Origin of the sequence: Saccharothrix sp. AJ9571, assembly GCF_021725495.1 — a bacterium.
GTDB lineage: Bacteria > Actinomycetota > Actinomycetes > Mycobacteriales > Pseudonocardiaceae > Amycolatopsis > Amycolatopsis magusensis.
In genome coordinates, this window is the sequence record NZ_CP091382.1 from 8,067,696 (window position 1) to 8,122,426 (window position 54,731).

Here is a 54,731-nt window from a genome sequence, read left to right on the forward strand (position 1 = left end):
CCCCAGACCGCCCTCGCCCTTACCCGCGCTGCCACCGCCGGTGACGCGGAGCGAGCCCACGCGCTGACCGCGGAACTGAACCCGCTGTGGGATCTGTACGCGCGCTACGGAAGTTATCGAGTCATGTCCGCCATGGCCGTCGAACTGGGTCTGCTGTCCGAGCCGAACCTGCCGAGGCCGGTCCGTCCCCTCGGGCAAGAAGGCCGTGACGCCGTTGTCCGGGTACTCGAGACGACCGACTGGCTATCGATCAGCGTCGATTGACGCCCTCATCGAATCCCGCCGATACTGGGTGGCATGACGCTCGCTCCCGACCTGCCGGTGCTGGCCGCGACCGAGGCGGCCACCTACGCGGAGTGGTTCGCCTGCCTGGCCGAGCCCACGCGCGTGCGGCTGCTGCACACGGTGGCCACCGCGCCCAGCGGTGTGACCGTGGGCGAGCTGACCGAGGCCCTGGGCATCAGCCAATCCACCTGCTCCCACCACATCCGCAAACTCGCCGACGTCGGCTTCGTGCGACTCCGGCGTGAACGCACCGCCACCATCGTCACCATCAACGCCGCCTGCTGCACCGGCTTCCCCCAAGCCGCCGACGCGGTCATGGGCCTGCTCGCACCCCGCCCCTGCTGCCCCAGCGACCTACCCACCGACATCACCGTGCGCGCCATGATCGACGAGGACTGGGACGACGTCCTGCGCATCTACAGCGAAGGCATCGACACCGGCATCGCCACCTTCGACACCACCGTGCCCACCCGCGACACCCTCAACGCCTACTGGCACCCCGCACACCGCTGGGTCGCACTACTCGACGGCGAAGTGGTCGGCTGGACCGCCGCCGCACCCGTATCCACCCACGACCACTACACCGGAGTCGCCGAAACCTCCGTCTACGTCGACACCCGACACCGCGGCCGCGGCATCGGCAAAGCCCTCCTCCACAAACAAGTCACCACCGCCGACCACAACGGCCTCTGGACCCTGCAAACCACCATCCTCACCGAAAACCGCCCCGCCATCGCCCTGCACCACTCCGCCGGCTACCGCACCGTCGGCGTCCGCGAACGCATCGCCGAACGCAACGGCACCTGGCACGACACCATCCTCCTCGAACGCCGCACCGAAAGGTCGTGACCCGGAAATGCTGACCGGCTCCCGGATCGAAGCCCGCATCCCCGCGCAGGACCTCGGCCGCGCGCGTCGCTGGTACGCCGAGAAGCTCGGGCTCGAACCAGCCGAGGAACGCGAAGGCGGCCTGCGCTACGTCGGCGCGTCCGGGGTCTTCTGCCTGTTCGCTTCCGCGGGCGCGTCGAACGGCTCCTTCACGCAGATGAGCTTCTACGTCGACGACCTCGAGACGACCGTGGCCGAGCTGCGTGCCCGCGGCGTGGAGTTCGAGGAATACGAAGGCGCCGTGGACGGCATCATGGAAATCGACGGCAACTACCCCAGCAAGGGCCGCGGCGAACGAGCCGCCTGGTTCCGCGACAGCGAAGGCAACATGCTCGGCGTCGGCCAGGTCGTCCCCTGACTCGCGGCCGGCGACGGGGTCAGGACGAGATTCGTCTCTCCGCCGCCGGGTCGTTCCCGGTGGTATCGCGGTCCTCCGGCACGTCGCGCCGGAGGCGGCGAGGCAGCGGCGTGCGCACCGGGAACCGTGCCGCGGCCTTGGTGCGCTGCGAAACGCGGTCACGCAGCGGGATCGGCTTCCCCGGCGCGCGGGGTTCCGGCAGTTGCACCCAGCCCCGGGCGGGTCGTCCACCGATGTCCAGCTCGATCGACTGCTCGAACCGCTCCTCGTCGATCCCGTCGTAACCCTGCCGGACCACCGAGTGGTGGAACTGCTCGGACACCGCGAGCACCAGGAGCGCGGAGGTCTTCCGCAGCGCCGCCTTCAGCTCCGGGGCGTCGACCAGCCGGGTGGTGAGGGTGACGTCCTCACCGAAGGGGCCGCGCAGGTCGAAGTGCACGTCACCGGCGTGCATCGCGGCACGGATGCGGAACTCCCGTTCGGGCTGCCGCGCCGCGTGCTCGCCGAGGAGTCGCTGCAGCACCGGGATGAACTTGTTCAGCATGAGGGTCTTCGGGGCCTGGTCCACCGCGTGCACGAAGGCCATCAGGCCGTCGCCGCGATCGGTGAACGGGTCCCGCAGGTTGTCGGTGATCTCGCATTCCAGCAACGCCGTCTCGAAGAGTTCGTACAGGTCGTTGCGGAGCACCGCGGTGGCCGAGTTGTTCCGGCGGGTGGACCCCTCGATGTCGACCACGATCATCGTGCGCTGCAGTGGTATCGGTGACAGGAAGCTCACCATGACCACCTCGCCGCCGCTCAGGTACGGCCGACCGTCGCGGTGCGGCGCGCACGCCGACACCAGGACGAGCCCGCCGGTCGGAGGTCGGATGACACAAGCTTCATCATTGGCTCCTCACCCGGATCGCTGGCAAGTTCAGAAATATTCAGGTATAGTTTCCGAACTACTGCGGGATTCAGACTAAGGCCGAAGGCAACCGCAGTGCAAGGAATACCTGACCGGGTGAGCCAAGTGGTCGATAGCTGGCAACTTCACCGAGGCGTCAGTGAGGCGCAAGAGATCATCGGTATAGTGCGGGCTCTTCGGGACTCGGACTGAAGTTCTGCTGAAGGATGTGACGGGGTGAACCCAGCTGAAGGCCAGCCGCTCGCGCGGCGGTTGCGCGAGCTCCGCGAGGGTGGCGCCTGGCCGGGCAGGCACATCACGCAGGCAGACCTGGCCGCCGCGCTGGGCGCCAGCGTCCCGTCCATCTCGTCCTGGGAGAACGGCCAGGCCAAGCCACCCGTCCGGCGCCTCGAGGCCTACGCCACGTTCTTCGCCACCGAGCGTTCCGTCGCCGAGACCCCGTACCGCCGGTTCACCCACGCCCAGCTCACCGACGAGGAACGCACCCACCAGGCGAAGTTGCTCCGCGAGCTGAAAAGCCTCCGCGAGGACTCCCCCACCGCGGCGTCGGCCGTCACGAACCGGTACGAGCAGAATCCGTGGCACTTCACCCCCCGCCAGGACATCACCATCGTCGGCTCCGAGTTGCCCGAGCGGCTGAAGCGGCAGATGCCGCTCGCCGACCCCGACGGTCCCGACTTCGTGGAGATGTACAAGTACGCGGACCTCGACGCGCTGCTCGAACTCCACGGGCACGTCCGGGCCGCGAACCCGGACAGCGAAGTGCACCTGCGCACCCCGGCGGAACTGGTGACCGACGACTACACCAGCCACCTGATCCTGCTGGGCGGGGTCGACTGGAACTTCGTCACCCGTGACCTGCTCGAACGCGCCGAACTGCCGGTCCGGCAGTTGGCCAGGCCGGAGGACAACGACATCAGCAGTTTCGAGATCGGCGGCGGGGGCCGGATCGAGACGTTCAAGCCGAAGGTCCGCAAGGACGGGAATCGCCTGCTGCTGCTCGAGGACGTCGCCCTGTTCTACCGGGCGCTGAACCCCTTCAACCCCAAGCGAACGGTGACGATCTGCAACGGCGCGTTCGGCCGCGGCACCTACGGGGTGGTCCGCGCGCTGACCGACGCCAGGTTCCGCGACCGCAACGCCGCGTACCTGCGCAGCCGGTTCTCCGGGCTGAACGAGTTCGGCATCATCAGCCGGATCCAGATCGTCAACGGCCTGGTGGTCACCCCGGACTGGACCTGGGCGCAGTCCAGGTTGCACGAATGGCCGGTGAGCCCCGCTTGACCGGCCCCACCGCACCGCGGGTCGCGACGGCGGACCACCACGGTTCCCACCGCCACCTGCTCCGCACCCCGCCGGACGCGGGGCACCACACCGCGCGGGTCGACGCCATCATCGTGCCCACCGCGCGGCACGGCAGCGCGCTGCGGCCCACGATCGAGCTCGCCGCGCGGCTGGACTGCACGCTCGTGACGCTGTCCAGCAAGTGGTCCTCGGCGCAGACCATCGCGGGGCTGGCCGAGGAACGCGGCATCGAACTCCTCGCGCTCGAAACGGACCGGCTGCGGCCGGGTGTGCTGCCCGAGTTCCAGACCGCCAAACTGCTCGCGGACACGCCGTTCGAACGCCGGGAGGACACCAGCGCCAAGCGCAACCTCGGCCTTCTCCTCGCCCGGCTCGCCGGGTGGAACCGCGTGGTGTTCCTCGATGACGACATCCTCGTCCCCGATCCACTGGACCTGGCGCGGGCGGCCGCGCTGACCAGCGACCACGCGGGCGTCGGACTGGCCATCGGCGGTTTCCCGGACAACTCGGTCGTCTGCCACGCCTACCGCGAAGCCGGCGGCGAGCAGGAGACCTTCATCGGCGGCGGCGCGCTGGCGGTCGGCCGGAAGTCGATGACCTCGTTCTTCCCCAACATCTACAACGAGGACTGGTTCTTCCTGCTCGGGGAACACGGTCTGCGTCCCACCGCGGTCACCGGCGAAGCGACGCAGCGGCCCTATGACCCGTTCGCCCACGAACTGCGGGCCAGGCTGGAGGAACTCGGCGACTGCCTCGCCGAGGGCCTGTTCTGGCTGCTCGACGACGAACGCACGTTCAAGAAGGCGGGCGAGCGGGGGTACTGGCGGGGTTTCCTGGAGCAGCGCCAGCGGTTCATCACCGGGGTGATCGCCATGGTGGCGGATCGACTGCCGGAGGACGCCCAGCGGGTAAGGATGCTCAACTCGCTGAAGGCGGCCCGCGGCCGGTGCCAGTCCATCAAACCGGAACTCTGCGTCGCCTACGTCGAGGCGTGGCGGCAGGACCGCCACGAGTGGCGGGTGCATTCGAACGAGGCCTACCGCCAGGTGCGCAGCGAACGCAGTGCGCGAGCCGCGATCAAGGCGCTCGGACTCGAAGCGCTGACTACGCGCGTCCCCCGGTAGCGAGGGGTTTGACCATGATCCGGCAGACCTCCACGTTCCGGCGGCCGTCGCTGTCGGTCAGGGAAAGGCACCGGACCGTGGAGTGCGGCCACTCCTGGTAGCCCAGGCGGGCGTAGAGCCGCGCGGCACGGACGTTGGTGGTCTCCACGGCCAGCGCCACCCGGTCGTAGCCCTTGTCGGCGAGCCACCGCTCGGCCGCCCCGACCAGGCTGGTGCCGATGCCGCGGGCGCGGTGCTCGACGTGGGTTTCCAGGTGCGTGAGCAGCGGGGTGTCCGGCAGGTGCTCGCGCAATTCCGGTTCCTCGGCCAGTTCCAGCCAGAGGTAGACCACGCCGATCGGGCGGTCCTCCTGCCAGGCGACCAGCAGGCGGCCGAGCCCGTCCTTCTGGCGGTCGAGGCGGTCGCTGAAGTACCGCTCCTGTCCCATGGCGCGAATCAGCAGCGGTAGGTCCGCGGAACCGGCCTCTCGTATCCGAACCTCGTTCATGATCCGGCCCCACGTTACCGAAGCGAGCGCCCGCCGCGCTGGTCCTTCGCCGAAGCCGGGGGTGTAGCCGGCTACACCCCCGGTTCGGGGTTCCGCGCCACTGTGCCCCGCCCCGCGCGTCCCTAGCGTTCCTTCCGACAGTGAATCCGGAAGGAAAACCAGAATGACGACAGTCGCGGACGGCCTCACCAGTGCGGTGCGGATGGAATCGGTCAGCAAGACCTACGGCAGCGGGGAAGCCGCCGTGCGGGCGCTGGACGGGGTGAGCATCAGCCTGCGGCAGGGCAGCTTCACCGCACTGATGGGACCGTCCGGGTCGGGCAAGAGCACCTTCCTGCACTGCGCGGCCGGGCTGGACCGGCCGACCTCGGGCCGTGTGCTGCTCGGCGGCACCGAACTGACCGGGCAGCGCGAAGCCGCGCTCACCGAGCTGCGCCGCTCGCGGATCGGGTTCGTCTTCCAGGCCTACAACCTGCTCGACGCGCTGAGCGTCGAGGACAACATCCTGCTGCCGCTGCGGCTCGCCGGGCGTCCCGCCGACCCCGGTTTCCTCGCCGAGGTGGTGCGCTCGGTGGAGCTGGACGTGCCGCTGGACCGGCGGCCCAGCAAGCTTTCCGGCGGTCAGCAGCAGCGGGTGGCGATCGCCCGCGCGCTGGTCACGCGGCCCGACGTGATGTTCCTCGACGAGCCGACCGGCGCGCTCGACACCCGCACCGCCCGCCAGGTGCTCACCACCCTGCGCCACGCGGTGGACCGCTGGGGCCAGACCGCGCTGATGGTCACCCACGACCCGGTGGCGGCCTCGTACGCCGATTCCGTGGTCTTCCTGGCCGACGGCCGCATCGCGGGCGAACTGGCGCACACCACGCCGGACCGGATCGCCGAGCGCATGACCCACCTCGGGGAGTGGTGACCGCGATGTTCTCCCTTGCCTGGCAATCGGTCCGCAACCGGCGCGGGGCCTTCGCCGCCGCGTTCGTCGCGGTGTTCTTCGGCTCCGCGCTCATCACCGCGAGCGGTGTTCTGCTCGAATCGGGGCTGCGGGCCGGGATGCCGCCCCAGCGCTACGCCACCGCGCCGGTCGTGGTGACCGCGATCCAGTCGGTGCCCACCCCGGACGGGCTGAGCCAGCGGTTCGGCGAACGCGTCCCGCTGCGGGCCGGGCTCACCGAGGAGATCGCCCGCGTGCCCGGGGTTCAGGCGGCCGTCGGTGATGTCAGCGTGGACATCGCGCTCCGCCACGGCGGCGGCACGGTGCCGTTGAACGCGCACGGGTGGTCGTCCACGAAACTGGGACCGGCCACTGTGGACAGTGGCAGGGAGCCCGCCGCCGCGGACGAAGTGGTGCTCGACGGCGGTGCCGCCGCGCAGGCCGGCCTCCGCGTCGGTGATCGGGCCGAACTGGAGATCGGCGCGGTCGCCACGAGCTACCGCGTGGTCGGCACCACCAATTCCGGGCAGGCCGCCGCGTTCCTCACCGACGAGCAGGCGCGGGTGCTGTCCGGTCGTCCGGATCGGGTCGACGCGGTGGCGGTCCTCGCGGACCCCGGCACGGACGCGGACGAACTGGCGACCCGCATCCAGCAGGCGGTGCCCGAGGTGACCACCGCCGTCGGTGACGACCGCGCCGACGCGGAATTCCTCGACGTCGGCGCCGCGCGGCAGTTCCTGGTGGTCATGTCGACCGCGTTCGGCGGCACCATGCTGATGATCGTGCTGCTGGTGGTGGCGAGCACACTCGGCCTGGCGACCCAGCAGCGCCGCCGTGAGTTCGCACTGCTGCGAGCCGTCGCGGCCACCCCGCGGCAGGTCTACCGGCTGATCGCCACCGAATCCCTGGTACTGGCCGCCGTGGCGTCGGTGCTCGGGGCGGTGCCCGGCATCGGGTTGAGCCTGCTGCTGCGGGACGCCCTCGCCGGCTACGGTGCCGTGCCCGCCGAATTCCGGTTCGCCATCGGACCGCTTCCGGTCCTCGCCTCGGTACTCCTGTGCCTGCTGGCGGCGTTGGGGGCGGGCCTGATCGCGGGACGCCGGGCCGCTCGGATCAGCCCGGCGGCGGCGCTCGGCGAGGCCGCGGTGGAACCGCCGCGCCTGGGCCGGGTCCGCCTGATGAGCGGCTGGGCGCTCGCCGCGCTGGGCGCGACGACCGGGATCGGCCTGCCGATGGTGCTTTCGGGGAACACCGCGGTCGCGGGGGCGGCCAGTTCCGCGCTGCTGCTGGTGATCGCCGTGGCCCTGCTCGGACCGCGGTTGCTCACCGCCACCGCCGGGCTGCTCGAAAAGCTCGGCGTGCTGCGCTCGACCGCCGGTTACCTCGCCGGTGCCAACACCCGGGCGCGCTCGCGGCGGCTCGGGTCGGCGGCCACGCCGCTGATCATGGGCGTGGCACTGGCGTCCGTGCAGATCTTCACCGCGACCACCACGAACGCCGCCGCCCAGGATCAGGCGGCGAACGGCATCCGGGCCGATCACGTGATCGTCGCCGACGGCGGTATCGCCCCCGCCGTGGTCGACACCGTCCGGCAGCTTCCCGGAGTCGATTCGGCGACCCCGGTGGCGCGCACTTCGGTGCTCATCACCCACCAGGAACTCGGCGAGCCCGCCACGAACTCCTACCCCGCCCAAGGCATCACCGCGGACCGGATCAGCGAGGTGCTGGACCTGGATCCCCGGCAGGGGGACCTGTCCGGGCTCACCGGGGAAACGGTGGCACTGAGCGAACTCGCCGCCGACAGCTTCGGCGTCGAGGTCGGGTCACCGCTGAGCATGCGACTCGGCGACGGCACCCCGCACACGGCCGAGGTGGTGGCGATCTACGGCAACGGACTGGGTTTCGGTGACGTGACCCTGCCGAACGAGGTGGTGCTCGCGCACACCGGCAGCCGCCTGAACGACGAACTCCTGCTCGCCACCGCGCCGGGCGCGGATCCGGACGCGTTGCGCGAGGCGTTGCCGCTGGGGCTGCGGCTCACCGACCGGGCCTCGTTCACCGCCGCGCAGAACACCGAAGCGACCGCGCAGTCGGCGGTCAACCTCCTGCTGAACCTGCTGCTGCTCGGCTTCATCGCCATCGCCGTGGTGAACATCCTGGTGCTGGCCACCGCGGCCCGGGTCCGCGAGTTCGCCCTGCTGCGGCTGATCGGCGCCAAGCCGCGGCAGGTGCGGTCGATGATGCGTGGTGAGGCGGCGGTGGTCGTGGTGGCCGCCGTGGTGCTCGGTTCGCTGGCCGCGCTGCCACCGCTGATCGGGGTCAGCCTCAGCCTGACCGCGTCGCCGTTGCCCACCGTGCCGCCACTGGTCTACCTGGGCATCGCCGGTGCCGCGGCGGCGTTCGGCTGGGGGTCGATCGCCATCCCCGCCCGGATCGCCCTGCGACCGGCACCGGTGGCGGCCATGCGCGTGTCCGGCTGAGCCTGCCCCGCCCCCATCGCGGGCCCCCTCTCCTTGCCCGCGATGGGATCTTCACCTCAGTTGATGAAGTGCGGGCAATCATAAACAGCAGTGAAACGAAGGTCAATCGGTAGACTCCCCGCCATGTCCGGAGACGGGGGCGCCCTGGCGGCGAAGGTGGACCACCTCTTCCGCACGGTGCGCCCCCGCGACGGCGGCGAGTACACCTTCGAAGAGGTCGCCGAGGCCCTGCGCGGCCGCGGCGGTCCGACCATTTCGGCGACCTACCTGTGGCAACTGCGCAAGGGTGTCCGCGACAACCCGACCAAGCGCCACCTCGAAGCGCTCGCCGGCTTCTTCGGCGTGCCTGCCGCGTACTTCTTCGACGAGGAGGAGACCCGGCGCATCGACGCCGAACTCGCGCTCCTCACCGCGCTGCGGGACACGCCGGTGCGCCGGATCGCCCTGCGCGCCAGCGGACTTTCGCCGAAGAGCCTGGAAGCGATCGCGGACATGGTCGACCGGGTGCGGGAGCTGGAGGGACTGCCCCAGCCGGACGCACCGGCCGACGAGCCGTGAGCCGGACGCGGCGGCGGCACGCGGCCCTGCTGCGCGAACTGCCGCTCCCGATCCCGTTCGACGTCCACACCTTGTGCGAGCAGGTGGCCACGCGCCGCGGCAGGCCGATCCGGTTGCTGCCGATGAGCGGGCTGACCGGGGTCTGCGGGCTGTGGATCGCCACCGACCACACCGACCTGATCTTCCACGAGAGCGAAACCACGCCACCGCACCGGGAACACATCATCCTGCACGAACTGGCCCACGTGCTCTGCGATCACTACCCCGCCTCGCTGGACCCGGCCGAGCAGGCCGCGATGCTGCTGCCCGGATTGGACCCGGCGATGGTGCGCCGGGTGCTGGGCCGCGCCGGCTACTCCTCCGCCGAGGAACGCGAAGCCGAGTTGCTCGCCTCGCTGATCCGGCAGCGGGCCACGCCGGGCCGCACCGTCACCGGCCGCCTGCGCAACGCACTGGACGACGACTTTGCTTAGCGCGCTGCGCGAAGGGGGGCCGGCGTTGCTGGCCTGGGTGGTGCTGCTCAGCCGCGGGCGGGGCGGCGGCCTCGCCCGGCGGCGTGTCCGCTGGGTGCTGCTCGGGCTCGCCTGCTCCCTGACCGCGCAGATCCCGGCCGTCTACGCCGCGATCGGTGACCTCGCAGGCGTTTCGCACGCGGCTCGCCTGGTCAGCCACGCGGGCATGGTGTTCACCGCGTGGGCCGGGCAGGAGTTCATGGCCGGACTCACCGGACGAACGCGAGGAGCACGAGGACAGGCGTGGTGGGCCGGTGGCGCGTTCGCGGTGATGTGCCTGCTGTTCGTGTCCCTCACCGACATCCGCCCGGAGACGCCGCGGGTGATGGAGTACTGCCTCGTCTACGCCGCCGCGCAACTGCCCGCGTTGCTCGCCGTCATCGCCTTCGGCGCCCGGTACGCCCGCGGAACGCACGACGCCGTCCTCCGGGCCGGGCTGCGGCTGATCGTCGCCGGTACCGCGCTTTCCTTGCTGTACCTGCTGAACAAGTCGATCCTGGCGGTGGCGCCACGCCTGGACTTCGCCTTCCCCTTCGGCCGGACGGTCCTGCCGGGCAAGGTGCTGCCGACCACGGCCTACCTGCTGGTGCTGCTCGGCGCGGCGCTGCCCGCGGTCACCGGCTGGCTGCGCCGCCACCGGCTGTTCCGCCGCCTCGGTCCACTGTGGACCGCCCTGTACCGCGCCGAGCCGTCGATCGCGCTGGACCCGCCCCGGACACCGGACGCGCTGGTCGTCCGCGGGCTGCGCCTGCGGCTGTACCGCCGGGTGATCGAGATCCGCGACGGCCTGCTGGCCCTGCAGCCCTACCGGTGCCCCGAGGTCGCCGCGCGCACGCGGCACGCCGGTGCCGCGGCGGCCGAAGCCGCGGTGGTCGCCGCGGCACTGGAAGCACGGGCGGGTGGCGCCACCCCGCCCGCCCGGCCCGCCGGGGTCACCGGCGGCACGGACCTGGCCGAGGACACCGAATTCCTCGCCCAGGTGTCCGACGCCTACCGGCGGCTCAGCACGAGTTGCTCGTGTACTTGAACAACGCGCCGCTGAGATACTTGGCGTCGTAGTGCCTGATCCACCGGCCCTGGTGGAAGGTGGATCCGGTGAAGATCATGAAGAAGCTCATGTTCCGCCCGGTGTCCCGGATGGTGTCGGTCGGACCGCAGTAGCTCTCCACCGTCGAGTCCACCTGGACCGTCACCGGGGTCGCGGCGACGGCGGGGCCGGCCAGTCCGGCCAGCGCCGCCGCGCCGAGCAGTCCCGCTATCGAGTAACCGATTCTCTTGTTCATGCGCCGCAGCCTAAATCCGGTGCGCACCCGGCCACAGCCCCTTCACGCCGCGCTGAAAAGCTCAGCCGAAGCGCTCGACCAGGTCGGTGATCAGCAGGAACAGGAACAACGCCGAAGCCGAGCCGAGCAGCAGGTTCGACAGCCAGCCCGACCGGCCGTCGCGCTCCACGCGGGTGGAGTTCAGCAGGAGCATCAGCGTGATCGCCAGGAACGGCATGAACACCGAGCCCAGCACGCCGTAGACCAGCGTGAGCCCGAACGGCTTGTCCAGGAACAGCAGGAACATCGGCGGGAAGGTCAGCCAGAGCAGATAACCGCGGAACGGCAGGGACTTCTCCACCGAGGTGGCGCGGTAGGCGGCGGTGTCACCGGCCTTCTCCTCACCGGGCACCACCGCGGTGAGGAGTTCGGCGCGACGCCCGTGCGGCAGCCGGATGGCGCGGGTCCAGTCGGCGAACAGCAGGCTCACGCCGTTCCACACGCCGAACAGCGAGGTCGTGGTGACCGCGAGGAAGCCGACCAGGAACAGGATGCGGGCCCACTGCCCGTACCGCTCCCCCAGTTCGTTGCCCAGGATCAGCAGGCCGCTGTCGGACTGGGTGATCTTCTGTCCGAAGAGGATGGTCGAGCCGACGATCAGCATGGCCACCACGAAGACGCCGGTCATCAGGTAGCCGACCGCGTTGTCCAGCCGCATCATCGACAGCCAGCCGGTGCCCTTCCAGCCCTTGGCGAACATCCAGTAGCCGTACGCCGCCATGGTGATCGTGCCGCCGACGCCGCCGATCAGGCCGAGCACGTACACCGTGGACCCGGCGGGCAGCTGGAAGGTCAGGCCCTTCGCCAGTTCGCCGAGGTCGGGGGTGACCAGGATGGCCACCGCCACCACCGAGGCGAACTTGATCAGCACCAGCACGGTCATGAACTTCTCGAAGAAGTGGTAGCGCTGCCCCCAGACCAGTGCCAGCCCGAGCACCCCGGCGATCATCGCCCAGCCGCGCACCGGCAGCCCGCCGAACAACGCGTTGAGCGGCAGGCCGACCGCCGACATCGCGGTGGCGCCGTAGACGAAGCCCCAGATGACGATGTAGATGCCGAAGAAGCCGGTGGCCCAGCGGCCGAGCCGGCGCCAGCCGTCGAGCAGCGTGGTGCCCGAGGCCAGGTGCCAGCGGCCGACGCCCTCGCCGAGCGCCAGCTTGAGCACGGTCCCGATGAGCGCCGCCCACAGCAGCAGCGTGCCGTACTGGGCGCCGGCGACCATGGTGGCGACCAGGTCCCCCGCCCCGACTCCGGTGGCCGCGGCCAGCAGGCCCGGTCCCAGTCCCCGGAAACGCGCCTTGCCCGTCGGCGGTGTCAGCTGCGGTTCGGTCCCGGTGGCGGAAGTGTTCATGGCTCCTGCTCCTCGTTGCGCCGGAGATGTGTGCCGACGACCGTAGGAACGCGGGGCGCCTCCGGCCGCCCGTCTTCACCGTTTCTTAGGACGATGACCGGTAACGAATCGGACTCGCCTCGCCCAGCCGGTAGCCGAAACCGCGCACGGTGGCCAGCAGGCCGGGCCGGCCCAGCTTGCCACGCAGGGTCACCACGTGCGCGTCGAGCGCGCGGGACTCCGGCGCCTCGCCCCACACCTGCTCGATCAGCGCCTGCCTGCTCACCGCGGTGCCCGCCGCCCTGGCGAGCACCGCGAGGATGTCGAACTCCTTGCCGGTGAGCACCACTTCGGTGTCACCGGCGGTGACCCGGCCCGCCGCCAGTTCGACGCGCACGTCCCCGAGTTCGACGACCTCCGGCGCGGGCCGCGACTTCGGCCGCCGCCGGGCGACCGCTTCGATGCGGGCCAGCAGTTCGGGCAGGCGGACCGGTTTGACCAGGTAGTCGTCGGCACCCAGCCGCAGCGTGCGCACCACGTCGCGTTCCGCCGAGCGGGCGGTCATCACCAGCACGGGGAGTTCGCCGGCACGCCGGAGTTCCCGCAGCACGTCCAGTCCGTCGGCATCGGGAAGGCCGAGGTCGAGCAGCACCAGATCGGCGTCCTGCCGCAGGGCGGCGACTTCGGCGGCCACCCTGGCGCGGACCGCGCCGTGCCCGGCGGAGACCAGCGCGTCGACCACCGCCGCCGCCACGCCGTCGTCGTCCTCGACCACCAGGATGCGCACTGAAGTCCTCGATTCGCCCGGGCACCGCGGCTGAGCTTAGGTGTGTGTAGTCATCCCGCTCCGTGGGCACCCTGGGGCGGTCTGTCGAGTGTGGAGGTTCGCCGGTGGCACGTGCCACGTCGCTCGATTTCGCCCGTGCCGAACTCGACGCCGCCGGGATCACCGGCACCGGGTTGCGCCACGCGTACGGCCGGTGCCGCGAACTGAACGCCCGCCACGGGCGCACCTACTTCCTCGCCACCCGCCTGCTCCGCCCGGCGCAGCGCCCGGCCGTGCACGCGCTCTACGGTTTCGCCCGCTGGGTCGACGACCTCGTCGACGAGCCCGCGCCCGGGGCGACGACCGCGGACCTGGCCACCCGGCTGGATGACGTGGAGCGGGCGCTGAAGAACGCCTTCGACGGCTCCCCGCCCGAGGAGCCGGTGCTGGTCGCCGTGGCCGACGCGGTCCGGCGGCTGGAGCTGGACCCGGCGCTGTTCACCGCCTTCCTCCGGTCGATGCGGATGGACCTGACCGTGAGCGGTTACCCCACCCGCGAGGACCTCTACGACTACGTCCACGGTTCCGCGGAGGTGATCGGCCTGCAGATGCTGCCGGTGCTGGGCACGGTGACCAGCCGCGCCGAGGCCGCCGGGCCCGCGGCCGCGCTGGGCCGGGCGTTCCAGCTGACCAACTTCCTGCGTGACGTCGCCGAAGACCTCGAACGCGGCCGTGTGTACCTGCCCGCCGACGAACTCGCCGCGGCCGGGGTGGACCGCGACCGGCTGCACCGGTGCCTGTGTGATCGGCGCGCCGATGCCCGGGTCCGCCGCGCGCTGGCCGAGCAGGTCGCGCTCACCAGGGCGATCTACCGCGAGGCGGAACCGGGAGTGGCCATGCTGCGACCGGCTTCGCGGCCCTGCGTGTCCACCGCCTTCGACCTCTACTCCCGCATCCTCGACCGGATCGAAGCCGCGGACCACGACGTGTTCGCCGGACGCGCCACCGTTTCGCGCCCGCGGCGCGCGGCCGTGGCGGGGGTGGCGCTGGCCAGGGTCGCGCGGGTGCGCGTGCGGGAAGCACTGCCGGGAGCACGGCGATGAACCGGTTCGAATACCTCGCGGTGCTCGGCGCCTGCCTCCTGGTGACCCTGCCGCTGGAGTGGCTCGGCCGCCCGGTCTACCGGCGGCCGCGGCGGCTGGCCGGTGCGGTCCTGCCGGTGGCCGCGGTGTTCCTGGTGTGGGACGTGATCGCCATCGCCGGCGGGGTGTGGGGCTTCAACCCCGAGTTCGTCACCGGCGTGCTGCTGCCGTTCTCGCTGCCCGTCGAGGAACTGCTGTTCTTCCTGGTGATCCCGCTGTGCGGACTGCTCACCTTCGAGGCGGTCACGGCCACTCTGGCCTGGGCACGGCGCCGGTCGCGCGGGGGCGCCCGATGATCGGCTACACCGTGCCCGCCGTGCTGTCGGTCCCCGTGGTGGTGGCGCTGGAACTGCTGGTGCTGCGGACCGGCCTGTTCCGGCAGCCGGCCTACTGGCTGACCATGGCCGTGGTGACCGCGTTCCAGATCCCGGTGGACGGCTGGCTGACCAAGCTCAGCGCGCCGATCGTGACCTACGCGCCCGAGCACTTCAGCGGGGTGCGGTTCCCGTGGGACATCCCGGTGGAGGACTTCCTCTTCGGCTTCTCCCTGGTGACCGCCGTGCTGTTGTTCTGGGTGCGGCAGCAGCGGAAGGAGACAACGTGAAGCTCGGTCCTCGCGGGCTCGCCCGTGCCAAGGTGCCCGCCGCGTTCGACGGCGCGGCGGCGGCGTACGACCGCCTGGTCGGGGCCAATCCCGGCTACCACGAGCACTTGAGGCTGTCCGCGCGGCGAATGCGGTTGCCCGGCGGCGGTGCCGGGCTCACCCTGCTGGACGCGGGGTGCGGCACCGGCGCGTCGACCGCCGCGCTGCTTTCGGCGGCACCACGGGCGAACATCGTGGCCATCGACGCCTCCGGTGAAATGCTGCGGCAGGCGCGGGCGAAGTCGTGGCCGGACACGGTGCGGTTCGTGCACACGCGCGTGGAGGACCTCGCCGAAGGCCCGTTCGACGGCATCCTCGCCGCGTACCTGCTGCGCAACCTCGACGATCCGGACGCGCAGTTGCGGCGGTTCGCCGAACTGCTGCGACCGGGCGCGCCGCTGGCCGTGCACGAGTACTCGGTGGCGGATTCGCCGCGAGCACGGCTGGTGTGGGACGCCGTGTGCTGGTCGATCATCATCCCGGCCGGGCGGCTGACCACCGGGGACGCCACGCTGTACCGGCACCTGTGGCACAGCGTCCGCACCTTCGACGGCGCGACGGCGTTCGAGGAACGGTTGCGCCGCAACGGTTTCGCCCGGGTGCACCGGGAAACCGTGCCCGGCTGGCAGCACGGCGTGGTGCACACCTTCCTCGGCGACGCACCGGGAACCCGCGGATGACCGACCGACGACGGGTCGAGTACCCCGCGCCCGGAGGTCTCGCCCACGCCGACGCGTTGCAGCGCCGCCCGCGCGTGGCGGTCGTCGGTGGCGGGATCGCCGGGCTGACCGCCGCGACCGCGCTCGCCGAACGCGGTGTCGAGGTCGACCTCTACGAGCGTGAGCACTACCTCGGCGGCCGGGCGGGCGGCTGGGAGACGACCCTGGCGGACGGCACGCCCGTCACGATGAGCCGCGGTTTCCACGCGTTCTTCCGGCAGTACTACAACCTGCGCGCGCTGCTGCGGCGGACCGATCCCGCGCTCGACCGTCTCACGCCGGTGGCCGACTACCCGCTGCTCGATGCCCAGGGGCGCACCGATTCCTTCCGCGGGCTGCCCAAGTCGCCACCGTGGAACGCACTGGTGTTCGCCCTGCGCAGCCCGACCTTCCGCCTGCGCGACCTCGCCCGGATCAAGGCGGCGTCCGCGTTGCCGCTGGCCACCGTCCGGGTTCCCGAGGTCTACCACCGCCTCGACGAGATCGACGCCGCCACCTACCTCGACCAGCTCAACTTCCCGGCCGACGCCCGGCACCTGGCGTTCGAAGTGTTCTCCCGCAGCTTCTTCGCCTCACCTTCGGACCTCTCGGCCGCCGAGCTGGTGACGATGTTCCACCTGTACTTCCTGGGTTCCTCGGAAGGGCTGGTGTTCGACGTCCCGACGAACAGCTTCCCGGCCGCGTTGTGGCACCCGCTCGCCGCGTACCTCGGCGAGCTGGGCGTGCGCCTCCACCTGGGCACGCCGGTCGAATCGATCGCATCGACACGGACCGGTTTCGAGGTGAACGGCTCCACAGTGGACGGTGTGGTGCTGGCCGCCGACGTGACCGGCCTGCGCTCCCTGCTCCAGGCTTCGCCGGAACTCGGGACGCCGTCGTGGCGGGAACGCGTGCTCGGCCTGCGCGTGGCACCGCCGTTCCACGTCCGCCGCCTTTGGCTGGACCGGCCGGTCCGGGCCGACCGCCCGGCGTTCCTCGGCACCGGCAGCCTGCCGCCGCTGGACAACATCAGCGTGCTCGACCGGTTCGAGGCCGAAACTCGCAGCTGGGCCGCGAAGACCGGCGGCTCGGTGGTGGAACTGCACGCCTACGCCGTCGAGCAGGACGCCGAAACCCTGCCGAAGCGGCTGCTCGCCCGGCTCCACGAGCTCTACCCGGAAACCGCGAACGCCGAAGTGGTCGGCGAACTGGCCGAATGGCGGCAGGACTGCCCGCTGTTCGGCCTCGGCGACTTCGCCCGCCGTCCCACGGTCGAGACACCGGTGCCGGGGCTGGTACTGGCCGGGGACGGCATCCGGGTGGACCTGCCGGTGGCGCTGATGGAACGCGCGGCCACCACCGGCTGGCACGCGGCGAACCGGCTGCTCGCGGGGTGGGGACTGCGCGGGCACCCCACCTCGTCCGTGCCGAACGAAGGCCGTCTCGCGGTGTTGCGCGCGCTGGCCACCCGATCCGACAACGCAGGAAGGAAGTGACGACGTGCGCGTGAGCTGGCCGAGCGACTGGCCGATCCAGCCCATCCCGCCCGAGCGCTGGGCCGCCCAGCGCCCCACCTTCGCCGACGCGAGGGCGACGGTGATCGAGTCGGCGCTGAGCCGCGCGCTGGACCGCCCGTCCGGCAACTGGTTCGTGCTGGCGGCGAGCCGGTCGATCCGCGCCGACCGGCCGTTCGGCACCACGGTGGCCGGACGGGAACTGGTGGCTTGGCGGGACGAGGACGGCGAAGTGCGCATCGGGCCCGGTGCCTGCCCGCACCTGGGCGCGCCGCTGAGCGACGCGCGGCTGGACTGCGGGGCGCTGGTGTGCCGCTGGCACGGGCTGAAGCTGTCCGGCAAGGGCGGCTACGGCTGGCGGCCGCTGCCCGCCTTCGACGACGGCGTGCTGACCTGGGTCCGGCTCGACGACGTCGGCGGCGAGCCGCCGCTCGACCGGCCCGTGGTGCCCGCCCGGCCGGAGGCCGCGGCCAGCCTCGAAGCGGTGGCCACGCTGGAAGGCGTGTGCGAGCCGGAGGACGTCGTGGCCAACCGCCTCGACCCGTGGCACGGCGCGTGGTTCCACCCGTACTCGTTCGCCAGGCTCACCGTGGTCGAGGTACCGCGGGACGACGACGACCGGTTCGTGGTGGACGTGACCTTCCGCGTCGCCGGACGGCTCGGCGTGCCGGTGCGCGCGGAGTTCACCTGCCCCGAGCCGCGCACCGTGGTGATGCGCATCATCGAGGGCGAAGGGGAAGGCAGCGTGGTGGAAACCCACGCCACCCCGCGCGGCACCGGCCCGGACGGGCGACCGCGCACGGCCGTCATCGAAGCCACCGTGGCCGGTTCGTCACGCCCGGGCTTCGCCGTCGCCCGCAAGGCGGCGCCGGTCGTGCGGCCGCTGATGAAGTGGACCGCGGCCCGCCTGTGGCGAGACGACCTCGCCTACGCCGAACGCCGCTACGCCCTACGCACCCAACCCTGACCCAGCGCGAACCCCACACTCAAACGCCCGAGTTCCACGTTCGCGCAGCCGAGTTGCACACTCAGGCAGCCGAGTTCCACGTTCGCGCACCCGAGTCGCACATTCGCGGCCTCCGACCAGCCACGTTGGAATGCTATGAGTGGGGCATTACTAGCATTCAACGCAAGTAATGCCCCACTCATAGCATTCAGGCCGGTCGATCAGGCCAGGAGTAGTTGTGGCAGCACCATGGTGAGGATGGTGAAGGCCGGGCCGATCAGCACCATGGCGAAGCCCCAGGCGGTGAGCCGTTTCGACAGCAGCGGCCGTTCCGGCTCGGCTGCCGAGGCGACGATCGTCGCACCGGTGGTGGAGAAGGGCGCGCAGTCCACCAGCGACGCCGAGATGGCCAGCGCGTAGATGAACCCGGTCATCTCCAGCCCGCCGCCCGCCACCAGCAGCGGCACGGCCAGCGGGATCAGCGCGCCGAGGATGCCGATGGTGGAGGCGAACGCGGAGACCAGGCCGGCGATCACGCAGATCACCAGCGCCGCGACCAGCGGCACGTTCACCGACCGGGCCAGCTCGCCGAGCTGGTCGATCGCGCCCAGCCGGGTCAGCACGCCGACGTAGGTGAGGATGCCGCCGAGCAGCAGGATCGTGCCCCAGTCGACCTTCGACACCGCACGACGGCCGACGTCGGGCACCAGCAGCGACAGGAACACCGCGAGCGTCAGCGCGACCACACCGAGGTTGACGTCCACGTCGAGCACGGTGAGGGTGAAGAAACCCGCCACCAGCAGGAAAAGCGTCACCAGCACGGTCACCTGGGTGCGGGTGATCGGCGGCGCGGGCGCGGTGATCACCGCGGTGCCACCACCACTCGCCTCCGGGGTTTCCTCGCGCGACCGGCGGATCAGTTCCGGCCCGCCGAACATCAGGAACGCGACCAGCACCACCAGCGCGTTCACCCCGACCGACAGCGCGAACATCAGCCCCGCGTTGTACGGCAGCCCGGCGTCCTCGGCGATGGTGGCCACGGTGATGCCGTTGATGCTGGTCGGCGCCAGTGCGCCACCGACGATCGCCGAGCTCATCGCGATGCCCATCAGCGTCGGGCTGATCCGGTGCGTGGTCGCCAGCGACATCGCGATCGGCACCACGGCGAAGGCGGCGTGCGAGGTGCCGAGGCAGGCCACCGCGGTGCCGATCAGCCACATCGCCCACGGCAGCAGCGCCACCCGCGGGCCCACGAGCCGGATCGACCGGTCCACCAGCCAGTCGATCGTGCCGGTTTCCCTGGCCATGCCGAACAGGTAGGTGATGCCGAGCAGGATCAGCAGCGCGTCCACCGGGAACGCCTCGAGGATCTCGTCGAGGCTCTCGCCGACCACGCCGATGCCCACGATGAACGCAGCGACCAGCGCCAGCGCTCCCATGTGGACGTTACGGATGGCGGAAATGGCGAACACGGCCGCGAAGACGACCAGCGCGACGATCTCGGCGCTCATGCTCCCGGCTCCTTCCGGCTCTGGTGCCCAAAATCGAGGTCGGTGAGGCGCACGAGTCCACCCGCCGCGACGGCCCGGCGCAGCCGCGCGCCACCGAGCCGGTAGTACGGCGCGACACCGTCCTCGGGCGCGACCATGACCGGGGCGACGTCGTTGATCTCGTGGTGGTGTCCGGTCACCTGGAACGAGGTGCCGGGTTCGAGCGCGGTGGCCGCCCGCGCGGCCAGCAGCGTGGTGGGCCGCGGGCGGGGCGTGACACCGACCCCGCTGACGGCGGCGTGGATGGTGAGCGGTGTTTCCACGCCCATCGCGTGGTACGGCCAGTAGAAGCAGGCGTACCTGCCGTCGCGGCTGACCACGTGCCCCTTGCCGCGAAGGAGTTCCCAGGTCACCGGATCGCCGGTGCGGACAACCGCGAACACCCCGCCGGCGAAGCCGGCCTCGCCCGGCAGGCGCAGGGCGGAGAACACGTCGACCACGCCGTCGCGGCCGAGGATGCCACCGTCTTCGCGGGCGGCGTAGATGTCGGCGAGTTCGGCGATGCGGGCCACCGGGTAGTGCAGATCCTCCCGGTCGGGCACGGCGCCGGTGCGCATCGCGACCACGGTCATCTCGCACAGGTCGGCGGCGGCCGAGCGCTTGAGCCCGTCGACGAGCGCGGCCCGGCGGCTCAGCGTTTCCCGCGGCTCGGGGCCCAGGTCGAGCAGGTCGGCCAGCCCCGGCGCGTCGATGGTCACCCCGGCCTGCGTGACCGTGCCGGTGGCCGGATCGAAGACCAGGTCGTACTCCCCCGACTTGCCGATGGCGACGATCTCCAGGCCGGTGGCCGAAACCCAGTCGGCGAGGCGCAGCAGGTTCGCCGGCTGGTCGCCGTCGCCGGGCAGGTAGCGGAGCCCGGCCGCGGCCGCCTTGTCCGCCAGGTCGACGCCCGCGACGGTGTCGACCTCCTTGCTGACCATCACCACGTGCACGCCGTGGTCCAGCGCGGCCTCGGCGTAGGCGGTGCCGACCCCGACCTGGCCGGTCGCTTCGACCAGCACGTCGATGCCGGACCAGTCGAGTGCGGCGCCGTCGGCGACCACCGCGGCTTCGAGGCCGAGTTCGGCCAGCGTGCGCCGCATGCCCGCCGCGTCGGGCTCGACGAGCGCGGCGGGGATCAGCTCGGGCGTGCGGCGCAACTGCGCCAGCAGTGTGCGGCCGTAACCGCCGTTCGCCCCGGTCAGCGCGATCCGGACCGGCTCGTGGCCCCGCGCGGCATGGGAGTGGATCACCGTTGCTCCAATCTGAGGGCCGTACTGTGACACACGATCTAGATTTTTACAAACTTGCACCAAATCTTCACATGAGGTGTGATGGACGCATGCTGGGAGCCATCGCCGACGACTTCACCGGCGCCACCGATCTGGCGATCATGGTGCGCCGCAACGGGTACCGGGTCGCGGTCGCCATCGAGGACCACGACCCGGGTGAGCAGGCCCGCGCGGGCCTCGACGCCCTGGTCATCGCGCTCAAGACCCGGACCGCGCCGGTCGACGAGGCGGTGCGCGCCTCGCGGGCCGCGCTCGGGCGCCTGCGGCACTGGGGTGCCCGGCAGATCTACGTGAAGTACTGCTCGACCTTCGATTCCACCGATCAGGGCAACATCGGACCGGTGCTGGACGCGGTCGCGGACGAACTCGGCGCCGAGCGGGTGGTCGTCGCGCCGTCGCTGCCCGCCAACGGCCGCACGGTCTACCACGGGCACCTCTTCGTCGGCGGTGACCTGCTCGAACACTCGTCGATGCGGCACCACCCGCTCACCCCGATGACCCGCTCCCGGGTCGCCGACCTGCTCCGGCCGCAGACCCCGCACGCCGTCGCGGAAATCCACCACGAGACGGTGCGCCAGGGCCCGGAGGCCGTGCGTGCGGCCTTCGCCGCCGCGCCGGCCCGGTATGTCGTCGTCGACACGATCGACGACGAGGACCTGCGCGTGCTCGGCGCGGCGGTCGCCGACAGCCCGGTGCTCAGCGGCGGCTCCGGTCTGGCGTGCGGCCTGCCCGCACGGGAAAGCCCGGCCGGCGACTGGCAGTCCATTCCGGACACCGGCCGGGTGGTGCTGTGCGGCAGCGCGTCGGCGACCACCGGGCGGCAGATCGCCGCCGCCGCCCGTTCCCAGCCGGTGCGGCGGGTCGATCCACGAGCAGCCGTGCACGAACCGGACGCCGAGGTCGACCGCGTCGTCGACTGGGTCCGCGCCCAGGGACCCGGCCGCGTGCCCGTCGTCTACGCGGCCGGTGAGCCGGCCGACGTGGTGTCCGAAGTGGACGGACATCCGGTCGCACCCGCGGTCGAGAAGGTGCTCGCCCTTACCGCACAACGGCTCGTCGGCGAAGCCGGAGTCACGCGACTGCTCGCCGCGGGCGGGGAGACCAGCGGGGCGATCGTGCGCGCGCTCGGTGTCGGACTGCTGCGCATCGGCCCGGAGATCGCCCCCGGCATCTGCTGGAGTGGCGCGGTCACCGACGGCGGGCACGAAGTCGCGCTGGCGCTCAAAAGCGGCAACTTCGGGCCCGACGACCTGTTCACCTCCGCCTGGGACCGGCTCGCGTGAGCGCGCTCGAAGACCTGCTCGCGGCAGGCGTCCGCGTGGTCGGCGAAGGACTCAGCCCGGGGACCAGCGGCAACATCAGTGTCCGGGACGGGGACCGGATTCTGCTCAGCGGCACCGGCGTGTCCCTCGGGCGGATGCGGCCGGAGCACGTCGCGGTGCTCGACCTGGACGGCCGCCACCTCGAAGGCGCGAAGCCGTCCAAGGAGTGGCCGCTGCACCTCGCCTTCTACCAGCGCGATCCCCGGCACCGGGCGGTGGTCCACGTGCACTCACCGTCCACCGTGGCGGTGTCCTGCCTCCAGCCGTGGGCCGACCACAGCGCGGTCCCGCCGCTCACCCCGTACTTCGTGATGCGCGTGGGCCAGACGCCGCTGCTCCCCTACCGTCCGCCCGGCGATCCCGGGCTCGGCGAGGATCTGCGCGAGTGCCACTGGGAACTGCGCGCGGCCCTGCTGTCCAACCACGGTTCGGTGCTCGCCGGCGCGAATCTCGACGAAGCCGTCGACCGGGCCGTCGAACTCGAGGAAGCCTGCCGGATCACGCTGCTCACCGACGGACTCGCGCGCCGGGAACTCGACGCCGACGCGATCGCGGCGCTGGCGCGGCAGTGGTCCAGTCCCTGGGGCACGCGAACTACACTCGGCACCCCGAGGAGGTAGTCCATGGCGAGCCCGCCGCTCATCCCCGAGCAGCGACGGCAGGAGATCCTGCGTCACCTGCGGCACGCGCAGGTCCTGAGCTACCACCAGCTCACCGAACTGCTCGGCGTCAGCCACATGACCATCCGGCGTGACATCGCGGCGCTGGAGAAGCAGGGCAGCGTGGAGGCCACCCCTGGCGGCGCGAAGATCGCCACCCGGCTGCTGCGCGAGCCCGACCGCGCCGACAAGGCGGGCGCCGACCGGGCCGAGAAGACCGCGATGGCCCGGGCCGCGGCTACCCTGGTGACCGACTCGATGACCGTCTACCTCGACGCGGGGACCACCATCCAGGCCATCCGCCCGTTTCTCGACGGCGTGCGCGACCTGACCGTGGTCAGCAACGACCTGGCCACCGTGGCGGATTTCTGCGACCACTCGAGCGTCGACCTGATCTGCGTGGGCGGGCGGGTGGAGACCGCGAACCGGTCCACCGCGGGCAGGCTCGCCACGCTCGCGCTGCGTGAGCTGTCGCTGGACATCGCCTTCCTCTCGTCGAGTTCGTGGGACGTCGGGCACGGCGTGACCACGCCCGTCGAGGCGAAGGTCGAGGTCAAGCGCGCCGCACTGGCCGCGGCCACGACCTCCGTGCTCGTCGCGGGCAGTGCGAAGTTCGGCCGGTTCGCGCGGTACCGGGTGCTGCGGCTGGACGAGATCGACCGCATCATCACCGACGACGAACTCGACGACGAGGCCGCCGCGCGGATCGCCGAGACGGGAACCCCGTTGGTGCGCGCCGGAATCGACAGTGTCGATAGTTCAGACGACGGCGTCGCCTGACATCACCGCGCTGAGCGCCGCGGCGGCGTCGAGCAGGGCTTGCGAGCGGGTCGTGATCGACGCTTCCCTCGCGGCGAGCACGGTTGCGAGGTCTTCACCTCGATTCCCCAAGCGCACCTGGGGCATCAGGGCTTGGAGCGGCCCGATCCGGTAGCCCGCGGCGCGCAACTGGTGCACGATCCGGGCGTCCCGGACCTGCGCCGGGGAGTACCGGCGGCGCGCTCCCCTGCTCTCATCGCGATCCGGTACGACCAGGCCTTCCGCGTCCCAGTGCCGCAGGGTCGACGGGCGGACGCCCAGCGCGGTGGCCAGCTCCGACACGCTCATCGAATCCGCTGGGCTGACGTCATGGATTGGCTCGGCGGAGATCGCCTCCGCGGCCTTCTCCGCGAGCTGCAGATCCGTGCGTTCGGTGTGGAGGCGCGCGTGGGCCGCGTCGAGCATGGCGAGCGCCTTCAGCGGATTTCCGTTGACCGCCCGCATGATCCGCTTGGCTTCGACCGGACCGGTTCCGGCGGCGAGTGCCCGATAGGCCAGCGCGCACCGCACGTGCACCTCGCGGTAGACGCGGTAACCCGATCCCGTGCGCGCCGCCGGTGGCAGCACGCCGTCGCGCTCGAGGTTGCGCACCTGCTGCACCGAGTACCCGGCACGCCGGGCGACCTCGGCCGTGCGCAGATCCGGCGAGTGGAGAGTTGGCACGTATCGACCTTATGGTCCTCGGCCCGAAGTCTCCACAAGCACTTCAATGAAACGCTGGAACACATGAAGCCAGACGAGATCATCGGTTACGTGGACGGCCTCGACGGAGTGCTGACCGTGCGGCCCGGGCCCGGCGACGGCTCCCCGAAGCTGGCCTGGGGCGACACGTTCTTCTTCTACGCGCCCGACGGTGTCATGCCCACCACCACGCAGCCGTTCGCCACCATCGTGACCAAGAACTACCCGGGGGACGAGGAGTCCCGGTTGGACCGCCCGGACACCTTCCGCGTCAACGTCAACGCGGGCAAGGACAACTTCCGCAAGTGGACCGGCCACGAACACCGCGGAACCCCGGCTGAAGACGTCGACCACAGCGTCACCGACACCCTGTTCGCGCATCCCGTCTACGGCTCGGTCGGCTGGCTCGCCGTGGTGAACCCGGGGCCGCGGACCGAAGCGCCGACCCGCGAACTGCTGCACACCGCCTACGAACTGGCGAAAGCCCGGTACCAGCGGCGCGCCGGCTGACCGTTGCGCGGTACAGCCCCGGTGATCCGGGGTAGCCGGAGAGCATGAACCTTCCCGCACCGACAGCAGCCGACACCGCCGAACCCCGCACCGCGATCGTCACCGGCTCGGACTCCGGCATCGGCCGGGCCGTGGCGGTCGCGCTGGCGGGCGGCGGTCTCGACGTCGGCATCACCTACCACACCGACGCCGAAGGGGCCGAGGAAACCGCCCGCGAAGTCCGCTCCCACGGCGTTTCCGCGCACGTCCGCCAACTGGATCTGACGCGCCTGCCCGGTGAGGCCGACGTCATCGACGCGCTGGTCGAGGATCTCGGCGGGGTCGACGTGCTGGTCAACTGCTCGGGCACGGGCAGTGCCGAACTCGCGATCGACATGGGCTTCGACACCTGGCGCGAGGTGATCGCGGTCGACCTGGACGGGCCGTTCGCCTGTTCCCAGCGCGCGGCCAGGCACATGGTCGCCGCCGGGCGCGGCGGGCGGATCATCACGATCACGAGCGTGCACGAGCACGCCCCCCGGGTCGGCGCGGCCCCGTACTGCGCGGCGAAAGCGGGTGCCGGCGCGCTGACCAAGGTGCTCGCCATCGAACTCGCGCGGCACGGCATCACGGTGAACTCCGTGGCACCAGGGGAAATCTCCACGCCGATGACCGGACAGACCGACGCCGACCCGCGTTCGCAGGAACGCCCCGGCGTGCCGCTGGGCCGCACCGGCGACGCCAGGGAGGTCGCGGCTGCCGTGGCGTTCCTGGCCACCCCGGCCGCGGCGTACATCACCGGCGCGTCGCTCGTGGTGGACGGCGGCATGCTGCTGATGGGCCCGCAGGCTTCGAGTGAGCTGGGCGAGCACGACTGGCGCACGATCGAGTGAGCCGGGCTTTCGTGGCGGGTGCGCGGGTAGTTCCCGGGTGACCCGAGGAGGCTTCTTGCCCGAGCACATTGGCCGGCGGGTTCCGCCGGCGTTGCGCTATTCCGCCGCGATCGCCGGATGTCTGCTGCTGGTCGCCGGTGGCCTGTACGTACTCGGCGTGGTCGCCGCTTATCTCGCTCCGGTGCTGGTACCGGTGGCGATCGCGCTGCTGCTGGCCGCGCTGCTCGCCCCCGCCGTCCAGGTGCTGCTGCGACGCCGCGTGCCGCGGCTAGCAGCGGTAGCGCTAGTGCTGCTAGGAGGTCTAGCAGTGCTAGGTGGCTTGCTCACGTTCGTGATCACCGCGCTCGTGCAGGGCCTGCCCGCCCTGCGCGAGGAGATCGTCCGCGGGGTCGACGCGGTCGTGCGCTGGCTGTCGACCGGGCCGCTGCACCTGGACGAGGCACGGGTGCGGGGCTCGTTGGACCGGCTGCTCAGCACCGTGACCGGCACCGGCGGGGACATGACCACCGGGGCGCTGAACACCGCCATGACCGCCGGTGAGGTGCTGGGGCAGACGGTGCTGGTGCTGTTCGTGCTGGTCTTCCTGCTCACCGGCGGTCCGGGGATCTGGGCCTTCCTGCTGCGGCCGGTGCCCGATTCGCTGCGCGACCGCGTCGACGTGGCCGGGCGGCAGGCATTGTCGGCGCTGGTCAGCTACACGCGCGCGACCATCGCGGTGGCGGCGGTCGACGCGGTCGCCATCGGCATCGGTATCGCGGTGCTCGGCGTGCCGCTGGCCGTGCCGCTCGCCGCGGTGGTGTTCCTGTGCGCGTTCATCCCGGTGTTCGGCGCGTTCATGGCGGGCGGGCTCGCGGTGCTGGTGGCCTTCGTGGCGAACGGGCCGGTGACCGGGCTGGTGCTGCTGGGCATCGTGATCGCGGTCGAGCAGGTGGAGGGGCACGTGCTGCAGCCGCTGTTCCTCGGCCGCGCGGTCCGGCTGCACCCGCTGGCGGTGGTCCTGTCGATCGCCATCGGGTGGGTGGTGGCCGGGATCGCCGGTGCGCTGCTCGCCGTGCCGCTGCTGGCGGTGCTCAACGCGGGGGTGCGTTCCCTGTCGAGCACCGCGTCCCGGCCCGCGGGGTTCACCGGCGGAACTTGCGCACCACCTCCCCCACGGAGTCCGGCACCTTCGTCTTCAGTCGGCTGACGGCCTTGCGCACCGGGTGCTGGGAGTCCTCGCCGTCCCCGGCCTGTTCGGGACTGACCGCCGGGGCGGGGATCTCCACGTCGGCTGTCTCCTCCAGCCGGTGCCGCCCCTCGTTGCGGTCGCGGGTGTAGGGCTCCGCGGGGGCCTGCATCCAGGTCTGGGCCGCCGCGTCCACCGGCGTCGGCGCGTGTGCCTGGTGCGCCTCTTGTGCCTCGCGTGCCTCCGTCCGGCTACGCGGTTCCGCGGACTGCGCCCACCCAGCCTGAGACGGCGCCTCGTCCCGCTCGTGCGCCTGGGCACTCTCGGCCTCCACCGGCGGCCCCACCAGCCGATGCCCGTCCGCTGGTTCGGACCACATGGACCGCTCTTGTGCCGTCTCCGCCTCTGCACCACCCACGTACGCTTCGCCCTGCCGCGGTTCAGGTCCCGGCGCCTCAGAACGCTGCCCCGTCACTCGCGAGGCCTGCCCAGCCTGATCGGGCGTGTCAAGCCACTCGACCCCTCGACCATCCACAGAGGACTCGTACGGCCCCGGCATGCCGGCCTGCGGGGACATGTCCGCTCGCCCCGCATCCTCAGCCGCCCCGCCCCGCCCCGACGCCTCACCCTGCCGAGACGATTCACTCCAGTCCGGAGCCTCAACCCGCCCAGCCGAATCAAACCGCTCCGGCACCTCAGCCTGCCCAGCCACATCCACCCGCCCCGGCGACCCAGCCTGCACAGGTGATTCACTCCACCCCGGAGCCTCGGCCTGCGCGGCCGAGTCAAACCGCTCCGGCACCGGTGGATCAAACCGCTCCGGTGACCCGGCCTGCACAGACGACCAACCCCGCTCCGGAGCCTCGGTCTGCCCAGCCGAATCAAACCGGCCCGGCGTCTCAGCCTGCGCGGCCGAGTCAAACCGCTCCGGCGCCTCAGCCTGCACTGGTGAATCAAACCGCTCTGGTGACCCAGCCTGCACAGACGATTCACTCCAGTCCGAAGCCTCGGACTGCCCAGGCGAGTCAAACCGGCCCGGCACCTCAGCCTGCACAGGTGATTCACCCCAGTCCGAAGCCTCGGATTGCGCGGCCGAGTCAAACCGGCCCGGAGCCTCGGCCTGCGCGGCGGGTTCGAACCGCGCAGCATCCGCGAAAGATTCGGGCTGCGCCGGAGCTTGCGTGGACATGTCAGCTCGCTCCGATGCCTGAGCGGGCGCGCTACCCCACTCCGAGCCTTCGGGCTGCATGGGCGCGTAGTCCGACTCCGGCATCTCGTCCCGAGTTGGCGTCTCGGATTCGATGAGCGCATCGATACGCCTGGACGCCTCCGGCTCCAACGGTGCCTCCTCAGCCGGAGCCTCACTCCACATCGGAGCGTCAGCCCATCCCGGCCCCTCACTCTGCCCGGAAGTCGCGGTTTGGGCGTAGGCATCCCTCCGGCCCGGAACCTCATCGGCTACCTGAGCCGGTCCCTGTTCCGGCATCTCGGCATAACCGAACTCATCGACTCGACTCGGCGCTTCCGGCGCTGCGGTCCGCTCCGAAAGGTCCGCATAAACAGGCTCGGCAGCCCACTCCGGCACCTCGGCATAGGCAGGTTCGTCGAATCGGCCCGGGGCTTCGGGCTCCACTGATCCAGGCGCGTCAAGCCGACCCGTCGTAGCGGTGGTCCACTCCGGAGCTTCGTCGTAGGTGGGCTCGGCAGTCTGCTCCGGGAACTCAGCTCGAGCAGGCGCATCGGCATAAGCGGGCTCGTCGAATTGGCGCGGAGGCTCGGCCCCCGCGGCAGTTCGCGCTGGAACTTCGTGCTCCATCGACGGCGAGGCCTCGTCGTGAACGGGAGCATCGAACCGTCCGGAAGCCTCGACAGGCTCGGTGGCCCACGCGGGTTGCTCGGCCTCCATCGGCGGGGCAGACCATGCAGGGCCCTCGCCCCCCATCGGCTCAGCGGGAACCTCGGGCTCCGCTGGCGCGGACGTCCGCGCTGGCACCTCAGGGCCCATTGGCACGGCGGCCCCCGCAGGACTTTCGGCACCCATCGGCGCGGCAGCCCACGCGGGCACTCCAGTGTCCATCGGCGCGGCTGGCCGCGCTGGGGCTTCGCTGTCCATTGGCGCGACAGGCCCGGCAGGGGCGTTAGCCTCCATCGGCGAGACAGGCTCCGCAGGAACGGCAGCCTCCATCGGCGCAGCAGCGCCCGCAGTAATCTCAGAACCCATCGGCGCAGCAGCGCCTCCAGCAACGGCAGCGTCCATCGGTGCGGCAGTGCCCGCGGGAACCTCGGGACCGATCGGCGCAGCAGCGCCCCCAGGGATCTCGGAACCCATTGCCGCAGCAGTGCCCATAGGGACCTCAGAACCCATCGGTGCGGCTGAGCGCCCGGGAGTCTCGGCCTCCGACGGTGCCTCAGCAGCCATCGGGGTGGAGGGTGCAACGAGTGGGCTGTCCAGCCGGTGCCTGCCCTCCGTGGCGAGTTCCGGTTGGAGCAGCGTTTCCGGGTGCTGCGCCGCGGCGCTGAGTGGCATGTCCATTTCGGGGATCGGCTCGGTGGGGATGAGCTTGCCTGCGGCCGGTTCGGGATTCACCCGTTCGGGGTTGGGGGCGGGGACGTCCGGCTCCGCCGGGACGCGGACGCCTTCGGGCATGTCCACCTGGCGCAACGGCTCGGTCTGGCTGGCGTGCCCGTCCAGGCTGCCTTCGAAGACCCCGGCCACCGGCGGCGTCCTCTCCGCGGGCGGCCTGGTCAAACCCGCCTGCTCCGGGGTGATCTTGGGCAGCATCAACGGCGTGTGCGCGTTGTCCGCGTTGGGCGTGCAGCGTTCCTTCGCGAACGGATAGGCCGCCAGCGGGTCACCCTCGCGTCGTCGCGGGCGTTCCGTGCGGCGGGCCAATCCGGCCAGGCCCACCAGTCCGAGCAGGCCGCCGAGTCCGGCGAGCCCCCACCACAGCACGTTCATCTCCACCACTCTCCCTCGTCATCGGCCACGGGTGGCGTACCCGGACACGGGTGGATCACCGGATCTGCCCCCGATCGGGTGGTGCCCCGACCGGGGTTTTCGCACCAGGGCGACGCATGGATCCCGCTGAGCGGGGAAATCCGTGTCTACCGACCACCCGAAGGAGCGCGTCGTGACCCGTGAGCGGAAGAACGAGGACGAGGACAAGGAAAAAGAAGTCATCCGCGGTGAGCAGGGCACCTCGGACGACCCGCACGACGACACCGACCCGCAGTCCGGGGAATGAGGAGGCCACCGTGACCCAGCCCGACCACCACGCGCTCTGGCAGATCGAGCAGAGCCTCAGCGAGGACGACCCCCAACTCGCCGCCAAGCTCCGCGCCGGTCACGCCACCCAGGCGAAGCGGTGGCGGCTGATCCTCACCCTCACCGACCTCACCGTGGTGCTGATGCTGGTCGTCGGCGTGGTGGGCGGCAGCGCGGCCCTGCTGCTGTGGGGACTCTTCGGCCTCGCGGGCATCGGCTGGATCCACTGGAGAAGGCGCGTTTTCCCGCCGGCCGCGCGGGGTAGTCAGCGTTCGTGATCAGAACGTGGTTGCTCAACCGGCTCAAGCCCCAGCGGGACGAATCCGCCGTCACCATGGAACTCGCCTGCGGCGGGCGCATCCGTCTCCGGGCACGTGACGACGGCTCCAGCATCGAGCTGACCAGCCCGCCGGACGGCCAGCGCGGCCCGTGCACCACCCGGCTGGAGCTCTCCGTGGCCGAGATCACCGAACTGCGCGCCGCCCTCGACGCCGCCAGCCGGGAGCACTCGGTCACCGCATAAGAACCCAGAACCTCAGCAGGCGGCGGGCAGCGACTCCGGCGGGGTGAACGACGCGCCCATCGCCTTGGCCAGCATCGGCAGCGACCGGTGCAGTTCTCGTTCCCAGTACGGCCACGTGTGCGTGCCCGGCCCGTACAGGCAGGTCGTCACCTTCGCCCCGGCCTGCTTCAACCGCGCGGCTGTCGCGACCGACTGGGCGCCCAGCACTTGTTCGGTCGGGTCGAACGCGGTGCCCGGCGGATCGAGCGGACCCGGCTGACCGTCGCCCGAGGCGATGAACACCGGCAGTCCACGCAGGCGCCGTGCCAGGTCGTATGGGTTGTGCGCGGCCCAGACCCGCGCCTGCGCGACGGGGTCGCCCCACAACTTGAGCGGATCCTCGCCATAGGCGGCGATCAGTGCCTGGATACCGGAAGTGGTCGGCTCACCCTGGTGGGTGGTGTGCACCAGGCCGCTGTAGGACGCCGCCGCCTTGAACAGGCCCGGGTGCCGCCCCGCGTAGGACAACGCGCCGAAGCCGCCCATGGACAGTCCCGCCACCGTGCGCTCGTGGCCGGAGCGGTAGCGCTGCTCCAGCAGCCGCCGCAGTTCGGTGAGGTGGAAGGTCTCCCACGCCGGTCCGGACAGCCAGTCCGAGTAGAAGCCGACGTCACCGGCTTCCGGCATGACGATCAGCGCGCCGAGGTCCTCGGTGTACTCGGCCACGTCGCTGTAGGTGGTCCATTCGACGTGCCCTTCGGCAGCCGAGCAGCAGCCGTGCAGCAGGTAGAGCGTCGGCCAGCGCTTGCCCGGTTCGACATCGAAGTCCTTCGGCAGCAGCAGGCGCACGCCGACGTCGGCGTCCAGCGCCGGGGACCGGACGACCAGCTCGACCAGCCGGTCACCGAGCAGGCGTTCCTCGAGCACCGTGGCCCGCCCGGAGTCGGCCACGGCCGGGGTGGCGACCGCGAAGCCGGCCAGCGTCAACAGCAGGACGAGCGCTTTTCTCAGCATGGCGGCCTTCGCTGTCGGTGGTCCGTCGGACACACTCAGCTTTCCGGGCGGGACCGGCGCGGTCAAGGATCTGCGGCGCCCGTCAGCCCGGCCTCCAGCCGCCGCAGGACACGCAGGGTTTCGGCACGTTCCTCGTCGTCGAGACCGCGGACCGTCGCCTCCTCCAACCGGGTCCAGATGTCCTCGACCTGCGCCCGCAACGCCTGGCTGGCCGCGGTCGGTTCGATCACCACCACACGCCGGTCGTCCTGGCTCGGCCGCCGCCGGACGAAGCCCGCGCGTTCGAGCCGCTGCACGGTGCGCGTCATGGTGGCCGAGTCCGAGCCGAGCACCGCGATCAGGTCGACCTGGCGCTGCGGCCCCGCGGCCCACAGGTGCATCATCAGCAGCTCCTGGCCCGGGTGCAGGCCCACCTTCCGGAGTAGCTGTCCGGCCAGCATGCGGTGCAGCCGGGCGACACGGAAGATCGCGTGGCTGACCGTTCCCGCCGCCGTGGGCACCGCGGTGTGCTCCATCCGCCCAGGTTAGCCGGAATAACGGCGACGGTTTACCTGTTCGGACAGGCAACCCACCGAGGAGACAGCACGATGAGCGACTTCAACACGCAGGTGATCGAGGAGTTCCGCCAGAACGAAGGCCGCGTCGGCGGTCCGTTCGCGGGCGCTCCGCTCCTGCTGCTGCACCACGTCGGCGCCCGCAGCGGCCGCGCGCAGATCAGCCCGCTGATGTACCTGGCTGACGACAGCCGGTACCTGGTGTTCGCCTCGAACGGCGGCGCCGACCAGCACCCCGCCTGGTACCACAACCTCAGGGCGAAGCCGGACACCGAAATCGAGGTCGGCACGGACAGGTTCGCCGTGCGCGCCGAGGAAATGACCGGCACCGAGCGCGACGAGCTGTACGCCCGTCAAGCCGAGCTGTACCCCGGGTTCGCCAAGTACCAGGAGGGCACCAGCCGCGTCATCCCGGTGGTCGCGCTGTCCCCCCGCGCCTGAGCGGCCCTCAGTCCAAGCAGAACTCGTTGCCCTCGATGTCCTGCATGACGATGCACGACTCGTTTTCCTCGTCGGCGTACAGCACGCGCTCCTGGACCGCGCCGAGTGCGGTCAGTCGCGCGGACTCGGCTTCGAGGGCGGCGAGCCGCTCGGCACCCACGAGGCCGGTGCCCACCCGCACGCACAGGTGCACCCGGTTCTTGACGACCTTGCCCTCGGGCACGCGCTGGAAGTACAGCCGTGGTCCCACGCCCGAGGGGTCGACGCAGGCCGACGCCGGGCCCTCCGACGGCGATGGCTCGTACCCGAGCACCTCGCACCAGAACCGGGCGAGGCGGTCGGGATCGGCGCAGTCGAAGGTGACCTGGAACTGTTTGATCGACGCCATGGGGCCCACCCTAATGACGCGGGCAACCGGTCCGGGGTCAGGGCGCGGGTTCCAGGTGCACCACCTTCATCTGGGTCATCTCGTCGAGCAGTTCCGGGCCGTAGCCGAAACCGCTGCCGCTGACGCCCCTCGGCTCGGCCGCGCCGCCCGGGGCACCGCCGAACACCGAGTTCACCTTCACCGTGCCCGCGGGCAGTTCCCGCCACGCCCGCTGCGCGTTCGCCATCGAGCGGGTCAGCACGGTGGCCGCGAGCCCGTACTCGCCGGTGGCCGCCTCCGCCATGCCCTCGTCGAAGTCGCGCACCACCTGCACCGGCGCGACCGGCCCGAAGGTCTCCTCCCGCATCACCAGCAGGTCGGCGGTGCAGCCGGTGAGCACGGTCGCCGGGTACTGCGGTCCGGCCGGCGCGTCGCCGCCGACGAGCAGCTGGGCGCCGTTGGCCACCGCGTCGCGGACGTGCGCGTCGACCTTGTCCCGCTGCCGGTTGTCCACCAGCGGCAGCAGTCCGCGCGTGCGGGCCTCCACCGCCAGTGCCGCCACGAACTCCTCGGCCACCTCCTGGTGCACGTAGATCCGTTCCACCGAGACGCAGATCTGGCCCGAGTTGGCGAAGGCACCCAGCGCGGCCTGCCCGGCCGCCCAGGCCGGGTCCACATCCCCGTCGACGACCAGCGGGTCGTTGCCGCCGTTCTCCAGCAGCGCCTTGGCCCCGGTGCGGGCGCAGGCCAGCGCGATCGCCCGGCCCGCCTCCACGCTGCCGACGTGCGCGACCAGGTCCACCCCGCGGTGCCCGGCCAGTTCCGCCCCGACCAGGCCGTCGCCGGGCACGGTCTGCAGCACACCGTCCGGCAGGCATTCGGCGAGGATCTCGCCGAGCAGCGCGCCGGTCATCGGCGACCGCTCGCTCGGCTTGTGCACCACCGTGTTCCCGGTGACCAGCGCCGCGCCGATGAGGCCGCAGGCGACCGCGACCGGGTCGTTCCACGGCGTCAGCGCGACCACCACGCCGCGTGGCTCGGGCACCATGAAGTCGGTCGCCGAGATGTCCCCGCGCAGGGTGGCACCCCGGTGGACCGGACCGAGTTCGGCGTACTGCTCCAGCGTGCCCGCGCCCGCGAGCACGCCCTCGGCGGCCTCGGCTTCGAGGCGCCCGGTGTCGGTTTCGTTGGCCTTGGCGAGTTCGCCGACCCGCGCTCGCAGCGCGGCACCCGCCTGCCGGAGCGCCGCGCCGCGTTCGGCGGCGGGCGTCGCGGCCCAGGCTCGCTGCGCCTGCCTCGCGGTGGCGATCGTCGCGGCGGTTTCGGGCATGGGGTGCCTCCTCATCGGGTCGGGATGCCGATGCCCCGGCACGTGAACCCGTGCCGGGCCAGTGCGTCGGCGTCGAGCAGGTTGCGGGTGTCCACCACGGCGGCCCGGTCGGTGAGCTGGGCCAGTTGCGCCCAGTCGAGGTCGCGGAAGTCGGGCCATTCGGTGAGCACCACCAGTACCGCGGCGTCCTTGGCGACCAGCAGCGGGTCGTCGACCACGTGCACGTCCGGGATCGAGCCGCCCTTGGCCGCGGGCACCGCGGGGTCGTAGCCGGTGAGCACCGCGCCACGCGCGGCGAGCCGGGCGGCGATGGCCAGCGCGGGTGAATCGCGCAGATCGTCGGTGCCCGCCTTGAAGGTCAGGCCGAGCAGGCCGATCCGCTGGCCGGCGGGTGAGCCGTAGGGCGAGCCGGTCAGCACCTCCTGGATCTTGTGGACCACGCGCTCGTGCTGCACGGCGTTCGTGCGCTCGGCCGCGCTCAGCAGGCCGAACCGCAGGCCGCGGTCACGCGCGGACCGGCGCAGCGCGGCGACGTCCTTGGGCAGGCAGGAGCCGCCCCAGCCGGGGCCGGGGCGCAGGAACGCCGGGCCGATCCGGTCGTCAAGGCCCATCGTCCTGGTCACCTGCCGCACGTCGGCGCCGACCTGCTCGCACAGCTCGGCCAGTTCGTTGGCGTAGGACAACTTCACCGCGAGGAAGGCGTTGCTGGCGTACTTGCCCAGTTCCGCGCTCGCCGGATCGGTGCGCAGGACCGGCGCGTCGAACGCCGAGTACAGCGCCTCCACCCGGTCCGCGCCCGCGTCCCCGCCGATCACGATCCGGTCCGGCTCCAGGAAGTCCCGCACGGCGAAGCCCTCGCGGAGGAACTCCGGATTGCTCACCGCCGGGAGGTCGTCGCGCCCGGTCAGCTCGGGCACGCGGGCCGTGGTGCCCACCGGGACCGTCGACTTCAGCACCAGCACGGTGCCGGGGCGCAGCAGCCCGCCGAGTTCGCGCAGCACCGACTCCAGTGCCCGCAGATCGGCTCGGCCGCGCTCCCCCATCGGGGTCGCCACGCAGACGAAGACCACGTCGGCGTCCCGGAGTCCGGCGATCTCGGTGGTGAACCGCAGGCGCTCGGTGCGCAGCCCTTCGGCGAGCAGTTCCGGCAGCCGCGGTTCGCTGATCGGCACCTCGCCGCGGCGTAGTGCGTCCACCTTGGACTCATCGATGTCGGCGCAGCACACCCGGTGCCCGAGGTGCGCCAGGCAGACGGCGGTCGTCAGGCCGACGTAACCGGCACCGACCACGCCGAGAGAAAGCTCAGCCATCGCGTTTCCCTCCCAGTGCCTGCCGCGTCGCGGACAGCACGTCGGGTACCTCGATCTTCAGCAGCCCGGGGTCCGGGCGGTCGGCGAACGGGTTGCCGGTGGTGCCCGCCCACAGCACGATGTGCCGCTCCTGGTCGGGCGGTCCCCAGCGCGCGGGTGCGGTCGGCCCGAACAACAGCACCGAGGCGGTCCCGCAGGCGGACGCCAGGTGCGCCACGCCGGTGTCCCCGCAGACCACCAGTGCCGCGTCGGCGATCAGCGCGGTGAGCGCGCGCAGACCGGTCCGCCCGGCGAAGACCGCGCCCTCACCGAGCCCGGCGCCGGCGGCCACCTCACGGGCGAGATCCCGTTCGGCCGCCGAACCGGTGATCACCACCCGGTGCCCGGCGGCCGCCAGTTCCCTGGCCACGGTGGAAAAGCGGGCCGGTGGCCAGCGGCGGGCCGGGAAGGCCGCACCGGGGTGGACCACCACCGCGCCGGGTACCGGGCTCGATTCGGCCGGGCGGCCGATCCGCAGCTCGCCCGGATCGGCGTCGATCCCGTAGTAGGACAGCAACCGGCACCAGCGCTCCCGTTCCGGCAGTTCCTCGGTCCACTGTGGACCTCGATACCGCGGGAAGTCGGGGTGCGCGTGGGTCATCACCGGCGATTCACCGGCCACCGCGGCGAGGTCGGCCAGGCTTTCCGGCCCGCTGCCGTGCAGGTTGACCAGCAGCGTCGGCCGTTCTTCCGGCGCCTTCAGGGCACCGAGACCGGGAACCGGGACCAGGTCGTCCACCGCGTCGAGCAGTGGGACCAGTTCGCGGAGCGGCTCGGGCGCGGCCAGCGTGATCCGCTCGTCCGGGAACGCCCGGCGCAGCCCGCGCAGCGCGGGCACGGCGACCAGCAGGTCACCGAGCCCGAGCGCGCGCAGGACGAGGATTCCGCTCATGGCCAGGAGGACTCTTCGTCCGAGCAGACCACGAGTTCCCGCACCTGCGAACCGGTGGGCTGGCTGAGCGCGAACACCACGGTCCGCGCCACGTCCTCCGGCCGGTTCAGCTTGGCGTCGGCCGGTGGCTTGTACCGGTCCTCGCGGGTGTCGAAGAAGGCGGTGTGCATGCCGCCCGGCACCAGCAGGGTCACGCCGACCCGGCCGGCCAGTTCCGCGGCCAGCGCCCTGGTGAAGCCGACCACGCCGAACTTCGCCGCGCAGTAGGCCGTGGCGTCGCTGACCGCCTTGATGCCCAGCGTCGAGGCGACGGTGACCACCGTGCCGCCCGAGCGTTCCAGGTGCGGCAGCGCCGCCCGCACCACCGCGGCGGTGCCGAACAGGTTGACCCGGACCACGTTCTCCCAGGTGTCCGCGGGCACCGAGTCCAGCGTGCCGGGGATGTCCATGCCCGCCGCGGTGAACACCGCGTCGAGCCCGCCCGCCTCCTCGGCCAGCTGCTGCACCGCCCGCGTGGTGGCTTCGGTGTCGGTGACGTCGACCTGGACGTACGGCACGTCGGCGGCGGGTGCGTTGCGGTCGAGCACGAGCGGCCTGCCGCCCGCCTCCCGCACGGCCGCCACGGTGGCGGCACCGAGCCCGGACGCACCGCCGGAGATCAGCACGTTGCCCAGTTCTGTCATGGTCCTCCTCCTCATCGGGTGACCAGTCGCGTGGTCGAGTAGCCGTCGAGCACCGGGACCAGCACGACCTCACCGCCGTGCCGCCGGACCACCGGGGCTTCGGGCAGGTCCGCTTCGGCGTAGTCCCCGCCCTTGACCCACACGTCCGGCGCGAGCCGGTCGAGCAGCCGTTCCGGGGTCTGTTCGTCGAACACCACCACCGCGTCCACCGCGGCCAGCCCGTTCAGCAGCCGCGCCCGGTCGGGCGCGGACAGGATCGGCCGGGTCTCGCCCTTGAGCCGCCGGACGGATTCGTCGGAATTGAGGCAGACGACGAGCGCGTCGCCCATCGCGCGGGCCTGCTCCAGCAAGGTCAGGTGACCCGGGTGCAGCAGGTCGAAGCAGCCGCCGGTGGCGACCAGCCTGCCGCCGCGCGCCTTGACCTTCGCCGCCAGCGCGAAGGCCGACGGGTCGCCCGCCCTCGGCGCCGGGAGCGCGGGTGGGGTCTCCGAGAGCGAACTGGCCGCACCCGCCGCCACGAACCTGGCCGCGGCTTCGACCGCGAGGTCCACGGCTTCGGCGGTGCTCGCGCCGTCGTAGAGCGCCGCCGCGGCCGCGCTGGAGAACCGGTCTCCCGCACCGCAGGTGTCGGGGCGCACCGCGGCGGACACACGGCACCCGTCGGGCACCACGGCCATCCGGGTCTGCTGGCCATCGGCCAGCACCGCACCGTCCGCGCCGAGCGTCACCGCGACGGCCTCGGCGGCCCACGCCACGCGCAGGGTCCGCGCCAGTTCGTCGGGCGGCCGCTTCTCACCGGCGAACCGCACGGCTTCGCTGTCGTTGGGCGTGGCCAGCCGGCACCCGCGCACGGGCTGCGAGCCGCGCGGGTGCGGATCCCACACCACCGGCACCCGGCGCGCGGCTTCGGCGAGCTGACGGCGGATGAAGCCGTTGCTCGCGACCCCGCGGCCGTAGTCGGCGACCAGCACGCCCGAGGCGCTGCGCAGCAGGTCGGCGAGCCCGCGGTGCGAGCGGAGATCGATCAGCCGCCCGTCGCCCTCGTCGAGCCGGGTGATCGGCTGACCACCCGCGCGGATCCGCTTCTTGCTCGGCGTGCCGCCGTCCAGCGGCAGCGCGAGCACCTCGACCTCGTTGCGCAGCAACGCTTGCAGCCGCTCCCCCGCTTCGTCGTCGCCGAGCGCGGTGAGCAGCACGACCTCCGAGGTGGACCGCGCGGCGAGCTTGGCGGCCAGGCCGGCACCGCCGGCGCGGTGCCATTCACGCACCACGTCCACCACCGGCACCGGCGCTTCCGGGCACAGCCGGTCGGCGGTGCCGTCCACGTCGATGTCGAGCAGGGTGTCGCCGACGACGACCAGTGGGCCGCGGGTCACGCGACCATGCCTTCCACGCCGATGGCCCGGTCGAAGGCGGCGCACAGCGTGTGCACGATCGCCAGGTGGGCTTCCTGCACGGTCGCGGTGGATTCGGCCTCCACCGCGATGGCGTCGTCGCACAGCGCGGCGAGGCTGTTGGGCAGCGGGCCGGTCAGCGCCCAGGTGGTCAGGCCCTCGTCGTGCGCGGTCTTGGCCGCGGCGCAGACGTTCTGGCTGCGGCCGCTGGTGGACAGCAGCACCAGCACGTCGCCGGGACGGCCGTGTGCCTGCACCTGCCGGGCGAACAGCTCCTGCTCGCCGTAGTCGTTGACGATCGCCGTGCCCGCCGAGGTGTCGGCGTGCAGCGCGATGGCCGAGAACGGCCGCCGGTCGTGCAGGTACTTGCCGACCAGCTCGCCGGTGAGGTGCTGGGCCTCCGCCGCGCTGCCGCCGTTGCCCGCGGCCAGCAGTCTGCCGCCGGAGCCGAGCACCGTGGCGAGGTGCCGCCCCCACCGGTCGATCTTCGGGGCCGCCGCGTTCAGCCGCCCCAGCGCTTCACTGAGCGCCGTGAAATGTTCCGTGATCACGCTGCACCTCCCGTGTGCTCCAACTCGTTGGCCTCCGCCGCTTCCCGCAACCGCCGCACCGCGTCGAGCACCTCTTCCGCGTCCACCCGGTTCAGGCACGGGTGCCCGTCGATCGGGCAGTGCCGCGCCCGGCTGCCCCGGCAGGCCGCCGCCTGGTCGCCGAGCAGCACCACCGGCACGCCGTAGGGCGCCCACCTCGCGGCGGGTACGACCGGCGCGAACAGCGAGACCACCGGCGTGCGCACCGCGGCGGCGAGGTGGGCGGGCCCGGTGTTGGGCGCGACCACCACCGCGGCGCCGGCGAGCACGGCGGCGAGGCCGCGCAGGTCGGTCCGGCCGGTGAGGTCCAGCGCGCCGGGGCAGGTGATCCGCCGCGTCAGCTCGGCGTCCGCGGGTCCTCCGGTGACGACCACGCGGTAGCCGTGTTCGACCAGCAGCCGCACGGCCGCGGCGTACTGGTCCACGCCCCATTCGCGGGCGGGCGCCGTCGCGGCCGGGTGGACCACGACGTACCCGGGTTCGCCGACCAGGTCGGACACGTCGGGCAGCGGACCGGTGATCGCCAGCTTGCCGTCGTCACCGGGCGGCAGGCGGAAACCGGCGGCCTCGGCCAGTGACAGGGCGCGCTCGGGTTCGGGGATGTCACCGTCACCCTCGCCGTCACCTTCGCCGTCACCCTCGATGCGGTGGCGAAGATCGAGCAGGGCGCCCGGGTAGTCCTCGCTGATCGCGCCGATCCACCCGACGCCTGCCTCCCGCAGCGCCAGCGCCATCGGCAACGGCGACTGGTGGAACGAGGTGAAGATCAGGGCCCGGTCCGCGCGCACCTCGCGGATGCGGTCGCGGAAGGCCGTCATGTCCGCCGCGGTGATCGCGGGTGGTTCCGGGTCGATCCACGGCGCGCACCACTCGAGTACCCGGTCCACACCGGGCAGCAACTCGGCGGCGGCGCGACCACGCGGTCCGGCCAGGAACGTCACCTCATCGGCCTCGGCGGCCACGGCACGGACGGCGGGCCCGGCGAGCAGGACGTCGCCGAGGTTGTCCGACCGGACCACGAGCACGCGCCCGCTCACGGACGACTCCCCGCGAAGGCCAGCGCGACGGCGTCGTCCACGGTGTCCGCGACCCGGGCGTACCGGCGCGCGTGCTCGATCTCCTCGGGCTTGGTCTTCTCGGTGGGCACGAGGATCGCCTGCGCTCCGGCGGCGAGCGCGGCCTGCACGTCGGAGCCGATGTCGCCGATCACCACGCACTGCGCCACCGGCACCCCCAGGTCCTGCGCGGCCTGTTCCACCAGGCCCGGCTGGGGTTTGCGGCAGGAGCAGCTGTCCGCGTCGCGGTGCACGCAGACCTGCCAGGTGTCGAACGGGCCGAGCAGTTCGTCCACTTTGGCGTTCACCTCGGCCAGCTGCTCCGGGGTGATCAGCCCGTGTGCCACGCCGGACTGGTTGCTGACCACGCCCACCCGCACCCCGCGGGAACGCAGGCGCCGCAACGCTTCTTCGACCCCCGGCATGGGTTTGACCTGATCGGCGTCGGCCAGGTAGGGCACGTCGGTGATCAGCGTGTCGTCGCGGTCGAACAGGACGGCGGCCGGTCCGCGATCCGCGCGGACGCGGACCTCTCCGGCCAGCCGGTGCGCGCAGGCGACCGGCGGGATGAGCACGCTGGTCACCAGCATCCGCGCGATCTCGCCGGGGGTGCGCGGGCCCGGCAGGATCCGGCGCAGGGCGAAATCCGCGGTCAGGCCCAGCCAGGCACCGGCGGTGAACCTGGCCCACCGCCACCGCCCGGTCCCGGCGAGGCCGAGCGTCGCGGCGGCGAGCGCGGTGGTCAGCGCGTGCTTGCCCAGCCTGCCGGGGCCCTCACCGGTGTCCTTGCGCCAGTCGCGGCCGAACTTGGCGCGCATCAAGGCGTTGTCGGCGTTCCCGCGTTGCGCGCGGACACTGGCGAAGAAGTCGGCCTGGCGGGCGGGGTGGATGGTGACGCGCTGGCCGCGTTCCAGCCGGTAGCCCGCGTGTTCGGCCCGCAGGGCGAGGTCGGCGTCTTCGCGGAATGCACGGGGGAACCGCTCGTCGAAGCCGCCGATGGCGATCAGCACTTCACGGCGGTAAGCCATGTCCGCGGTGATCCACCGGGCGGTGGCGAGGCCCGCGGTGCCGCGCTCGTCATCGGTGGGACGGCGATCCGGCGGCAACGGCACCTGGATCCGGCCCTGCGAGGCGTCGATCTCCGGACGCAGGTCTTCGACGAGCAGGCGGCGCCAGTCGGCGGGCACGCGCACATCGTCGTCGAGGAAGGCGACCCACTCGGTGCTCGCGGCCTGCCAGCCCAGGTTCCGCGCCCCCGCCGGACCGCGCCCGCCGCTGCGCAGCACCCGGACGGGCAACCGCAGACCGGGCAGGTCCAGTTCCTCGCCGCCGGGCCGGTCGTCGACCACGATGATCTCCGCGGGCGCCGGGCCGTCACCGTGGTCCAGTCCGCTGAGGAGGGTCCGCAGCGCGGGGCGCCCGACGGTCGGGATCACCACGGTGTAGGCGGTCATACCGCCCTCCGCACCACGAACGGGCCGATCGCGAGCAGGTCCACCGGACTGGAGCCGAAGCACTCCAGCGCGTCCCGCGGATCGTCGACCATCGGCCGTCCCGCGGTGTTCAAGCTGGTGTTGACCACCACCGGCAAGCCGGTCCGCTCGGCGAAGGAGGCCAGCATCCTGGCCAGCAACGGTTTCTCCGCCGCGTCGACGGTCTGGATGCGGGCCGTGCCGTCCACGTGGGTCACCGCGGGCAGCCGCTCCGCCCACTCCGGCGCGACCTGGTGCACGAAGAGCATGTACGGGCTCGGCAGCGGGCCGCCGCTGAAGATCTCCCCGGCGCGCTCGGCCAGCACCATCGGCGCGACCGGGCGGAACTGCTCGCGCCCCTTGACGTCGTTGAGCCGCTCCAGGTTCGCCTTGTGCCCGGGGTGCGCCATCAGCGACCGGTGGCCCAGCGCTCGCGGCCCGAACTCGGCCCGGCCCTGGAACCACGCGACGATCCGGTCGTCGGCCAGTGCTTCGGCCACCGCTTCGGCCACGTCGTCAGGGCGCTCGTACTTGACCCCGGCGCGGTCGAGCCAGTCCTGCAACTCACTGTCACTCCAGCCGCGGCCGAGATCCGCGCCGGACATGGGTTCCAGCCGCTCCCCCGCCTCCGCGGCCAGGTGCAGCGCCGCGCCGAGCGCGGTGCCCGAGTCACCGGAGGCCGGTTGCACCCAGATGTCCTCGAACGGGCTTTCGGTGTACAGGCGGCTGTTCGCCACGCAGTTGAGCGCGATGCCGCCCGCCAGCGTGAGCCGGGTCTGCCCGGTCTGGTCGTGCAGCCAGCTCGCCAGTTCCAGCAGGACGTCTTCGAGTCGCTTTTGGACAGTGGAGGCCAGGTCGGCGTGCACCTGCTCGAACTCGCCGGTACGCCGGGGCGCGAATGATTCCCAGTCCACCGGCTCGGTGCGGAAACCGCCGTCACCGGTGGTGTGCACCAGTTCGCGGAACTCCGGCTCGAAGCGCGGGGTGCCGTAGGAGGCCAGTGCCATCACCTTGTACTCGTCACTGGATCGGGCGAAGCCGAGGTGCTCGGTCAGGTCCTCGTAGAGCAGGCCGAGCGAGTGCGGCAGTTGCTGGGTGGCCCACTCCACCAGCTTGCCGTCGCGGTATTCACCGGCAAGGTAGGAGATGTTCTCCCCGCGGCCATCGGCGACCAGTACCGCCGAATCCCCGAACGGCGCCGCGAGTCCGGTCGAGGCCGCGTGGGCGACGTGGTGACGGACGAAACGGACGATGTTCGGATCCAGGCCGGGCAGCACGGTTTTGAGGAACTTCGGGGCCCGCTGCGCATAGGTGGTGCGCAGTTCCTCCCACGAGGGGTCGAGCCCGCCCAGGCTGTGGTCCACCATCGAGGGGTCGTAGGAGTAGCCGACCGCGTCCAGTTCGGACTCGTCGATCCCGGCCTGCTCCAGGCACCAGCGCGCGGCCTGTTCCGGTAGTTCCCAAGCGGCGAAGGGCACCGGCCGCTTGCCGTGCTTGCGACGGCTGAACCGTTCCTCCTCCGCCGCGGCCACCACCTTGCCATCGACCACGAGTGCCGCCGCGGGGTCGTGGAACACGGCGTTGATCCCGAGTATCCGCACCCGGTCACCTCCAGTGAATCGCTGGCATCTCTCTCTGTATCGCTACCCGCTGAAGCGACTCTCAAACGATTTCCTGCGCCTTCTCGCTGTCCGGGCGGTCAGTCGGCTACTGCTTGAAGCGACTCTCCCGGGAAACGCAGGGCAGGGCCGGTCCACCGGGGGCGGACCGGCCCTGCTGGGTGAACGCGGGGAATCAGTTGTCCGAACCCGCCAGCATGGCGGCGGGGGCACTGGCGGACAGCACGTTCGAATACACCCGGAGCGTGTCCGCGGCGATGCGGTCCCACGAATACCGGGCGGAGGCCCGATCGGTGCCCGCGGCGCCGTAGGCCTCCCGGGTCACCGGATCCGCCAGCAGCTCACGGATCTTGGCCGCCAGCGGTCCCGGCTGCCGTGGTGGCACCAGTGCACCGGTGAACCCGTCCACCACCGTGTCGGTCAGCCCGCCGACCGCGGAGGCCACCACCGGGACACCGCAGGCCATGGCTTCGAGCGGCACGATGCCGAACGGCTCGTACCACGGCGTGCAGAGCACCAGGTCCGCCGAGCGCATCAAGGCGGGCATTTCGTCGCGGGAAACCGCGCCACGCAGGTGCACCCGGTCGGCCACGCCCATGCGCTGGGCGAACCAGCGCAGGCGGTTGGCTTCTTCGTTGTGGTCGTCGGAACCGCCGGCGATCACCAGCTCGGTGTCCGGGATGGCGCGCAGCGCGGCGATCGCGGTGGAGAAACCCTTGCGGGGCACCAATCTGCCCACCGCCACCAGTCGATGCGGTGCACCCTTCTCCTCCGCGGGGCCGGTGGGGGTGAACCGTTCCAGGTCCACTCCGCACGGCACCACCGAGATCGCCGAACGGGGCACGCCCATCCGGATCAGCTCGAAGACCTCGTCCGAACAGGTCGCGGCGATCCGCGCGGCGTGCTTGCCCACCATGCGCTCGATGCGCACGCGATCGGGCGGGCTGGTGTCCGCCTCACCCTGGTGCCGCCGCTTCACCACGCCGAGCGCGTGAAAGGTCTGAACCACTGGCACTCCGGCGGACTTGGCCGCCAGCACCGAAGCCAGCCCGGACATCCAGAAGTGCGCGTGCACCACCTCCGGCGGCTCGGCCAGCCAGTCCTGTTCCAGGCGCAGCGCGAAGTCGTTCATGTACGGCAGCAGATCGTCCTTCGGCACCGGCTTCTCCGGCCCGGCGGTGATGTGGCGCACCGCCACCCCGCTCGGGGTGACCACTTCGTCCGGCTGGTCCCTATCGTCGCGCCGCGTGTAGACCGTCACCCGATGGCCCGCCCTGGCCAGCGCCGCCGAAAGCTCGGCCACGTGCAGGTTCTGCCCGCCGGCGTCCACCCCGCCCAGTGCCGCCAACGGATTGGCGTGCTCCGAGACCATCGCGATCCTCATCGGCTACCTCCAGCGAATTCGTTCATGCCATCACCCGGCCGAAGAGCGTGTCCCAGTTGTGCAGGAACGCTTCGAGGCCGTGGGCCGCCAGCGCGTGTTCGCGCGCGGCTTTCCCGGTCGACCGGGCCAGTTCGGGGTCTTCGATCAACCGGCGGATCATCGTGGTCAGCGCGCCGACGTCGGTGGCCACGAGACCGGCCTCCTTCGGCACGGTCACCGCCGCCTCGGTGGTCGCCAGCGCGACCACCGGCATCCCCAGGGTCATGGCTTCGAGCAGGGACAACCCGAGCGAGGTCCACCGCGCGGTGTGCAGGTAGAGCCGTCGCCGGGCCAGTTCCCGGTGCAGGTCGCCGAGCGGCAGGTCACCGATCGGGCGCAGCCGGTCCCCGGCCACGCCGGTGTGCTCGTTCAGCCCGTCCAGCCCCATGCCGAACACGTCGACCGGCGCCGCGCGGCAGAACGCCGGCAGCAGGTCGGTGCCGGTGCGCCTGCCCCGGCGGATCGGCTCGTTGATCACCACGGCCGCGCGTTCCTCGGTGCCGGTGTACAGCTCGCCGGGATCGGGCACGCCGTGCGGGATCACCATCACCGGCGCGTCGCCGGAGTCCCACACCAGCTGGTTGAAGTGGGTGACGTGGACGATCGGGATGGCGCTCTGCCCGGCCAGCGGGTGCCTGGTGTCCGGTACGTCCCCGAGCGGGGTGTTGTGCTCGACGAACACCGCGGGCACGTCCCGGCCCGGCCGCCGGCCCAGCAGCTTCTCGGCGCGGTCGATCTCCTCCGGCCGCTGGAGCACCACGATGTCGACCTCGATGTCGCCGAGTTCGTCGGCGCCCACGTCGAGGACGTTGTCCGGCCACGGGCGGCCTGCCCGTCCGAGCCCCCACGGGCCCCCTTCGGCCAGTTTCGGCAGGAGGTAGGTGTGCTGACCCCGGACGAACGCGTTCATCCAGGAGCCGTGCACATGCCAGGCGAGCACTTTCATGGTCTAAGTAGTTGCCCGCCCGAAGTCACCTAAACACGAGATCGTGAACCGTGTGTGCGGCGCCCTTCGCGGGGTACCCGTGGCCGGTCAAGATCACCGGTTCAGTGCAGGGAGTGGACGTTGCTGATCCGAAGCGATGTCCAGGGACCGGGCATCCGGCGGGTCCGGCGGGGACGCGGGTTCGGCTACCTGACCCCGGACGGGGAGAAGCTCGCCGATCCCGAAGCCCTGGCGAGGATCAAGGGCCTGGTCATCCCGCCCGCGTGGCGGGAGGTGTGGATCTGCCCCGACTGCGACGGGCACATCCAGGCCGTCGGCGTCGACGACGCCGGGCGCCGCCAGTACCTCTACCACGAGCAGTGGCGGCGCGAGCGGGACGAGGAGAAGCACGACCGCGTCCTCGACCTGGCCCGGCGGCTGCCGCGCTGGCGGCAGGCGGTCACCGCCGACCTGGGCACGGCCGGGCTCGGGCGGGAACGGGTGCTGGGTACCGCGCTGCGCCTGCTCGACCGCGGCATCTTCCGCACCGGCGGTGAGGAGTACGCGGAGGAGAACGGCACGCACGGCGTGGCGACGCTGCTGCGCGGGCACGTCCGGCTCAGCGGTGAGGAACTGCGGTTCAGCTACACCGCGAAAGGCGGCGCCCACCGTGCGGTCTCGGTCCGGGACGCACTGCTGGCGAAGTCGGTGAAAGCGTTGCGGCGCAACGACTCCGGCAGCGACCGGCTGCTGGTCTACCGCAACGGCCGGGCGAACTGGCACGAAGTGCGCGCCGAGGACATCAACGAGCGGTTCAAGGAGATGGCGGGCGAGGAATTCACCGCCAAGGACCTGCGCACCTGGAACGCCACCGTGCTGGCGGCCGCCGCGTTCGGCCGCAACGCCGACCGGGTGTCGCAGCGCACCGTCACCGCGGTGATGAAGGAAGTGGCCGAAGCCCTCGGCAACACGCCCGCGGTGGCCAAGGCCTCCTACGTCGATCCGCGTTTGGTCCAGGCGTTCGAAGAGGGCGAAACCATCGAACGGGCGGTGCGGCGAGCCCGTGACCTCGACGACGAGGCCCGCCGGGAAACACTGGAACGCGCGGTCGTCCGGCTGCTGAAACGAAGGGAAAACTCATGACCACAGAACCCGACGCACGCCGGGTGCGCGTGGTGCCCGGCGGCCCGATGCTGGTCGAAGGACCGGTGGAGGTCGAACTGCCCGACGGCACCACCACGCGGTCGGACCGGTTCGTGGTCGCGTTGTGCGCCTGCCGCCGAAGCCGCCGGTTCCCGTTCTGCGACACCAGCCACCGCCCCAAGACCAGGCGGACCTGACCGTCCGGGCATACCCGTTCCCCCGGTTGGGTAAGCACCGGTATGCGTTCCGCACCGAGCATCCGAGCCAGGGCCCTGATCACCGCGATGTGGCTGATGCGCCGCAAGCAGGTGTACGCCGACCCGGAGAAACTCCGCGAAAGCGTGGACAGCGGGCGCCGCCACGACCACGAGGAACCACCCTCGCTGATCTACCGCGGCACCCGCGTCACCCGCACCGACGTGGACGGAACGGCCTGCTACACCATCCGCCCCCAGGCCCTGACCAGCGCCAAGCACGTCCTGTACTGCCACGGCGGCGCCTACGTCCACGAGATCCAGCGGGACCACTGGGAGTTCACCCGGCGGCTGGCGCTGGAGACCGGCGGCGCGGTGACCGTGCCGGTCTACCCGCTCGCCCCCGGCTCCACCTGCGCCGAAACCGTGCCGCTGGTCCGCCGGATCCACGACCGCGTGCTCGGCGACACCGAGCCGCACAGCCGGATCCTGATGGGTGACTCCGCCGGCGGCGCGCTGTCGCTGGTGCTCGCCGAACAGCTCCGCGAACACGGCGCGGACCAGCCCAAGGAGATCGTGCTGCTCTCCCCCTGGCTCGACGCCACCATGACCGACCCGGCCGAGCCCGCACTCGACCGGGTGGACCCGTACCTCAGCGTCCCCGGCCTGCTGGAGGCCGCCCACCTGTACGCGGGCGGCCTCCCCCTCGACGACCCCTGGCTGAGCCCGGTCAACGGCAAGCTCACCGGCCTGGGCAGGCTCAGCCTGTTCATCGGTACCCGGGACGTCCTGCTCGCCGACGCCCGGCGGTTCCGTGACGTCACCGCCGGGCGCGGCATCGACCTGGAGTACTGGGAGTACGAGGGCATGTTCCACGCGTGGATGCTCACCACGCTCGCCGAGGCACGGGACGCCACGCGGCGGATCGTGCACATCGTGCGGCGCTGAGCACCCCGGTCAGGCCGAGAAGCGGAACTGGAGGGCGTCGACCGCCGCGTCGAACTTCTCCTCCATCTCCTTCTCGCTGGCCGCGCCGATCATCATGTCGGCGAGCTCGAAGCTGTAGCTGTCCTGGGCGGGCAGGTCCGAGAGCCGCTGGCCCTCCTCGACGACGAGCTGGATCTGCACGCCCGGGATCTTCCGCTCGATCTCGGCGATCTCCTCGTCGGTGGGCACGCGCTCGACCACGCCGTCCTCGAACCGGCGGTGGTACCACTTGGCCGCGATCGCCCACTCGCCGCGGCGCGGCGGCCGGGCCGGGTCCTTGCCGAGGCCGAGCTGCACCACGCGGTAGTGGTTCGGCACGCCGTCCACGTCCTCGAAGACCTCGGCGTGGGACTGCGAGTGCCGCGGGTTGATCTCCAGCACGGAAACCTGGCTGCTCTCGGGGTGCACGAAGTACTCGATGCTGAAGGTGCCGTGGTCCAGGCCGACCTGCTTCATCACCCGCTGGGCGATTTCGGTCATCCGCGCCTGCGCCTCGTCGGGCAGCTGCGAGGGGTACTGGTGCCGCAGGAACGAGGTGGTGCCCGGGTAGTTGATCGAGTCGAGCACGCCGTAAACCACGACCTCGCCCTGGTAGACGTAGCCCTCCACGGCCGCCTGCACGCCGGTCAGCGCCGCTTCGGCCAGGCACGCCTCGCCGCCGATCTCCGCGATCTCGGGCGGTAGGTCCAGCTGGTCCATCACGAACTGGAACGGCTTGCCCACCCGGCTGATGCCCTCGCGGATCTCCTTGACCGCCGCGGTGAACTCCTGCTCGTCGCCGACGTGGAAAGCCAGCTCCGAACTGAACGACTTCACCGGTTTGAGCCACAGCGGGTAGTCGATCTTCTCCGGCTTCTCCGGTTCGCCCGCCAGGTCCACGATCGCGAACTCGGGGTACTCGTCGATCACCTTGGCCTGTTCCAGCCGGGACCAGTACTTGTGCTCGCACTTGACGATGGCTTCCAGCGGCGCGGACGGCAGGCCGTAGCGCTTGCACAGGATGGGCACCATCGTGCTCACCGGGAAGTCCCAGTAGCCGATGATGGCCCCGATCTCGCCGTCGAACGCGTCCAGCTCCCGTTGCGCCTTCTCCAGCAGGTCCTCGATCGGGATTTCGCCGTGCTGGATGTCCTCGATGGTCAGCACGCCGTGGAAGCGGTAGTCCTCCGCACCCGGAATCCTCCGCAGGGTGCGCTCGTTCGCTTCGTCCAGTCCCAGCACAAAAATATCGATCGCCATATTCCAGCGATACCCTGGCGTCCGGAAACCAAAACGAGGGCCTCACCCAGGCCATTCAGCCGACATAACGCCGTGCAACGGAATTCCGCTGCGATTGCTCCAATTCGAGCAGACCGGCTTCCACCATTTCGGGCACCACCCGGCGCGACCGGAGCACCCAGGGCAACCCGCGCACCGCTTCGGCCACGGCGACAGCGGTGAACCGGTCCCGCGGCGCGGAACCGATCACGTCCACCGAACGGCGCCAGGCACTGCGCACGGGCCGGCGCAGCCACAGCGTCCACAATGTATTCCGGATGCCCAGTTGCCGCCGCCGCCTCGGATCACGGGCCTTCGACGGGGCGTGGTGGATGACGACGTCCTCGGCCCAGCACATCCACCAGCCCGCCGCCGCGAGGTCCAAGGCGAGCAGTTCCTCCTCGCCGCCGAACCACATCTGCCGCGAGAACCCGCCGACCTCTTCGAAGGCGCTCACCCGGAACATCGACAACCCCGCCATCACGCCGAGCAGGGCCGGTCCCGGCAGCCAATCCGGGCCGCGCACGGGCGAGTAGCGCAGTTCCGGCGTGATCGGGTCCTCGGTGAGGTGGGGTTCCACCAGGCAGCGGCCGGTCACCGAAGCCAGCCCGGGGTGCGCGTCCAGCAACTCCGCCGCCCTGGTCAGCGCACCCGGTTGCCAGCGGGTGTCGTCGTCGCAGAACGCGACGTACGGCGTGGTGACCCGGCTGACCGCGAGGTTGCGGCCGAGCGCGCCGAGGTTGCGTTCGGCGCGGATCAGCTCGACTTCCGGGTGGCGCTCGCGGACCGCGTCAGCGGTGCCGTCGCTGGATCCGTTGTCCACCACGATGATCGGCGCCGCGTCCGGCAAGGCGGTCATGTGGTCCAAAGTGTGCAGCAGTTCCCCGCGGCGGTCCCTGGTGATGATCACGACCGTGGTCTTCATGCGCTTCCTTCCAGGAGCCGGACCCGCGCTTCCACCGTCCGTGGCAGGCGCCGTCGTTGCCGCAGCACGCGCGGCAACCGGCGCACGGCACCGGCCAGCGCCCGGGGTGGCGCCGAGAACGTGGCGGTGACGATGTCCTTCGGCGCGCGCCTGAGCCAGGCGATGAGCAGGTTGTTGCGTGCCTCCAGCCGTTGCCTGCGCGCGGCGGGCAGGCGTACCGGCGACGGGTGGTGGTGCGCCACGATGTCCTCGATGTAGCAGAGTTGCCAGCCGCGGGCGGCGAGGTCGTAGGACAGCAGCTTCTCCTCCGCGCCGAAGTGCAGCAGCGGGTCGAATCCGCCGCAGTCCACATAGGCCTGCTTGCGGACGATCGCCGAGCAGGCGAGGAAGCCGAGCACGGCCGGGCCGGGCGTGCCCGCGTCCCGCCCGAGCGGGCTGCCCGCCATCAGCTCGATCACCGGGTCCGGCCGGTTTTCCGGCCCCACCAGTGTTTTCGCGGCGATCAGGCCGAGCCGCGCGTGGCGGTCGAACAACAGCTCGGCCTTGACCAGCGCGTCCGGCGCCCACCAGGAGTCGTCGTCGCTGAACGCGACGTACGGCGTGCGCGCGGCTTCGACGCCGAGGTTGCGCGCGGTGGCGCCCAGGTTCTCCGGCAGGCTGATCAACTGGGCGCCGCCCGCCTTGGCCACGGCCGCGGTGTGGTCGGTGGAGCCGTTGTCCACCACGATCACCGGCGGCTGGGGGCGCAACGCGGACAGTTCCCGCAGCGTGTTCGCCAGCTCGTCGGCCCGGTTGCGGGTCGCGATCACCACCGTCGTCTTCATCGAGTGCCTTTCAACCCGGCGACGAGTTCGGCGAGCAGGGGTTCTCCGGGTGGGCGCTCGTGTCCGGCCGCGCGGGCCCGGCCGCCCTCGGAAAGGCACCAGGACCACCAGCGGTCGAAGGCACCGGGTGCGACCGCGGACGCGGCGTCCACCAGCGCGGGCCAGCCCAGCGCCCTGGCCTGGGCGGAGACCTTCCCGCCGCCGTCGACCGGGTCTACCGCGAGCACCGGGATCCCGGCACGCAGGCCGAACACCAGCCCGTGCAGCCGGGTGGTGACCAGCGCGTCCAACCGGCCCAGCAGCGAGGCGAACTGGTCGGGGGTGGCGCAGTTGCGCCAGTCACGGGTGTCGAGCCGGGTGTCCACCGGCAGGCGGGCGCAGTCGAGGGTGTTGAGCCACTTCCCGAGCGACTCGTGCACCGCGTCGTGCCGCCGTTTCTCGCCGTACTCGCGCTGGCCGGGCGCCAGTGCCACGCCGATGACCGGGGTGTGGCTGGTGCTCGCGGACCACGCGAGGTCCGGCCGGGCGCCGCCGGGCTCGTCGCGGGCGAGCACCTGGTGGAAGCCGGTGACCGCCGGATCGGCCGGATCGATCACCGAGACCCCGACGGCGATGCGCCCGCAGTCCGGGAACCGCTCGTGCAGCCGCCGGACCTGCTCGCCGTGCGCGGGGCCGCAGGCGAAGACCACGTGCGTGTACCGCGCCGGGTCGGCGTCCTCCAGCCGCAGCGCGCCGGGCTGGAACGCCGGGCTCCATGCCGTTTCGCTGTCGATCCCGGCCGAGGTCAGCGCGGTGCGGACGGCGCGGAGGCTCAGCACGTCCCCCGCGGTCGCTTCGCCGTCGAGGAAACTGGGCCAGCCGGTGAGCAGAACACGCATGGCCCCCGCATACCCGGATGATCGCCGGGTACACCCCCGGTATGGACTGGAACTTCACCCGGGCACTGGTGACCGGTGGGGCCGGCTTCGTCGGTTCGCACGTCTGCGCGCGCCTGCTGTCCCGCGGCACGCAGGTGGTCTGCGTGGACAACTTCGCCACCGGCGTCCGCGAGAACCTCCGGGAGCTCCTGGAAACCCCGGGCTTCAGCCTGGTGGAGGCGGACGTGTCCGCGTCGCCCGGCGAGCCGCCCGGTGAGTTCGACCTGGTCCTGCACCTGGCGTGCCCGGCCTCACCGCGCGACTACCTGCGGTTGCCGTTCGAGACGCTGGCCGTCGGTTCCGCCGGGACCGCGTGGGCGCTCGATGTGGCCCGCCGCCACGACGCGCGCTTCCTGCTCGCCTCGACCAGCGAGGTCTACGGCGACCCCGAGCGGCACCCGCAGCGCGAGGACTACTGGGGCAACGTCAACCCGATCGGCCCGCGCAGCGTCTACGACGAGGCCAAGCGCTACGCCGAGGCGTACACGGCGGCCGCGCGGCGGGAGTGGGGCTCGAACACCGCCATCGCCCGCATCTTCAACACCTACGGCCCGAACATGCGGGCGGGCGACGGCCGGATGATCCCCGCGTTCGTCACCCAGGCTCTGCGTGGTGAACCGCTGACCGTGGCCGGCACGGGGCAGCAGACGCGGTCGATCTGCTACGTGGACGACACCGTGACCGGCCTGCTCGCGCTGGCCGCCAGCGGCCACCCGGGACCGGTGAACATCGGCAACCCGCACGAACTGACCGTGCTGGAGATCGCCGAAGAGGTCCTGCGGCTCACCGGCAGCCAGTCGGAGATCGAGTACATCGAGGCCGCCGAGGACGACCCGCGACGGCGCTGCCCGGACATCGGCCTGGCCAAGGCGGAACTCGGCTGGGCGCCGGAGACCGCGCCCGCCGAAGGGCTGCGGCACACGATCAAATGGTTCGCGGAAACAAACCAACTGATCACTTGAACACTGAGCAATATTCGATACGCCCGGGGCCGACTTCGCCAGGTAACGTCTTGATGACATGCGGTCAAGGCGGTGCTGGAGGAGAGCCCCTATGTTGCTAGCGAACAAAAACGCCGTCATTTACGGGGCCGGCGGAGCCATGGGCCGGGCCGTCGCGCGCGCCTTCGCGGACGACGGCGCCACGGTCCACCTCGCCGGTCGTACCGCCGCCCCACTCGAAGCCGTCGCGGCCGAGATCACCGCCGGGGGCGGCACCGCGCACGTCGGCGTGGTCGACGCGCTCGACGAGGCCGCAGTGGACGACCACCTCGACGAGATCGGGCACGTGGACGTGTCGTTCAACCTGATCTCGCACGGCGACGTGCACGGGGTGCCGCTGCTCGACATCGAGCTCGACGACTTCGTGCGGCCGATCCACACCGCGGTGGTGGGCAACTTCCACACCATGCGCTCGGCGGCCCGCCGCATGGTCAAGCAGCAGTCCGGGGTCATCCTGACGCTGACCTCGCCGCCCGCGAAGCTCGTCGGCCCGCTGATGGGCGGCACGGCCGTCGCCGAGTCCGCGATCGAGACCTTCACCCGGTGCCTGGCCGCCGAAATCGGCCTGCACGGCGTCCGCGTGCTCGGCCTGCGCTCGGAAGGGATTCCAGGCGCCTGGGCGGAAGACTGGCACACCAACGTGTTCGACACCCCGGTCGAGGCCACCGACGGCCTGGACCCCGAGGGCCACGCGAACGTGCTCGCGGAACGCACCATGCTGCAGCGGACGCCGACGCTGGCCGAAATGACCTCGGTCGCGGTCTTCCTCGCCTCGGACCGGGCGGCCGCCATGACCGGCACCATCACCAACATGACCTGCGGCTCGGTCCCCGACTGAGCTTCCTGGCATCTTTCTGGCATCGGACACGAATGTGGCTTTCGGAGCGGATTCCGCTCCGAAAGCCACATTCGTGTCCGTCGGTCAAGCATCCACTTTGTGCAGCAGCGCGACCCCGGTGCCGCCGAAGCGCCGGATGCGCGCGGTGGACTTGGTGGCCGACAGGTAGTCGTGCACCGCCCGGCTGCACCCGTCCCAGGCGTCGTAGTCGTCAAGGATGATGATGCCGTCGGCGCGGACGTGCGGGTACAGGTTTTCCAGGCACACCATGGTCGAGTCGTACCAGTCGCCGTCGAGCCGGAGCACGGCGATCGGCTCGCCGTCGTACTGCGGCACGGTGTCGGCGAACCAGCCTTCGTGGACGTGCACCGACGGGAACCCGGATTCCGCCACCAGCGCCCGGAAATCCTCGGCCTTGGTGCGCAGGTTGTCGAAGTACAGCGGATCGTCGGTGGCCGCCTGCCAGGTCATCGCGTCCTCGCCGTCGGTCGGCGTGGCCTGCGGCAGACCGTCCGAAAACGAGTCGTAGAAGTGGTAACTGCGTTCCGGGCCACCGAGCTGCATCATCGCCGCGGCCATGCCGCCCTTCCAGGTACCGCATTCCACGACCGCGCCGTCGAGGTCGCGCAACCGTTCCCGCACCAGCGCGAGGTTGTCGCAGAACAGGTCCTCGGTGATCAGGCTGTAAGCCGAAAACCGGCGGAACAGTTCGAGGTGCTCGGCGT

At 71.5% G+C, this 54,731-nt stretch carries 59 protein-coding genes (2 of these 59 cut by a window edge); 31 read left to right on the forward strand and 28 right to left on the reverse strand.

What is annotated here, in order from left to right:
- The 3 genes in view from L3Q67_RS36270 to L3Q67_RS36280 are tightly spaced (at most 33 nt apart) and all read left to right on the forward strand, a layout consistent with a single transcriptional unit that may run on beyond the window.
- Positions 1 to 264, forward strand: the 3' portion of a protein-coding gene (locus L3Q67_RS36270) for a dihydrodipicolinate synthase family protein (protein WP_499185930.1). It extends 624 nt beyond the left edge of the window; 264 of the gene's 888 nt are visible here — the last part of the coding sequence; the start codon falls outside the window, past its left edge; it ends in the stop codon at positions 262 to 264.
- A gap of 33 nt (positions 265 to 297) precedes the next feature.
- A complete protein-coding gene (locus tag L3Q67_RS36275; RefSeq protein WP_499185931.1) occupies positions 298 to 1,134 on the forward strand; it encodes a helix-turn-helix domain-containing GNAT family N-acetyltransferase in 837 nt (278 codons plus the stop codon).
- 7 nt (positions 1,135 to 1,141) lie between these two features.
- Positions 1,142 to 1,531 (forward strand): VOC family protein, encoded by a 390-nt coding sequence (locus tag L3Q67_RS36280; RefSeq protein ID WP_499185932.1) that lies wholly within the window; start codon positions 1,142 to 1,144, stop codon positions 1,529 to 1,531.
- 19 nt (positions 1,532 to 1,550) lie between these two features.
- Here L3Q67_RS36280 and L3Q67_RS36285 read toward each other — a convergent pair whose 3' ends face one another.
- Entirely contained in the window at positions 1,551 to 2,309 is a 759-nt protein-coding gene (locus L3Q67_RS36285) for a nucleotidyl cyclase domain-containing protein (protein ID WP_499185933.1), read from the reverse strand.
- 345 nt (positions 2,310 to 2,654) lie between these two features.
- Here L3Q67_RS36285 and L3Q67_RS36290 point away from each other — a divergent pair, with 345 nt between their 5' ends.
- Positions 2,655 to 3,722 (forward strand): helix-turn-helix domain-containing protein, encoded by a 1,068-nt coding sequence (locus tag L3Q67_RS36290; protein ID WP_499185934.1) that lies wholly within the window; start codon positions 2,655 to 2,657, stop codon positions 3,720 to 3,722.
- Positions 3,701 to 4,867 carry a hypothetical protein gene (locus L3Q67_RS36295; RefSeq protein ID WP_499185935.1) on the forward strand — a complete coding sequence of 389 codons (1,167 nt, stop codon included), beginning with the start codon at positions 3,701 to 3,703 and terminating at the stop codon, positions 4,865 to 4,867. Before L3Q67_RS36290 ends, L3Q67_RS36295 begins: the two co-directional genes overlap by 22 nt.
- Here L3Q67_RS36295 and L3Q67_RS36300 read toward each other — a convergent pair.
- Positions 4,848 to 5,354, reverse strand: coding sequence for a GNAT family N-acetyltransferase (locus tag L3Q67_RS36300; RefSeq protein WP_499185936.1), 507 nt, complete (start codon positions 5,352 to 5,354; stop codon positions 4,848 to 4,850). The two genes, L3Q67_RS36295 and L3Q67_RS36300, sit on opposite strands and share 20 nt — an antisense overlap.
- Before the next feature lie 163 nt (positions 5,355 to 5,517).
- Here L3Q67_RS36300 and L3Q67_RS36305 point away from each other — a divergent pair, with 163 nt between their 5' ends.
- The 5 genes from L3Q67_RS36305 (at position 5,518) to L3Q67_RS36325 (ending at position 10,862) form a co-directional block, all read left to right on the forward strand.
- The gene (locus L3Q67_RS36305; RefSeq protein ID WP_499185937.1) at positions 5,518 to 6,267 is read left to right on the forward strand and encodes an ABC transporter ATP-binding protein; all 750 of its coding nucleotides are present in this window, start codon (positions 5,518 to 5,520) and stop codon (positions 6,265 to 6,267) included.
- Between the two features lie 5 nt (positions 6,268 to 6,272).
- A complete protein-coding gene (locus tag L3Q67_RS36310; protein ID WP_499191724.1) occupies positions 6,273 to 8,765 on the forward strand; it encodes an ABC transporter permease in 2,493 nt (830 codons plus the stop codon).
- Between the two features lie 123 nt (positions 8,766 to 8,888).
- The gene (locus L3Q67_RS36315) at positions 8,889 to 9,323 is read left to right on the forward strand and encodes a helix-turn-helix domain-containing protein (protein WP_499185938.1); all 435 of its coding nucleotides are present in this window, start codon (positions 8,889 to 8,891) and stop codon (positions 9,321 to 9,323) included.
- Positions 9,320 to 9,796 carry a hypothetical protein gene (locus tag L3Q67_RS36320; protein ID WP_499185939.1) on the forward strand — a complete coding sequence of 159 codons (477 nt, stop codon included), beginning with the start codon at positions 9,320 to 9,322 and terminating at the stop codon, positions 9,794 to 9,796. Before L3Q67_RS36315 ends, L3Q67_RS36320 begins: the two co-directional genes overlap by 4 nt.
- Before the next feature lie 25 nt (positions 9,797 to 9,821).
- Positions 9,822 to 10,862, forward strand: coding sequence for an MAB_1171c family putative transporter (locus L3Q67_RS36325; RefSeq protein WP_499185940.1), 1,041 nt, complete (start codon positions 9,822 to 9,824; stop codon positions 10,860 to 10,862).
- On the opposite strand, the gene L3Q67_RS36330 is transcribed toward L3Q67_RS36325, so the two are convergent.
- From L3Q67_RS36330 to L3Q67_RS36340, 3 genes are all read right to left on the reverse strand, one after another.
- Entirely contained in the window at positions 10,837 to 11,118 is a 282-nt protein-coding gene (locus L3Q67_RS36330; protein ID WP_499185941.1) for a hypothetical protein, read from the reverse strand. The genes L3Q67_RS36325 and L3Q67_RS36330 overlap by 26 nt on opposite strands.
- A 61-nt stretch (positions 11,119 to 11,179) precedes the next feature.
- Positions 11,180 to 12,508: an NRAMP family divalent metal transporter gene (locus L3Q67_RS36335; RefSeq protein WP_499185942.1), complete on the reverse strand. Its 1,329-nt coding sequence runs from the start codon at positions 12,506 to 12,508 to the stop codon at positions 11,180 to 11,182.
- Positions 12,509 to 12,593: 85 nt separating this feature from the next.
- Positions 12,594 to 13,274 carry a response regulator transcription factor gene (locus tag L3Q67_RS36340; protein ID WP_499185943.1) on the reverse strand — a complete coding sequence of 227 codons (681 nt, stop codon included), beginning with the start codon at positions 13,272 to 13,274 and terminating at the stop codon, positions 12,594 to 12,596.
- Positions 13,275 to 13,378: 104 nt separating this feature from the next.
- Here L3Q67_RS36340 and L3Q67_RS36345 point away from each other — a divergent pair, with 104 nt between their 5' ends.
- Genes L3Q67_RS36345 through L3Q67_RS36370 form a run of 6 tightly spaced genes read left to right on the forward strand, consistent with a single transcriptional unit; the run spans position 13,379 to position 18,217 of the window.
- Complete coding sequence (locus L3Q67_RS36345; RefSeq protein ID WP_499185944.1) at positions 13,379 to 14,356, forward strand: phytoene/squalene synthase family protein; 978 nt, start codon at positions 13,379 to 13,381, stop codon at positions 14,354 to 14,356.
- Positions 14,353 to 14,691: a lycopene cyclase domain-containing protein gene (locus L3Q67_RS36350; protein WP_499185945.1), complete on the forward strand. Its 339-nt coding sequence runs from the start codon at positions 14,353 to 14,355 to the stop codon at positions 14,689 to 14,691. The genes L3Q67_RS36345 and L3Q67_RS36350 overlap by 4 nt, the downstream gene beginning before the upstream one ends.
- The gene (locus L3Q67_RS36355; RefSeq protein WP_282771524.1) at positions 14,688 to 14,999 is read left to right on the forward strand and encodes a lycopene cyclase domain-containing protein; all 312 of its coding nucleotides are present in this window, start codon (positions 14,688 to 14,690) and stop codon (positions 14,997 to 14,999) included. The genes L3Q67_RS36350 and L3Q67_RS36355 overlap by 4 nt, the downstream gene beginning before the upstream one ends.
- Positions 14,996 to 15,718: a class I SAM-dependent methyltransferase gene (locus L3Q67_RS36360; RefSeq protein WP_499185946.1), complete on the forward strand. Its 723-nt coding sequence runs from the start codon at positions 14,996 to 14,998 to the stop codon at positions 15,716 to 15,718. The genes L3Q67_RS36355 and L3Q67_RS36360 overlap by 4 nt, the downstream gene beginning before the upstream one ends.
- Positions 15,715 to 17,232 carry an NAD(P)/FAD-dependent oxidoreductase gene (locus tag L3Q67_RS36365; RefSeq protein ID WP_499185947.1) on the forward strand — a complete coding sequence of 506 codons (1,518 nt, stop codon included), beginning with the start codon at positions 15,715 to 15,717 and terminating at the stop codon, positions 17,230 to 17,232. The genes L3Q67_RS36360 and L3Q67_RS36365 overlap by 4 nt, the downstream gene beginning before the upstream one ends.
- 4 nt (positions 17,233 to 17,236) lie before the next feature.
- Positions 17,237 to 18,217 carry a Rieske (2Fe-2S) protein gene (locus tag L3Q67_RS36370; RefSeq protein ID WP_499185948.1) on the forward strand — a complete coding sequence of 327 codons (981 nt, stop codon included), beginning with the start codon at positions 17,237 to 17,239 and terminating at the stop codon, positions 18,215 to 18,217.
- Positions 18,218 to 18,417: 200 nt separating this feature from the next.
- Here the strand turns inward: L3Q67_RS36370 and L3Q67_RS36375 are convergent, their stop codons facing one another.
- On the reverse strand, positions 18,418 to 19,707 hold the full coding sequence (locus L3Q67_RS36375) for an ArsB/NhaD family transporter (protein WP_499185949.1): 1,290 nt from the start codon (positions 19,705 to 19,707) through the stop codon (positions 18,418 to 18,420).
- Positions 19,704 to 20,978 (reverse strand): homoserine dehydrogenase, encoded by a 1,275-nt coding sequence (locus tag L3Q67_RS36380; RefSeq protein ID WP_499185950.1) that lies wholly within the window; start codon positions 20,976 to 20,978, stop codon positions 19,704 to 19,706. The genes L3Q67_RS36375 and L3Q67_RS36380 overlap by 4 nt, the downstream gene beginning before the upstream one ends.
- Before the next feature lie 89 nt (positions 20,979 to 21,067).
- Here L3Q67_RS36380 and otnK point away from each other — a divergent pair, with 89 nt between their 5' ends.
- From otnK to L3Q67_RS36395, 3 genes are read left to right on the forward strand one after another with little or no spacing between them, the layout of a single operon-like run.
- On the forward strand, positions 21,068 to 22,300 hold the full coding sequence (otnK, locus tag L3Q67_RS36385; RefSeq protein ID WP_499185951.1) for a four-carbon acid sugar kinase family protein: 1,233 nt from the start codon (positions 21,068 to 21,070) through the stop codon (positions 22,298 to 22,300).
- Entirely contained in the window at positions 22,297 to 22,959 is a 663-nt protein-coding gene (locus L3Q67_RS36390; RefSeq protein WP_499185952.1) for a class II aldolase/adducin head domain-containing protein, read from the forward strand. Before otnK ends, L3Q67_RS36390 begins: the two co-directional genes overlap by 4 nt.
- 3 nt (positions 22,960 to 22,962) lie before the next feature.
- On the forward strand, positions 22,963 to 23,778 hold the full coding sequence (locus tag L3Q67_RS36395) for a DeoR/GlpR family DNA-binding transcription regulator (protein WP_499185953.1): 816 nt from the start codon (positions 22,963 to 22,965) through the stop codon (positions 23,776 to 23,778).
- Here the strand turns inward: L3Q67_RS36395 and L3Q67_RS36400 are convergent.
- Positions 23,758 to 24,480 (reverse strand): MerR family transcriptional regulator, encoded by a 723-nt coding sequence (locus L3Q67_RS36400; RefSeq protein WP_499185954.1) that lies wholly within the window; start codon positions 24,478 to 24,480, stop codon positions 23,758 to 23,760. The two genes, L3Q67_RS36395 and L3Q67_RS36400, sit on opposite strands and share 21 nt — an antisense overlap.
- A 63-nt stretch (positions 24,481 to 24,543) precedes the next feature.
- Here L3Q67_RS36400 and L3Q67_RS36405 point away from each other — a divergent pair, with 63 nt between their 5' ends.
- From L3Q67_RS36405 to L3Q67_RS36415, 3 genes are read left to right on the forward strand one after another with little or no spacing between them, the layout of a single operon-like run.
- Complete coding sequence (locus L3Q67_RS36405) at positions 24,544 to 25,008, forward strand: DUF6194 family protein (RefSeq protein ID WP_499185955.1); 465 nt, start codon at positions 24,544 to 24,546, stop codon at positions 25,006 to 25,008.
- 44 nt (positions 25,009 to 25,052) lie between these two features.
- Complete coding sequence (locus tag L3Q67_RS36410; RefSeq protein ID WP_499185956.1) at positions 25,053 to 25,880, forward strand: SDR family oxidoreductase; 828 nt, start codon at positions 25,053 to 25,055, stop codon at positions 25,878 to 25,880.
- A gap of 55 nt (positions 25,881 to 25,935) precedes the next feature.
- Positions 25,936 to 27,066, forward strand: coding sequence for an AI-2E family transporter (locus L3Q67_RS36415; RefSeq protein ID WP_499185957.1), 1,131 nt, complete (start codon positions 25,936 to 25,938; stop codon positions 27,064 to 27,066).
- Here the strand turns inward: L3Q67_RS36415 and L3Q67_RS36420 are convergent.
- Positions 27,002 to 27,424, reverse strand: a complete 423-nt coding sequence (locus L3Q67_RS36420) for a hypothetical protein (RefSeq protein WP_499185958.1) — start codon at positions 27,422 to 27,424, stop codon at positions 27,002 to 27,004. The genes L3Q67_RS36415 and L3Q67_RS36420 overlap by 65 nt on opposite strands.
- A gap of 2,146 nt (positions 27,425 to 29,570) precedes the next feature.
- On the opposite strand from L3Q67_RS36420, the gene L3Q67_RS36425 reads away from it, so the two are divergent.
- The 3 genes from L3Q67_RS36425 to L3Q67_RS36435 all read left to right on the forward strand — a co-directional run bounded on the left by L3Q67_RS36425 (position 29,571) and on the right by L3Q67_RS36435 (position 30,833).
- Positions 29,571 to 29,885: a hypothetical protein gene (locus L3Q67_RS36425; RefSeq protein WP_499185959.1), complete on the forward strand. Its 315-nt coding sequence runs from the start codon at positions 29,571 to 29,573 to the stop codon at positions 29,883 to 29,885.
- A gap of 415 nt (positions 29,886 to 30,300) precedes the next feature.
- Positions 30,301 to 30,588 (forward strand): DUF3040 domain-containing protein, encoded by a 288-nt coding sequence (locus tag L3Q67_RS36430; RefSeq protein ID WP_499185960.1) that lies wholly within the window; start codon positions 30,301 to 30,303, stop codon positions 30,586 to 30,588.
- The gene (locus tag L3Q67_RS36435; protein WP_499185961.1) at positions 30,585 to 30,833 is read left to right on the forward strand and encodes a hypothetical protein; all 249 of its coding nucleotides are present in this window, start codon (positions 30,585 to 30,587) and stop codon (positions 30,831 to 30,833) included. Before L3Q67_RS36430 ends, L3Q67_RS36435 begins: the two co-directional genes overlap by 4 nt.
- A 12-nt stretch (positions 30,834 to 30,845) precedes the next feature.
- On the opposite strand, the gene L3Q67_RS36440 is transcribed toward L3Q67_RS36435, so the two are convergent.
- Together L3Q67_RS36440 and L3Q67_RS36445 are read right to left on the reverse strand one after the other, a co-directional pair.
- Entirely contained in the window at positions 30,846 to 31,826 is a 981-nt protein-coding gene (locus tag L3Q67_RS36440) for an alpha/beta hydrolase (protein ID WP_499185962.1), read from the reverse strand.
- Positions 31,827 to 31,888: 62 nt separating this feature from the next.
- Positions 31,889 to 32,341: a MarR family winged helix-turn-helix transcriptional regulator gene (locus tag L3Q67_RS36445; protein WP_499185963.1), complete on the reverse strand. Its 453-nt coding sequence runs from the start codon at positions 32,339 to 32,341 to the stop codon at positions 31,889 to 31,891.
- Between the two features lie 72 nt (positions 32,342 to 32,413).
- On the opposite strand from L3Q67_RS36445, the gene L3Q67_RS36450 reads away from it, so the two are divergent.
- Positions 32,414 to 32,821, forward strand: a complete 408-nt coding sequence (locus L3Q67_RS36450) for a nitroreductase family deazaflavin-dependent oxidoreductase (protein ID WP_499185964.1) — start codon at positions 32,414 to 32,416, stop codon at positions 32,819 to 32,821.
- Between the two features lie 7 nt (positions 32,822 to 32,828).
- On the opposite strand, the gene L3Q67_RS36455 is transcribed toward L3Q67_RS36450, so the two are convergent.
- From L3Q67_RS36455 to L3Q67_RS36510, 12 genes are all read right to left on the reverse strand, one after another.
- The gene (locus L3Q67_RS36455) at positions 32,829 to 33,209 is read right to left on the reverse strand and encodes a VOC family protein (protein WP_499185965.1); all 381 of its coding nucleotides are present in this window, start codon (positions 33,207 to 33,209) and stop codon (positions 32,829 to 32,831) included.
- 37 nt (positions 33,210 to 33,246) lie between these two features.
- Positions 33,247 to 34,518 carry an aldehyde dehydrogenase family protein gene (locus L3Q67_RS36460; protein ID WP_499185966.1) on the reverse strand — a complete coding sequence of 424 codons (1,272 nt, stop codon included), beginning with the start codon at positions 34,516 to 34,518 and terminating at the stop codon, positions 33,247 to 33,249.
- A gap of 11 nt (positions 34,519 to 34,529) precedes the next feature.
- On the reverse strand, positions 34,530 to 35,828 hold the full coding sequence (locus L3Q67_RS36465; protein ID WP_499185967.1) for a UDP-glucose dehydrogenase family protein: 1,299 nt from the start codon (positions 35,826 to 35,828) through the stop codon (positions 34,530 to 34,532).
- Positions 35,821 to 36,759: a glycosyltransferase family 9 protein gene (locus tag L3Q67_RS36470; RefSeq protein ID WP_499185968.1), complete on the reverse strand. Its 939-nt coding sequence runs from the start codon at positions 36,757 to 36,759 to the stop codon at positions 35,821 to 35,823. Before L3Q67_RS36470 ends, L3Q67_RS36465 begins: the two co-directional genes overlap by 8 nt.
- A complete protein-coding gene (locus L3Q67_RS36475) occupies positions 36,756 to 37,442 on the reverse strand; it encodes an SDR family oxidoreductase (RefSeq protein WP_499185969.1) in 687 nt (228 codons plus the stop codon). Before L3Q67_RS36475 ends, L3Q67_RS36470 begins: the two co-directional genes overlap by 4 nt.
- A gap of 11 nt (positions 37,443 to 37,453) precedes the next feature.
- A complete protein-coding gene (rfaE2, locus tag L3Q67_RS36480; RefSeq protein ID WP_499185970.1) occupies positions 37,454 to 38,818 on the reverse strand; it encodes a D-glycero-beta-D-manno-heptose 1-phosphate adenylyltransferase in 1,365 nt (454 codons plus the stop codon).
- Complete coding sequence (locus tag L3Q67_RS36485) at positions 38,815 to 39,387, reverse strand: D-sedoheptulose-7-phosphate isomerase (protein ID WP_209666551.1); 573 nt, start codon at positions 39,385 to 39,387, stop codon at positions 38,815 to 38,817. Before L3Q67_RS36485 ends, rfaE2 begins: the two co-directional genes overlap by 4 nt.
- Complete coding sequence (locus L3Q67_RS36490; protein WP_499185971.1) at positions 39,384 to 40,463, reverse strand: glycosyltransferase family 9 protein; 1,080 nt, start codon at positions 40,461 to 40,463, stop codon at positions 39,384 to 39,386. Before L3Q67_RS36490 ends, L3Q67_RS36485 begins: the two co-directional genes overlap by 4 nt.
- Positions 40,460 to 41,935, reverse strand: a complete 1,476-nt coding sequence (locus tag L3Q67_RS36495) for an HAD-IIIA family hydrolase (protein ID WP_499185972.1) — start codon at positions 41,933 to 41,935, stop codon at positions 40,460 to 40,462. Before L3Q67_RS36495 ends, L3Q67_RS36490 begins: the two co-directional genes overlap by 4 nt.
- Positions 41,932 to 43,554, reverse strand: coding sequence for a carbamoyltransferase family protein (locus L3Q67_RS36500; protein WP_499185973.1), 1,623 nt, complete (start codon positions 43,552 to 43,554; stop codon positions 41,932 to 41,934). Before L3Q67_RS36500 ends, L3Q67_RS36495 begins: the two co-directional genes overlap by 4 nt.
- Before the next feature lie 193 nt (positions 43,555 to 43,747).
- On the reverse strand, positions 43,748 to 44,956 hold the full coding sequence (locus L3Q67_RS36505) for a glycosyltransferase family protein (protein WP_499185974.1): 1,209 nt from the start codon (positions 44,954 to 44,956) through the stop codon (positions 43,748 to 43,750).
- A 22-nt stretch (positions 44,957 to 44,978) separates the two neighbouring features.
- The gene (locus L3Q67_RS36510) at positions 44,979 to 45,941 is read right to left on the reverse strand and encodes a glycosyltransferase (protein WP_499185975.1); all 963 of its coding nucleotides are present in this window, start codon (positions 45,939 to 45,941) and stop codon (positions 44,979 to 44,981) included.
- A gap of 120 nt (positions 45,942 to 46,061) precedes the next feature.
- On the opposite strand from L3Q67_RS36510, the gene L3Q67_RS36515 reads away from it, so the two are divergent.
- The 3 genes from L3Q67_RS36515 to L3Q67_RS36525 are packed head-to-tail and all read left to right on the forward strand — an operon-like array spanning position 46,062 to position 48,205.
- Entirely contained in the window at positions 46,062 to 47,063 is a 1,002-nt protein-coding gene (locus L3Q67_RS36515; protein WP_499185976.1) for a DNA topoisomerase IB, read from the forward strand.
- On the forward strand, positions 47,060 to 47,260 hold the full coding sequence (locus L3Q67_RS36520; protein WP_499185977.1) for a CDGSH iron-sulfur domain-containing protein: 201 nt from the start codon (positions 47,060 to 47,062) through the stop codon (positions 47,258 to 47,260). Before L3Q67_RS36515 ends, L3Q67_RS36520 begins: the two co-directional genes overlap by 4 nt.
- A gap of 42 nt (positions 47,261 to 47,302) precedes the next feature.
- Entirely contained in the window at positions 47,303 to 48,205 is a 903-nt protein-coding gene (locus tag L3Q67_RS36525; protein WP_499185978.1) for an alpha/beta hydrolase family protein, read from the forward strand.
- Positions 48,206 to 48,214: 9 nt separating this feature from the next.
- Here the strand turns inward: L3Q67_RS36525 and L3Q67_RS36530 are convergent, their stop codons facing one another.
- From L3Q67_RS36530 to L3Q67_RS36545, 4 genes are read right to left on the reverse strand one after another with little or no spacing between them, the layout of a single operon-like run.
- Positions 48,215 to 49,483 (reverse strand): ATP-grasp domain-containing protein, encoded by a 1,269-nt coding sequence (locus L3Q67_RS36530; protein WP_499185979.1) that lies wholly within the window; start codon positions 49,481 to 49,483, stop codon positions 48,215 to 48,217.
- Between the two features lie 55 nt (positions 49,484 to 49,538).
- Complete coding sequence (locus tag L3Q67_RS36535; RefSeq protein WP_499185980.1) at positions 49,539 to 50,426, reverse strand: glycosyltransferase family 2 protein; 888 nt, start codon at positions 50,424 to 50,426, stop codon at positions 49,539 to 49,541.
- Complete coding sequence (locus L3Q67_RS36540) at positions 50,423 to 51,250, reverse strand: glycosyltransferase family 2 protein (protein WP_499185981.1); 828 nt, start codon at positions 51,248 to 51,250, stop codon at positions 50,423 to 50,425. Before L3Q67_RS36540 ends, L3Q67_RS36535 begins: the two co-directional genes overlap by 4 nt.
- Entirely contained in the window at positions 51,247 to 52,128 is an 882-nt protein-coding gene (locus L3Q67_RS36545; RefSeq protein WP_499185982.1) for a glycosyltransferase family protein, read from the reverse strand. Before L3Q67_RS36545 ends, L3Q67_RS36540 begins: the two co-directional genes overlap by 4 nt.
- 17 nt (positions 52,129 to 52,145) lie before the next feature.
- On the opposite strand from L3Q67_RS36545, the gene L3Q67_RS36550 reads away from it, so the two are divergent.
- Positions 52,146 to 53,129, forward strand: a complete 984-nt coding sequence (locus L3Q67_RS36550; RefSeq protein WP_499185983.1) for a Rossmann-fold NAD(P)-binding domain-containing protein — start codon at positions 52,146 to 52,148, stop codon at positions 53,127 to 53,129.
- Between the two features lie 139 nt (positions 53,130 to 53,268).
- On the forward strand, positions 53,269 to 54,006 hold the full coding sequence (locus L3Q67_RS36555; RefSeq protein WP_499185984.1) for an SDR family NAD(P)-dependent oxidoreductase: 738 nt from the start codon (positions 53,269 to 53,271) through the stop codon (positions 54,004 to 54,006).
- An 84-nt stretch (positions 54,007 to 54,090) separates the two neighbouring features.
- Here L3Q67_RS36555 and L3Q67_RS36560 read toward each other — a convergent pair whose 3' ends face one another.
- Positions 54,091 to 54,731, reverse strand: partial view of a class I SAM-dependent methyltransferase gene (locus L3Q67_RS36560; RefSeq protein WP_499185985.1) — the 3' portion only. It continues 79 nt past the right edge of the window; 641 of the gene's 720 nt are visible here — the last part of the coding sequence; its start codon lies off the right edge, out of view — the gene reads right to left on this strand; the stop codon is at positions 54,091 to 54,093.

Coding starts and splice junctions, on each gene's coding strand:
- L3Q67_RS36275 (WP_499185931.1), top strand. CDS start 298: ATGACGCTCGCTCCCGACCTGCCGGTGCTGGCCGCGACCGAGGCGGCC.
- L3Q67_RS36280 (WP_499185932.1), top strand. CDS start 1,142: ATGCTGACCGGCTCCCGGATCGAAGCCCGCATCCCCGCGCAGGACCTC.
- L3Q67_RS36295 (WP_499185935.1), top strand. CDS start 3,701: ATGGCCGGTGAGCCCCGCTTGACCGGCCCCACCGCACCGCGGGTCGCG.
- L3Q67_RS36300 (WP_499185936.1), bottom strand. CDS start 5,354: ATGAACGAGGTTCGGATACGAGAGGCCGGTTCCGCGGACCTACCGCTG.
- L3Q67_RS36305 (WP_499185937.1), top strand. CDS start 5,518: ATGACGACAGTCGCGGACGGCCTCACCAGTGCGGTGCGGATGGAATCG.
- L3Q67_RS36310 (WP_499191724.1), top strand. CDS start 6,273: ATGTTCTCCCTTGCCTGGCAATCGGTCCGCAACCGGCGCGGGGCCTTC.
- L3Q67_RS36315 (WP_499185938.1), top strand. CDS start 8,889: ATGTCCGGAGACGGGGGCGCCCTGGCGGCGAAGGTGGACCACCTCTTC.
- L3Q67_RS36330 (WP_499185941.1), bottom strand. CDS start 11,118: ATGAACAAGAGAATCGGTTACTCGATAGCGGGACTGCTCGGCGCGGCG.
- L3Q67_RS36335 (WP_499185942.1), bottom strand. CDS start 12,508: ATGAACACTTCCGCCACCGGGACCGAACCGCAGCTGACACCGCCGACG.
- L3Q67_RS36350 (WP_499185945.1), top strand. CDS start 14,353: ATGAACCGGTTCGAATACCTCGCGGTGCTCGGCGCCTGCCTCCTGGTG.
- L3Q67_RS36355 (WP_282771524.1), top strand. CDS start 14,688: ATGATCGGCTACACCGTGCCCGCCGTGCTGTCGGTCCCCGTGGTGGTG.
- L3Q67_RS36365 (WP_499185947.1), top strand. CDS start 15,715: ATGACCGACCGACGACGGGTCGAGTACCCCGCGCCCGGAGGTCTCGCC.
- L3Q67_RS36375 (WP_499185949.1), bottom strand. CDS start 19,707: ATGAGCGCCGAGATCGTCGCGCTGGTCGTCTTCGCGGCCGTGTTCGCC.
- otnK (WP_499185951.1), top strand. CDS start 21,068: ATGCTGGGAGCCATCGCCGACGACTTCACCGGCGCCACCGATCTGGCG.
- L3Q67_RS36395 (WP_499185953.1), top strand. CDS start 22,963: ATGGCGAGCCCGCCGCTCATCCCCGAGCAGCGACGGCAGGAGATCCTG.
- L3Q67_RS36405 (WP_499185955.1), top strand. CDS start 24,544: ATGAAGCCAGACGAGATCATCGGTTACGTGGACGGCCTCGACGGAGTG.
- L3Q67_RS36410 (WP_499185956.1), top strand. CDS start 25,053: ATGAACCTTCCCGCACCGACAGCAGCCGACACCGCCGAACCCCGCACC.
- L3Q67_RS36420 (WP_499185958.1), bottom strand. CDS start 27,424: ATGTGGTCCGAACCAGCGGACGGGCATCGGCTGGTGGGGCCGCCGGTG.
- L3Q67_RS36425 (WP_499185959.1), top strand. CDS start 29,571: ATGTCCATTTCGGGGATCGGCTCGGTGGGGATGAGCTTGCCTGCGGCC.
- L3Q67_RS36440 (WP_499185962.1), bottom strand. CDS start 31,826: ATGCTGAGAAAAGCGCTCGTCCTGCTGTTGACGCTGGCCGGCTTCGCG.
- L3Q67_RS36445 (WP_499185963.1), bottom strand. CDS start 32,341: ATGGAGCACACCGCGGTGCCCACGGCGGCGGGAACGGTCAGCCACGCG.
- L3Q67_RS36450 (WP_499185964.1), top strand. CDS start 32,414: ATGAGCGACTTCAACACGCAGGTGATCGAGGAGTTCCGCCAGAACGAA.
- L3Q67_RS36455 (WP_499185965.1), bottom strand. CDS start 33,209: ATGGCGTCGATCAAACAGTTCCAGGTCACCTTCGACTGCGCCGATCCC.
- L3Q67_RS36460 (WP_499185966.1), bottom strand. CDS start 34,518: ATGCCCGAAACCGCCGCGACGATCGCCACCGCGAGGCAGGCGCAGCGA.
- L3Q67_RS36465 (WP_499185967.1), bottom strand. CDS start 35,828: ATGGCTGAGCTTTCTCTCGGCGTGGTCGGTGCCGGTTACGTCGGCCTG.
- L3Q67_RS36470 (WP_499185968.1), bottom strand. CDS start 36,759: ATGAGCGGAATCCTCGTCCTGCGCGCGCTCGGGCTCGGTGACCTGCTG.
- L3Q67_RS36475 (WP_499185969.1), bottom strand. CDS start 37,442: ATGACAGAACTGGGCAACGTGCTGATCTCCGGCGGTGCGTCCGGGCTC.
- L3Q67_RS36495 (WP_499185972.1), bottom strand. CDS start 41,935: ATGACCGCCTACACCGTGGTGATCCCGACCGTCGGGCGCCCCGCGCTG.
- L3Q67_RS36505 (WP_499185974.1), bottom strand. CDS start 44,956: ATGAGGATCGCGATGGTCTCGGAGCACGCCAATCCGTTGGCGGCACTG.
- L3Q67_RS36510 (WP_499185975.1), bottom strand. CDS start 45,941: ATGAAAGTGCTCGCCTGGCATGTGCACGGCTCCTGGATGAACGCGTTC.
- L3Q67_RS36520 (WP_499185977.1), top strand. CDS start 47,060: ATGACCACAGAACCCGACGCACGCCGGGTGCGCGTGGTGCCCGGCGGC.
- L3Q67_RS36525 (WP_499185978.1), top strand. CDS start 47,303: ATGCGTTCCGCACCGAGCATCCGAGCCAGGGCCCTGATCACCGCGATG.
- L3Q67_RS36530 (WP_499185979.1), bottom strand. CDS start 49,483: ATGGCGATCGATATTTTTGTGCTGGGACTGGACGAAGCGAACGAGCGC.
- L3Q67_RS36535 (WP_499185980.1), bottom strand. CDS start 50,426: ATGAAGACCACGGTCGTGATCATCACCAGGGACCGCCGCGGGGAACTG.
- L3Q67_RS36540 (WP_499185981.1), bottom strand. CDS start 51,250: ATGAAGACGACGGTGGTGATCGCGACCCGCAACCGGGCCGACGAGCTG.
- L3Q67_RS36545 (WP_499185982.1), bottom strand. CDS start 52,128: ATGCGTGTTCTGCTCACCGGCTGGCCCAGTTTCCTCGACGGCGAAGCG.
- L3Q67_RS36550 (WP_499185983.1), top strand. CDS start 52,146: ATGATCGCCGGGTACACCCCCGGTATGGACTGGAACTTCACCCGGGCA.
- L3Q67_RS36555 (WP_499185984.1), top strand. CDS start 53,269: ATGGGCCGGGCCGTCGCGCGCGCCTTCGCGGACGACGGCGCCACGGTC.